50 protein-coding genes and 1 tRNA gene (2 of these 51 cut by a window edge) are annotated in these 57,342 nt (G+C 72.3%); 32 read left to right on the top strand and 19 right to left on the bottom strand.

The window, feature by feature from the left end; translation table 11 throughout:
- The 4 genes from ACIRL2_RS22610 to ACIRL2_RS22625 form a co-directional block, all read left to right on the top strand.
- A protein-coding gene (locus ACIRL2_RS22610) for a hypothetical protein (RefSeq protein ID WP_402234188.1) crosses the window boundary here: on the top strand, positions 1–1,089 show its 3' portion. It extends 717 nt beyond the left edge of the window; only the last 1,089 of its 1,806 coding nucleotides appear in the window; its start codon lies off the left edge, out of view; the stop codon is at positions 1,087–1,089.
- 74 nt (positions 1,090–1,163) lie between these two features.
- A complete protein-coding gene (locus ACIRL2_RS22615; RefSeq protein WP_395863191.1) occupies positions 1,164–2,300 on the top strand; it encodes a hypothetical protein in 1,137 nt (378 codons plus the stop codon).
- Positions 2,297–3,838: a hypothetical protein gene (locus ACIRL2_RS22620; RefSeq protein ID WP_395863189.1), complete on the top strand. Its 1,542-nt coding sequence runs from the start codon at positions 2,297–2,299 to the stop codon at positions 3,836–3,838. The genes ACIRL2_RS22615 and ACIRL2_RS22620 overlap by 4 nt, the downstream gene beginning before the upstream one ends.
- Positions 3,835–5,178 carry an AAA family ATPase gene (locus tag ACIRL2_RS22625; RefSeq protein WP_395863187.1) on the top strand — a complete coding sequence of 448 codons (1,344 nt, stop codon included), beginning with the start codon at positions 3,835–3,837 and terminating at the stop codon, positions 5,176–5,178. Before ACIRL2_RS22620 ends, ACIRL2_RS22625 begins: the two co-directional genes overlap by 4 nt.
- Positions 5,179–5,324: 146 nt before the next feature.
- Here ACIRL2_RS22625 and ACIRL2_RS22630 read toward each other — a convergent pair whose 3' ends face one another.
- Positions 5,325–5,660: a hypothetical protein gene (locus ACIRL2_RS22630; protein WP_395863185.1), complete on the bottom strand. Its 336-nt coding sequence runs from the start codon at positions 5,658–5,660 to the stop codon at positions 5,325–5,327.
- Between the two features lie 401 nt (positions 5,661–6,061).
- Entirely contained in the window at positions 6,062–6,511 is a 450-nt protein-coding gene (locus ACIRL2_RS22635; RefSeq protein WP_395863183.1) for a hypothetical protein, read from the bottom strand.
- Between the two features lie 345 nt (positions 6,512–6,856).
- On the opposite strand from ACIRL2_RS22635, the gene ACIRL2_RS22640 reads away from it, so the two are divergent.
- Entirely contained in the window at positions 6,857–7,906 is a 1,050-nt protein-coding gene (locus tag ACIRL2_RS22640) for a transcriptional regulator (protein ID WP_402234190.1), read from the top strand.
- A gap of 299 nt (positions 7,907–8,205) precedes the next feature.
- On the opposite strand, the gene ACIRL2_RS22645 is transcribed toward ACIRL2_RS22640, so the two are convergent.
- Both ACIRL2_RS22645 and ACIRL2_RS22650 read right to left on the bottom strand, forming a co-directional pair.
- Positions 8,206–8,871 carry an HAD family hydrolase gene (locus ACIRL2_RS22645; RefSeq protein ID WP_395863179.1) on the bottom strand — a complete coding sequence of 222 codons (666 nt, stop codon included), beginning with the start codon at positions 8,869–8,871 and terminating at the stop codon, positions 8,206–8,208.
- Positions 8,872–9,149: 278 nt separating this feature from the next.
- The gene (locus ACIRL2_RS22650) at positions 9,150–9,962 is read right to left on the bottom strand and encodes a phosphatase PAP2 family protein (protein ID WP_402234192.1); all 813 of its coding nucleotides are present in this window, start codon (positions 9,960–9,962) and stop codon (positions 9,150–9,152) included.
- 241 nt (positions 9,963–10,203) lie between these two features.
- On the opposite strand from ACIRL2_RS22650, the gene ACIRL2_RS22655 reads away from it, so the two are divergent.
- Positions 10,204–11,340 carry a phosphotransferase family protein gene (locus ACIRL2_RS22655; RefSeq protein WP_395863176.1) on the top strand — a complete coding sequence of 379 codons (1,137 nt, stop codon included), beginning with the start codon at positions 10,204–10,206 and terminating at the stop codon, positions 11,338–11,340.
- Positions 11,341–11,583: 243 nt separating this feature from the next.
- Positions 11,584–13,851: a RelA/SpoT family protein gene (locus ACIRL2_RS22660; protein WP_402234194.1), complete on the top strand. Its 2,268-nt coding sequence runs from the start codon at positions 11,584–11,586 to the stop codon at positions 13,849–13,851.
- Between the two features lie 21 nt (positions 13,852–13,872).
- Here the strand turns inward: ACIRL2_RS22660 and ACIRL2_RS22665 are convergent, their stop codons facing one another.
- Entirely contained in the window at positions 13,873–14,346 is a 474-nt protein-coding gene (locus ACIRL2_RS22665) for a MarR family winged helix-turn-helix transcriptional regulator (protein WP_395863172.1), read from the bottom strand.
- 206 nt (positions 14,347–14,552) lie between these two features.
- On the bottom strand, positions 14,553–15,410 hold the full coding sequence (locus ACIRL2_RS22670) for an enoyl-CoA hydratase-related protein (RefSeq protein ID WP_402234196.1): 858 nt from the start codon (positions 15,408–15,410) through the stop codon (positions 14,553–14,555).
- Between the two features lie 172 nt (positions 15,411–15,582).
- Here ACIRL2_RS22670 and ACIRL2_RS22675 point away from each other — a divergent pair, with 172 nt between their 5' ends.
- On the top strand, positions 15,583–17,304 hold the full coding sequence (locus ACIRL2_RS22675) for a class I adenylate-forming enzyme family protein (RefSeq protein WP_395863167.1): 1,722 nt from the start codon (positions 15,583–15,585) through the stop codon (positions 17,302–17,304).
- 15 nt (positions 17,305–17,319) lie between these two features.
- Here ACIRL2_RS22675 and ACIRL2_RS22680 read toward each other — a convergent pair whose 3' ends face one another.
- On the bottom strand, positions 17,320–19,026 hold the full coding sequence (locus tag ACIRL2_RS22680; RefSeq protein ID WP_402234198.1) for a protein kinase: 1,707 nt from the start codon (positions 19,024–19,026) through the stop codon (positions 17,320–17,322).
- Positions 19,027–19,190: 164 nt separating this feature from the next.
- Here ACIRL2_RS22680 and ACIRL2_RS22685 point away from each other — a divergent pair, with 164 nt between their 5' ends.
- The gene (locus tag ACIRL2_RS22685; protein WP_395863163.1) at positions 19,191–20,354 is read left to right on the top strand and encodes a nucleoside 2-deoxyribosyltransferase domain-containing protein; all 1,164 of its coding nucleotides are present in this window, start codon (positions 19,191–19,193) and stop codon (positions 20,352–20,354) included.
- Here ACIRL2_RS22685 and ACIRL2_RS22690 read toward each other — a convergent pair.
- The gene (locus ACIRL2_RS22690) at positions 20,345–20,551 is read right to left on the bottom strand and encodes a hypothetical protein (RefSeq protein ID WP_395863161.1); all 207 of its coding nucleotides are present in this window, start codon (positions 20,549–20,551) and stop codon (positions 20,345–20,347) included. The two genes, ACIRL2_RS22685 and ACIRL2_RS22690, sit on opposite strands and share 10 nt — an antisense overlap.
- Before the next feature lie 132 nt (positions 20,552–20,683).
- Between ACIRL2_RS22690 and ACIRL2_RS22695 the strand changes: the two genes are divergently transcribed.
- On the top strand, positions 20,684–20,926 hold the full coding sequence (locus ACIRL2_RS22695; RefSeq protein WP_395863159.1) for a hypothetical protein: 243 nt from the start codon (positions 20,684–20,686) through the stop codon (positions 20,924–20,926).
- Between the two features lie 63 nt (positions 20,927–20,989).
- Here ACIRL2_RS22695 and ACIRL2_RS22700 read toward each other — a convergent pair whose 3' ends face one another.
- Positions 20,990–21,538, bottom strand: a complete 549-nt coding sequence (locus tag ACIRL2_RS22700) for a hypothetical protein (protein WP_395863157.1) — start codon at positions 21,536–21,538, stop codon at positions 20,990–20,992.
- A gap of 340 nt (positions 21,539–21,878) precedes the next feature.
- Between ACIRL2_RS22700 and ACIRL2_RS22705 the strand changes: the two genes are divergently transcribed.
- Both ACIRL2_RS22705 and ACIRL2_RS22710 read left to right on the top strand, forming a co-directional pair.
- Positions 21,879–22,361 (top strand): hypothetical protein, encoded by a 483-nt coding sequence (locus ACIRL2_RS22705; RefSeq protein WP_395863155.1) that lies wholly within the window; start codon positions 21,879–21,881, stop codon positions 22,359–22,361.
- Between the two features lie 699 nt (positions 22,362–23,060).
- Positions 23,061–23,264 carry a hypothetical protein gene (locus tag ACIRL2_RS22710; protein WP_395863153.1) on the top strand — a complete coding sequence of 68 codons (204 nt, stop codon included), beginning with the start codon at positions 23,061–23,063 and terminating at the stop codon, positions 23,262–23,264.
- 46 nt (positions 23,265–23,310) lie between these two features.
- Here the strand turns inward: ACIRL2_RS22710 and ACIRL2_RS22715 are convergent, their stop codons facing one another.
- Both ACIRL2_RS22715 and ACIRL2_RS22720 read right to left on the bottom strand, forming a co-directional pair.
- Positions 23,311–23,781, bottom strand: coding sequence for a TlpA disulfide reductase family protein (locus ACIRL2_RS22715; RefSeq protein WP_402234201.1), 471 nt, complete (start codon positions 23,779–23,781; stop codon positions 23,311–23,313).
- Positions 23,782–24,048: 267 nt separating this feature from the next.
- Positions 24,049–26,514 carry a beta-glucosidase gene (locus tag ACIRL2_RS22720; protein ID WP_402234202.1) on the bottom strand — a complete coding sequence of 822 codons (2,466 nt, stop codon included), beginning with the start codon at positions 26,512–26,514 and terminating at the stop codon, positions 24,049–24,051.
- Between the two features lie 174 nt (positions 26,515–26,688).
- Here ACIRL2_RS22720 and ACIRL2_RS22725 point away from each other — a divergent pair, with 174 nt between their 5' ends.
- Positions 26,689–27,357, top strand: coding sequence for a TetR/AcrR family transcriptional regulator (locus ACIRL2_RS22725; RefSeq protein WP_395863148.1), 669 nt, complete (start codon positions 26,689–26,691; stop codon positions 27,355–27,357).
- Positions 27,358–27,440: 83 nt separating this feature from the next.
- Here the strand turns inward: ACIRL2_RS22725 and ACIRL2_RS22730 are convergent, their stop codons facing one another.
- The 3 genes from ACIRL2_RS22730 to ACIRL2_RS22740 all read right to left on the bottom strand — a co-directional run bounded on the left by ACIRL2_RS22730 (position 27,441) and on the right by ACIRL2_RS22740 (position 31,115).
- Positions 27,441–28,646, bottom strand: a complete 1,206-nt coding sequence (locus ACIRL2_RS22730) for a MerR family transcriptional regulator (protein ID WP_395863146.1) — start codon at positions 28,644–28,646, stop codon at positions 27,441–27,443.
- A 153-nt stretch (positions 28,647–28,799) separates the two neighbouring features.
- Complete coding sequence (locus ACIRL2_RS22735; protein WP_020550635.1) at positions 28,800–29,297, bottom strand: universal stress protein; 498 nt, start codon at positions 29,295–29,297, stop codon at positions 28,800–28,802.
- Positions 29,298–30,002: 705 nt separating this feature from the next.
- Complete coding sequence (locus tag ACIRL2_RS22740; protein ID WP_395863144.1) at positions 30,003–31,115, bottom strand: YeiH family protein; 1,113 nt, start codon at positions 31,113–31,115, stop codon at positions 30,003–30,005.
- 11 nt (positions 31,116–31,126) lie between these two features.
- On the opposite strand from ACIRL2_RS22740, the gene ACIRL2_RS22745 reads away from it, so the two are divergent.
- The 12 genes from ACIRL2_RS22745 (at position 31,127) to ppgK (ending at position 44,695) form a co-directional block, all read left to right on the top strand.
- Positions 31,127–32,053, top strand: coding sequence for a LysR substrate-binding domain-containing protein (locus ACIRL2_RS22745; protein WP_395863142.1), 927 nt, complete (start codon positions 31,127–31,129; stop codon positions 32,051–32,053).
- Positions 32,054–32,238: 185 nt separating this feature from the next.
- The gene (locus ACIRL2_RS22750) at positions 32,239–33,525 is read left to right on the top strand and encodes a GlxA family transcriptional regulator (protein ID WP_395863141.1); all 1,287 of its coding nucleotides are present in this window, start codon (positions 32,239–32,241) and stop codon (positions 33,523–33,525) included.
- Positions 33,526–33,529: 4 nt separating this feature from the next.
- Positions 33,530–34,141 (top strand): oligoribonuclease, encoded by a 612-nt coding sequence (orn, locus tag ACIRL2_RS22755; RefSeq protein WP_395863139.1) that lies wholly within the window; start codon positions 33,530–33,532, stop codon positions 34,139–34,141.
- Positions 34,142–34,238: 97 nt separating this feature from the next.
- A tRNA-His gene (locus ACIRL2_RS22760) sits at positions 34,239–34,314 on the top strand.
- Positions 34,315–34,487: 173 nt separating this feature from the next.
- Complete coding sequence (locus ACIRL2_RS22765; protein WP_020550640.1) at positions 34,488–34,790, top strand: DUF397 domain-containing protein; 303 nt, start codon at positions 34,488–34,490, stop codon at positions 34,788–34,790.
- A gap of 151 nt (positions 34,791–34,941) precedes the next feature.
- A complete protein-coding gene (locus ACIRL2_RS22770; protein WP_395863137.1) occupies positions 34,942–35,601 on the top strand; it encodes an ATP-binding cassette domain-containing protein in 660 nt (219 codons plus the stop codon).
- Positions 35,601–36,962 (top strand): YhgE/Pip domain-containing protein, encoded by a 1,362-nt coding sequence (locus ACIRL2_RS22775; RefSeq protein WP_395863135.1) that lies wholly within the window; start codon positions 35,601–35,603, stop codon positions 36,960–36,962. The genes ACIRL2_RS22770 and ACIRL2_RS22775 overlap by 1 nt, the downstream gene beginning before the upstream one ends.
- A 142-nt stretch (positions 36,963–37,104) precedes the next feature.
- Positions 37,105–38,691: a tetratricopeptide repeat protein gene (locus tag ACIRL2_RS22780; protein WP_402234205.1), complete on the top strand. Its 1,587-nt coding sequence runs from the start codon at positions 37,105–37,107 to the stop codon at positions 38,689–38,691.
- A gap of 313 nt (positions 38,692–39,004) precedes the next feature.
- Entirely contained in the window at positions 39,005–39,661 is a 657-nt protein-coding gene (locus ACIRL2_RS22785) for an ACT domain-containing protein (protein ID WP_395863132.1), read from the top strand.
- Between the two features lie 198 nt (positions 39,662–39,859).
- Positions 39,860–41,005: an LCP family protein gene (locus ACIRL2_RS22790; RefSeq protein WP_395863130.1), complete on the top strand. Its 1,146-nt coding sequence runs from the start codon at positions 39,860–39,862 to the stop codon at positions 41,003–41,005.
- Positions 41,006–41,175: 170 nt separating this feature from the next.
- A complete protein-coding gene (locus ACIRL2_RS22795) occupies positions 41,176–43,830 on the top strand; it encodes a right-handed parallel beta-helix repeat-containing protein (protein ID WP_395863128.1) in 2,655 nt (884 codons plus the stop codon).
- A gap of 127 nt (positions 43,831–43,957) precedes the next feature.
- A complete protein-coding gene (gene ppgK / locus ACIRL2_RS22800; protein WP_395863126.1) occupies positions 43,958–44,695 on the top strand; it encodes a polyphosphate--glucose phosphotransferase in 738 nt (245 codons plus the stop codon).
- Positions 44,696–44,735: 40 nt separating this feature from the next.
- Here the strand turns inward: ppgK and ACIRL2_RS22805 are convergent, their stop codons facing one another.
- Complete coding sequence (locus ACIRL2_RS22805) at positions 44,736–45,329, bottom strand: exonuclease domain-containing protein (RefSeq protein WP_402234208.1); 594 nt, start codon at positions 45,327–45,329, stop codon at positions 44,736–44,738.
- Positions 45,330–45,426: 97 nt separating this feature from the next.
- Here ACIRL2_RS22805 and ACIRL2_RS22810 point away from each other — a divergent pair, with 97 nt between their 5' ends.
- Positions 45,427–46,194: an SDR family NAD(P)-dependent oxidoreductase gene (locus tag ACIRL2_RS22810; RefSeq protein WP_402234210.1), complete on the top strand. Its 768-nt coding sequence runs from the start codon at positions 45,427–45,429 to the stop codon at positions 46,192–46,194.
- Between the two features lie 150 nt (positions 46,195–46,344).
- Complete coding sequence (locus tag ACIRL2_RS22815) at positions 46,345–46,917, top strand: Uma2 family endonuclease (protein WP_402234212.1); 573 nt, start codon at positions 46,345–46,347, stop codon at positions 46,915–46,917.
- A gap of 29 nt (positions 46,918–46,946) precedes the next feature.
- Here ACIRL2_RS22815 and ACIRL2_RS22820 read toward each other — a convergent pair whose 3' ends face one another.
- Positions 46,947–48,239, bottom strand: coding sequence for a metallophosphoesterase (locus ACIRL2_RS22820; protein WP_395863118.1), 1,293 nt, complete (start codon positions 48,237–48,239; stop codon positions 46,947–46,949).
- 272 nt (positions 48,240–48,511) lie between these two features.
- Here ACIRL2_RS22820 and ACIRL2_RS22825 point away from each other — a divergent pair, with 272 nt between their 5' ends.
- From ACIRL2_RS22825 to ACIRL2_RS22835, 3 genes are read left to right on the top strand one after another with little or no spacing between them, the layout of a single operon-like run.
- Complete coding sequence (locus ACIRL2_RS22825; protein ID WP_395863117.1) at positions 48,512–49,057, top strand: TrmH family RNA methyltransferase; 546 nt, start codon at positions 48,512–48,514, stop codon at positions 49,055–49,057.
- A gap of 23 nt (positions 49,058–49,080) precedes the next feature.
- Positions 49,081–50,544: a carboxylesterase/lipase family protein gene (locus ACIRL2_RS22830; protein ID WP_395863116.1), complete on the top strand. Its 1,464-nt coding sequence runs from the start codon at positions 49,081–49,083 to the stop codon at positions 50,542–50,544.
- On the top strand, positions 50,526–51,698 hold the full coding sequence (locus ACIRL2_RS22835; protein ID WP_402234214.1) for a type ISP restriction/modification enzyme: 1,173 nt from the start codon (positions 50,526–50,528) through the stop codon (positions 51,696–51,698). The genes ACIRL2_RS22830 and ACIRL2_RS22835 overlap by 19 nt, the downstream gene beginning before the upstream one ends.
- 17 nt (positions 51,699–51,715) lie before the next feature.
- On the opposite strand, the gene ACIRL2_RS22840 is transcribed toward ACIRL2_RS22835, so the two are convergent.
- Positions 51,716–52,291: a Uma2 family endonuclease gene (locus ACIRL2_RS22840; protein WP_402234216.1), complete on the bottom strand. Its 576-nt coding sequence runs from the start codon at positions 52,289–52,291 to the stop codon at positions 51,716–51,718.
- Positions 52,292–52,406: 115 nt separating this feature from the next.
- On the bottom strand, positions 52,407–54,854 hold the full coding sequence (locus ACIRL2_RS22845) for an amidohydrolase family protein (protein WP_402234218.1): 2,448 nt from the start codon (positions 54,852–54,854) through the stop codon (positions 52,407–52,409).
- A 306-nt stretch (positions 54,855–55,160) separates the two neighbouring features.
- Between ACIRL2_RS22845 and ACIRL2_RS22850 the strand changes: the two genes are divergently transcribed.
- Together ACIRL2_RS22850 and ACIRL2_RS22855 are read left to right on the top strand one after the other, a co-directional pair.
- Complete coding sequence (locus tag ACIRL2_RS22850) at positions 55,161–55,589, top strand: hypothetical protein (RefSeq protein ID WP_402234220.1); 429 nt, start codon at positions 55,161–55,163, stop codon at positions 55,587–55,589.
- 75 nt (positions 55,590–55,664) lie between these two features.
- Complete coding sequence (locus ACIRL2_RS22855) at positions 55,665–56,405, top strand: hypothetical protein (RefSeq protein ID WP_402234221.1); 741 nt, start codon at positions 55,665–55,667, stop codon at positions 56,403–56,405.
- A 217-nt stretch (positions 56,406–56,622) separates the two neighbouring features.
- Here the strand turns inward: ACIRL2_RS22855 and ACIRL2_RS22860 are convergent, their stop codons facing one another.
- On the bottom strand, positions 56,623–57,342 hold the 3' portion of the coding sequence (locus tag ACIRL2_RS22860; protein ID WP_402234223.1) for a serine hydrolase domain-containing protein. Its footprint extends 417 nt past the window's final position; 720 of the gene's 1,137 nt are visible here — the last part of the coding sequence; its start codon lies off the right edge, out of view; it ends in the stop codon at positions 56,623–56,625.

The raw sequence follows: 57,342 nt of genomic DNA on the forward strand, positions 1-57,342 counted from the left end.
GCGATCGGCCCCTCGGCCGCCGAGCCCCCGGCCCGGACGCTGGAGATCGCCACCCCCGCGGTGCTGCGCCAACTGCTCCGGGACACCCCCGACCCGGGCCCCCTCGCGGTTCCCATGCACTCGCGGGCGGGCCAGCTCACCGTGGTCGGCGCCGACCAGTACGCGATGCTCACCCGGACCTACCGGCAGATGTACTGGGTCGCCCCCGCCGCCATCGCCTACCCGTCGGTGATCGCGCACGTGCGCCTGGGCACCCAGCTGCTCAACGCCCCCGGCCCGGCCCGGGCCCGGCGGATCCTGGGCGCGTCGCTGGCGGAGACCGCGATGCTGGCCGGCCGGATGGCCTTCTTCGACCTCGACCGCCCGCACGACGCGCAGGACCACTACCTGGTCGCCTACCGCGCCGCCAACGAGGCCGGCGACACCCTGCTGGCCGCCGCCGTGCTGGCGCACACCGCGTTCATCCCCGCCTTCGACGCGGCGCCCTCCGCGGCCGAGGACATCCTCGACTTCGCCCGCAAGACGGCCACGCGCGGGGCGCCGATGGTGATGCTCGCCTGGTTCGACGCGGTGCAATCCGAGTTCGAGTCGCTGCGCGGCACCCCCGAGCGCGGGCTGCACCTGCTCGACCGGGCCGAGGACCTGCTGTGCCATCCGGACAACACGCCCACGCCGCCGTGGCTGGACTTCTTCGACGCCTCCCGGCTGTGGGGCTTTCGCGGCAAGACCGAACTCACCGCGCGCCGGATGGACCAGGCCCAGGGCTCGCTCAACGACGCGTTGCAGAACCTGCCGCCCAACGGCGACAAGCAGCGGGCGGTGATGTACGCCGACCTGGCCGAGGCGGCCTTCCAGGCCGGCCAGGTGGACGAGGCGTGCGGCCGACTGTTCCAGGCCGTCGACATGCTGCGCGTGCACTGGTATTCGATGGCGATGGACCGCGTACGGATCACCCGCAAACAGTTGGAGCCCTACAGGAACTCGGTCGCCGTGCGCCAACTCGACGAGGCGCTGGAGTCGTTCAGCGAACTCGCGCCCACCGACGAGACCGGATTCGTGGCCCTGCCCGGAGCGGACGAGCAGACCTGAGTTCCCCGTGTCGGTGACATGGTCCACACTGACCCGGGACCGGACGGTTCGACGACGAAAGCCGTACACGAGACATGCGCACGACGGGTACCACCGGCGCTATCGCCGGCAGGCTGGAGCAGTTGCGCGGCACACTGCCCACCCGCAATCACAACGCCCGCACGGTCGCCGCCCTCGCGGCCAACCCGGGGTGCGCCCGCCGGGGCGTGCTCGACGCGGCGGGCATCGAGAAGACCGTGCTCGCCGACCGACTCGGCTTCCCGCCACGCTACGGCCGATCGCCGTTCGCGATCGGGCGCGGCAACGTGTTCGAGGCCCGGGTCAAGGCGGACGGCGGAGCGGAGTTGCGCCGACTGCTCGCCGAGACGCTGGGCGCCGACCCGGACGGCGGCGCGCTGGTCGACGTCGACCACGAGAACACCGGCCGGCCGAGCCGCGAGGAACGGGTGGCCCGCACCCGCGAAGCGCTGCTCGGGGCCGCCCGCGGCGAACCCGACGCGTGCGCGATCCTGGACCACCCGCTGCTGCCGTTGGACGTGGCCGGCCGCCGCGCCTACCTGGAACCGGACGCGATGGCGTGCCGGGTGGCCGGGCGGCTGTACGTGGTGGAGATCAAGTCCTTCGCGATCATCGACGGGTCCGCCGACCCGGGCAAGCTCGCCTCGGCCACCCGGCAGTCCGCGGTGTACGTGCACGCGCTGCGCCGACTGGCCGCGGACCTGGGCCTGGACCCGGCGATCGTGGCCACCGACATCGTGCTGGTGTGCGCGCAGGACTTCTCCAATCGCCCGGTCGCCGTCGTGCTCGACGTACGGCGCGAACTGGCCACCACCCGGCGCCGGTTGGAACGCCTGTCCGGGGTGGAGGACCTGCTCGGCGAACTGCCGGACACGCTGACCTTCGACGTCGAGGGCGATCGGGCCGAAGCGGCCGTCGCACAGGTGCCCGCCGCGTACGTCCCGGACTGTCTCTCCGCGTGCGAACTCGCGCTGTTCTGTCGGCACGAGGCCCGCGGCTGCGCACCCGGCGGCGGCAGCGTGGGCACGCTCGGCACGGCGGTGCGCGGTGCGCTGGGCGGGATCGAGGACATCGCCGACGCGCTCGCGCTCGCCGACGGCACACGTGCCGCCGAGCCCGGCGAGGAGGACGTGGCCAGACTGCTCCGCCGGGCCGAGGCGCTGCGCTCCGAGGTGCTCGGCGGCGTCGGGTGAGCGCGATCGCCGCGCTCGGCCGACTGCGTGCCGCCGCGACCGGGGTGGCCCAACCGGCCGCGACCGTCCGACACCGGCATCTGTCCGCTCGCCCGGTGGTGCTGGTGCCCTACGTGCTCGCGGGCGAGGCGTTCGCGCCGTTGGCCGTGCTGGTGGGGACCGAGCGCGAGCGGCCGCACCTGCTCGCCGTACCGCAACCGCGAGACCGTGACCGGCGGTTCGCGCACGCGGCCGAGCTGGGTCGACTGCTGCTGCCGTATCTGGGCGCCTTCGCCGCCGAGACGGAGACGATCGAGCGACGCGGCGACGACCCGTACGAACGCAGCGTGGACGCGCCCCAGGTGCTGGTGCCCACATCGGGCGGTGTCGAGTATCTGCGGCTGCTCGGCCGTTCCACCCGATTCCGGCGCACCGAGGGCGAGTTCGCGGTGGCCGCGGAGGTCCCGCTGCTCGGCCGGTGGAGCACGTGGCTCGCCGATCGGGCCGGGGTGCCCGGATCGAGCGTGCTGCTGGCGATGACCGACCTGCTCACCCAGATGTGGGCGACCGGCCAGAGTGCGCTGGAGGACGGCGAACTGGGCGCGCTACTGGCTTGGATCGACCCGCCGGCCGGGCAGCGCGGGGACCGGGCGGCCCGGGAGGTCGAGGGTGGGCCGACCGCGGGGCCCGCGACCGATCCGGCCTTCGACGAGCGACTGGTGCCGCTGATCGCCGCGTTCGACGAGGCGGTGGCCGCGGAACGAGGTGAGGAGGCGGCCGACACCGGTGTGCGCGCCGACCTCGGGCCGCGTGGTCGGGACGCCGAGAACGCGATCCGGGACGCGCTGGCCGCCGAGTTGATGCCGACCTGGGATCGCATGTGGCGCGGCGTGGAGTTGCTCGGCGCGCTGCCCGTGGGGGCCTCGGTGGCCGGGCGGTGGGAGGCCGACCGGGCCTCGTACAGCTTCTTCGCCGCGGATCTGGCCGACCCCGAGTCGCGCCCGCAGCCGCGGGTGCCCGGGGCGATCTCCGCCGCCGCGCAACTGGCCACCCGGGAACGGGCGCAGGCCCGACTGGACGCCGAACAGGTGCGCGACGACCCGTTGTTGATGGCCGCCGTCCGGCTCGCGGGTGAGGCGTTCCGCGGCGAACTGATCGCGGTGGACGCCGAGCGCATGGTCGCCGAGCCGGGGAAGAAGACCGCGCGCCCACGCCCGCTGTTGAGCTTTGCCACCGACGACGAACCGCTGTTCGGACCGGGGACCGACCTCGCGTGTGTCGAGCGCCCGGACGCGAAGGCGCGCGTCCTGGAAACCGAGCCCGGGCGGGTCGTGCTGGAACTGCGCGGCGGGATGGGCGGCGGCAAGGCGCCCAAGCCGGGCAGTGTGCCCGAGCCGGGCGAAGTCCTGTGCTGGACCTCGCTGATCGCCGAGTTCCGACGCGGTCCGGACTGGCCCGCCGTCGAGGACACCCCCTGGACGCACGGCGGTCCGCCGCCGGAACCCGAACCCGAGGCCGCCCCGGAGGCGGACGACGACGCGTTGGAGGAGTGGTCGTGACGGTCGTGCGGGCCCGGCATCCCGAGGGCGACCCGGCCGCGCTCGCCGCCGCCGCGACCGACGCCGTGCTCGCCGACCTCGGCTCCGGGGCGCATCGCGGCGTCGTGGTCGACTCGCCGCCCGGCGCGGGCAAGTCGACGCTGGTGGTGCGCGCGGCGGGAGAGTTGGCCGAGGGCGGCGAGCGGCTGATGATCGTCGCGCAGACCAACAACCAGGTCGACGACCTGCTGGTGCGGCTGGTCGCGGAGCACCCCGGGCTGACGGTGGGTCGGCTGTCCGCCACCGGGTACCGGCTGCCGCCCGCGCTGGTGGGCACGTCGGTGGTGAACGCGGAGAAGGCCGAGGCGCTGGACGCGTGCGCCGTGGTGGTGGCCACCGCCGCCAAGTGGGCGCTGGTCCAGGACCGGCGCTGGCCTTGGGCGATCGTCGACGAGGCGTACCAGATGCGCTCGGACGCCCTGCTGCTGGTGGCCCGGCTGTTCGACCGCGCGCTGTTCGTGGGCGACCCCGGCCAACTCGACCCGTTCGCCACCGTGGACACCTCGCGTTGGCACAGCCTGACCTACGACCCCTCGCAGAGCGCGGTGGTGGTGCTCCGCCGGCACAACCCGGACCTGCCGGTGCATCGGCTTCCGGTGTCCTGGCGGCTGCCCGCGAGCGCGGCGCCGCTGGTGTCCGAGGCGTTCTATCCGTTCACCCCGTTTCGTTCGGGGACCGGTCCGGGCGAGCGGCTCCTGCGCTTCGAGGCGGCGCGTGAGGACGACGCGTACGACGCGGTGGTGGACGTGGCGGCGACCTCCGGTTGGGGCCTGTTGGAGTTGCCCGCGCGGTTCACCGCGGCGGCCGACGAGGAGGCGGTGCACGCGGTCGCGACGCTCGCCGCGCGGCTGCTCGCGCGGGGCGGAACCGCGATCGGCGAGCGCACGCCGGACGGGGTCGCGCTGGACGCGTCACGCATCGCGATCGGGGTCAGCCACCGCGAGCAACGGGCCCGGGTCGAGTCGGCGCTGCGCACGCTCGGCGCGGCGGAGATCGTGGTGGACACCGCGAACCGGCTCCAGGGTCGCGAGTTCGACGTGACCGTGGTGCTGCACCCGCTCTCCGGTCGGCGCGACGCGACCGAGTTCCACCTGGAGACCGGGCGGCTGTGCGTGCTGGCCTCACGGCATCGGCACGCGTGCCTGGTGGTGGCCAGGGCCGGCATCCCCGAACTGCTCGACGCGCACCCCACCGCCGACCCGGTCCACCTCGGCGTCCCGGTCAACTTCCCGGACGGCTGGGAGGCGAACCAGGCGGTGCTGGCCGAACTCGCGGGGCACCGGGTCGCGCTGTCGAGGTGAGGTCGGGGCGCCGAGTGGGCCGGCGCGGTCGGGTGGGATCGCGTGGTCGGTCGTCGGGGCGAGCCCGTGTGGGGGAGTCCGTGTGGGCGGGGTGGGACGTGCGAACGCCGGCCGGGCCATGCCCGGCCGGCGTTCGTGGTCGGGCGCTACTCGCCGCGCTCCAGCAGCAGCTTCCGGCCGTGCTCGATCATCTTCGCCGTGTACTCCTCGCCCCACCCCGCCCGCGCCGCGACCTGAGCCGTCGTCAGGTGGTCGAACCGATTCGGATCCGCCATCCGGGCCGCGGCCATCGCCTGGTAGTCCACCGCCCGGTCGGCCGCCGCGCGAAACGCCTCGGCCAGATCCGTGGAGCGGGTCAGCACCTCCTGGGGATCGGTCAGATCGTCCAGGTCGAAGAAGCGTTCGTCGGGCGGCTCGGGAACCGAGGGCTCGAACAACAGCGGCGCGGGCCGCATACGGGGCTTGCGCGACTCGGACGGCATGCGCGGATTCCTTCCGACAGTGCAGACGTGCTGACGACGAATACGGACGGGGGGAGCGACGGGATCGGTCGACCCTGGAGGGTCCGCAAGATCCCGTGCCCTTGCCATTGTCGCCAACCGGACGCCATCCGAAAGACCCTTGCCCGAAAGAGGCGCGAGACCTCGGACCCCGCTTTGATAAACCCCGATTCGGCGGCGCGAACCGGGTGCCGCGGGCGTGTTTCGACGCCCGGTAAACCTCTCGGAGCAGGTCGGATCGGAGCAGGTGGGGACAAGCGGATGCGCCCCCACGCGCTGTGGCGTGGGGGCGCATCGCGTCCTACCGGTACCGGTCGGGTCGAGCAGGTATTGGGGGAGCCGCTCGTGATGTCAGGTCCCCGACCGGTACGTCCTGGGCGACCTCAGATCGCCTGCTGGTGGCGCTCGGCGAGCGCGCGGGCGGCCTCGGCGATCGCCGCGCGCACGTGTCGCAGCGTCGTCAGGCGGTTGTCGGGCGTCGGCGGCACGAGCCACACGAGCGGCCCGTCGTTCTGCTCCGGCGGCGGCGGGAAGGTGATCCAGGCACCCCGGCCGTGGTGGCGCGGGCCGAGCCGACGATCGCGCGGCCGCACCGGCATCACGGTGGTCGGCGGTACGAGGAATCCGATCCGGCGGTAACGGCGATCGAAGATGACCGGCCCGACCGGCACGCGGTGTGCGTGCAGCGTGGCCAGGGCCTCACGGCCGAGCCGGTCCTCCACCTCGATCACGTCGAACGTCTCGCCTGCCGCTACCAGGCGAGGGGCGTACGGGTTCCGAAGCGCGTCCTGCGGCAGCGCTGCCAGCGTCGTTCGGTTCACGTCGGCGTCCATCGGTGAGGCGGTCCTCTCGTTTCGTCGTGGAAACGGAATCGTCCTCGGGGGCCGGGAGGTCCTCGAAGCGTCCTCTTCGTCCTGCACGAGCCCGAAGCGTCCGACTTCGGGGACGTCCGCTTCTGCCCTAGATGCAACCAGGCCGGCACACCGTGTGACGAGGCCCGCGGTGGGACTCCTGTAGGACGCGCTGAGGACTCTTGCCGCCCTAACGGGCTAGAGGCATGACGCCGCAGGTGGGACGGGGTCACGATCGAGATCCAGTACGGAGCGTACGGGCCCGGTGGTTCGCGTGACCGGGTCCACGCAGGCATGTCCGTCACCACCACGCGTATGGAGGACGCGATGCAACGACGTACCTTTCTGGCCGGCGCCGCCGTCGCCGGCCTCACGGCGAAGAATTCCGCCGCATACGCATCCTCGGGGTCGGCGGCTCATCTGCCCGATCCCGCCGCCTACATCGCCACCACCGCCCGGCTGCGGTCCCGCTACTGGATCGAGGAACCGGGACGACTGCTACCGGTGGTGGCCGAACACGCCCGCAATGGTGCCCGGCTGTTGGCCGAGGGGCCGGATGGGGCGCACCAGTCCGCGATCGCGGAGACGGCGCTGCTCGCGTCCCGGATCGCCTTCTTCGACCTGAGCCTGCGCGGGCCGCACGTGCGGCGCTGGCAGGAACTGGCGCTGGACGCGGCGGACCGGGGCCGGGACGGCTCGTTGGCCGCCGCCGTGCTCGGGCACATGGCGTTCGCGCCCGCCTGGACCGGAAGGGGAGGGGAGGCCCGGGACACCCTGGCCGCCGCGCGGGAGCGGACCACGAGTGGCGACGCCGGGCCCACCCTGCGGGCGTGGCTGGACGCGATCTCGGCCGAGGCGGAGGTCCGGCTCGGTACGCCGGACGCGGCCTTCCCGCTGCTGGATCGTGCCGCCGACACGTACGCGCCGCCGGAGACGCCCGGTTCGTGGACGGCTACCGGGCCGCCGGCGTGGCTGGACTGGTTCTCGGCGGCGCGTCTGGAGGGCTTCCGGGGCGCGGCGGAGGTGGCGGCCGGGCGCTCGGCCGAGGCCCGGGCGAGTCTGGAGCGCACGCTCGCGGGGCTGCCGGCGCACAGCCACAAGCAGCGGGCGATGACGCTCGCGGAGCTGGCCGCGACCGCGGTCGGTGCGCGTGAGCCGCAAGATGCGTGTCGGCTGTTGGAGGAGGCGCTCGATCTGGTCGGTGTGCAGGGGTATGCGACGGCGGTGGATCGGGTGCGGACGGTGCGGGCTTCGCTGGCGCCTTGGGCGGGGGAGTCGTTCGTACGGGACGTCGACGATCGGTTGCGCTCGGGGGGTGGGGGGCGGGCCGGCGGCGGCGGTGGTGGTGGCGGGCAGGTCGGGGAGGGGGCGGCCTGATGCACTCGGCCTCCGGCTGGGCTGGGTTACCCGGCCTTTGGCCGAGGTGGCCTCAAACGCCGGCCGGGCTGCTTGGCCTCAAGCGCCGGCCGGGCTATTTGGCCTCAAGCGCCGGCTGGGCTGGGTTGCCTGGCCTTTGGCCGAGGTGGCCTCAAGCGCCGGCCGGGCTGCTTGGCCTCAAGCGCCGGCCGGGCTGGGTTGCCTGGCCTTTGGCCGAGGTGGCCTCGAGCGCCGGCCGGGCTGACGGTTTGCTCGGTCGGTGTTTTTGGCTGCGGTGCCGGCCGGGCTGGGGGTGCGGGTTACGGTTCTGTGATGCCGTTGATGCGGGCGACGGCGGCGGGGAGTTCGCCGAGGGATTCCAGGCGTAGGTCGGTGACCTCGATCAGTTCGGGGTCGTCGGCTACCAGGTAGCCCCAGGGGCCGCGGCGGACGTGGGCGGTGCGCAGGCCGGCGAGGTGGGCGGGGCGGACGTCGTTGTCGAGGCGGTCGCCGACGTACAGGATCTCCTCGGCCGGGCAGGGGCACTCGGCCACGAGGCGCTCGAAGAAGGCCGACTCGGGCTTGCTGATGCCCCAGTCGTCGGAGGTGGCGAGCAGGTCCACGCCGAGATCCAGGCCCCGCAGGATGACGCCCGCGTTCACGGTCTGGTTGCCGACCACGCCGAGCCACACGTGCTGGTCGCGCAGCGCCTTCAGGCACGGGCGGGTGTCGTTGTAGAGGTCTTCCTCGCCGAACCATTCGGGAAAGCCCGCGGCGGTGCGCGCGGCGCGCTCGACGGTCAGGTCGAAGCCCGGCCGAAAGCGCTGGAACACCTCGCGATAGTCGAGGCCCTGGGCGATCACCGCCCCGAACGTGGCCGCGAACGTGTGTCGGGGCACCCCGAGCCAGTCGGCCCACGTGCCGTACTCGCGCGATTCGTCGACGAGGGTCTCGCCCACGTCGAACACCACGGCGCTGATCCGCATTACAGCTCCCCGCTCTCGTCGCCTGCCGGCCCCGTCTCCGATTCGCCGTGCCCCTGGGTCCGTCGGGCGGGGTCTGGCCGGTCAGGCCGAGCCCGATCGGGTTCGTCCACCGATGTGGTGGCTTGTCCGATCGGCGTGTACCCGATGACGGAATCCTTCCCGTTGCCGGGCACGGGACCTCCCAGAAGGTACCGCTTGCCTGCCAGGCAAGCGTCGTTCGAAGGTCGCATCAGGCCGACCTTGATCGAAATCGTTTTATCGGCCGCGAATCGGCGGTACTAAGCGGCATCTCTGTGGTCGATGACGATCGGTTGTCCCGGCGATTCCGATCCCGTTCGGCGCATCGCCACCCCGTCGCGTGCCCGATCCAGTCCGCGCAGCACCCACGGCGACGCGAGCGCGCCCAGCCCCATCACCGCGAGTCCCGCGAGCACGTCCGCGAGGTAGTGGTTCGCGGTGCCGAGCACCACCAGGACCACGAAGAGCGGGTAGGCCACACCCAGCCCGCGCAACATCGGACCGCGTCCGTGCCGCCACAACTGCCATCCGCACCACGCGGCCCAGCCCACGTGCAGGGACGGCATCGCCGCGTACTCGTTGGTCATGTGCTCCATGCCGCGCGGCGCGCTGGCGCCGGCGCCCCACCAGCCCCAGGACGCGAAGTGCGCCATGGTGTCCGTGAAGCCGTCGATCATCCGCGGCGGCGCGGTCGGGAAGAGCATGAAGCCCGCCAGCGAGACCACCGTGGCGATCGCCAACGTGGTGCGGGCGCCTCGGTAGCGCTCGGGACGTCTGCGCCACAACCAGAACAGCACCACCGGGGTCACCACGTAGTGCAGCGTCGCGTACGCGTAGTCGCAGACCACGCCGATGAACACGTGGTCGGTGACGACCCGGTTGAGCACGCGTTCGGGATCCAGGTGGGTCAGCGACTCCACGTGCAGTATTCGCTCGGCGTTGCGCAGCGCGGCGTCCACGTCGCCGCGGACCACGAGTCGGCTCAGCGAGTACGCCTCGTACAACACCGCGATCAGCGGCAACTCGGTCCACCAGCGCGGGCGCCGGCGGACCGTGGCGGAGGTTGGGGGCATCCGTCCAGTCTGCAACACCCGGGACCCGAACCCGGCACCGCGTCCGGGCGTTCCGGCCGGTGATCCCCCGGGCGTCCGGGCCGCGGCGGGCCGCGCGGCCATTGATGACACGTGTCACACATGATAGAACGTGTTTCACTTTTCCGGCGGGCAACCGCCGCCGGCAGGGCGGGGACCGGGCGTCGGCAGGGACGTCCGGCAGCGCCCGTCGCACATCGCGACGTGGATACCGGAGGTTGTCGTGGCCGACCCCGACGAGGTCACCCGTCCGCAGACGAGCACACGGGACCTGGCGACGGTGCACGACCAACTGCTCGCGTGGCTGGCCGGTCGGCTGCCCGAGGGCGCCGACCCGGAGATATCCGAGCTCAAGGCGCCCTCCGGCAATGGGATGTCCAGCGAGACCCTGCTGTTCGACGCGACCTGGACGGTGGACGGCGAGCGCCGCACCGAGCGCTGCGTGGTGCGGATGCGCCCGTCGATGGACGCCAAGCCGGTCTTCCCGACCTACGACCTGGACAAGCAGTACGCGGTGATGACCCTGGTCGGCGAGCGCTGTTCGATCCCGGTGCCCGCGTTGTTGTGGAACGAGCCGGACGAGGGCGCGCTGGGCGCCCCGTTCTTCGTGATGCGCCGGGCCGAGGGCGCCGCGCCGCCGGACGTGATGCCGTACACGATCGACGGCTGGATGCTCGCGGCCACGCCCGAGCAGCGTCGCCGGCTCCAGGAGGAGTCGGTCGCCGTCGTCGCCGCGATCCACGGCATCGACACGACGCCCGAGGAGATCGCCTTCCTCCAGTACGAGGGCACCGGCGAGAACGCGCTGCGCCGGCACCTGGACGACCTGCGCGCGTTCTACGAGTGGGGCATCGAGGGGCAGCGCGTGCCGCTCCTGGACCGGGCCTTCGCGTGGCTGGAGGACAACTTCCCGACCGAGGTCGGCCCGGACGTGATCAGCTGGGGCGACGCGCGGATCGGCAACATCCTCTACGTGGACTTCGAACCGACCGCGGTACTGGACTGGGAGATGGCCGCCGTCGGCCCGCGCGAGCTGGACATCGCCTGGATGATCTTCATCCACGCGTTCTTCCAGGACATCGCCACCCGCTACGGCATGCCGGGCCTGCCCGACTTCATGCGCACCGAGGACGTGTGCGCGCAGTACGAGAAGCTCACCGGCCACACGCCGCGCGACATGCGGTACTTCGAGATGTACGCGGCCGTGCGGCACGGCGTGGTGATGGCTCGCATCGCGCACCGGCAGTGGCACTTCGGCGAGCGCGAGCAGCCGGCCGACCTGGACGAGACGGTGCTGCACCGGGGACTGATCGAGGCCATGATCGCGGGCACGTATCGGGAGCGCCCGGACGGGAACTGACGCCCTGTCACCACGACTCGCACGCCCGCCGCGCGACGGGTGCGCCCCCCGGTCCCGGTGGGTGCGCGCCCGGACAAGATCCCGAGGGGTTAGGCTGGGCTCTTCACCATCATCCGTAGCGGGCGCCATGACCCGTGCGGGTGATCGTGTGTGACGGGCGACATCACGCGGACACGGTCCGTGTTGTTGTCGGTAGCATGAATCACCGGGGGCGACTCCGGGGGTAGCTGCCGGAGGTGCCGCATGACGATCGGGGGACTCGACCCGCCGGCCGGTGCGGGTGTGCCCAAGGGTGCGCCGCGAGCCGAGGGTGACGTTCCGAGCCGGAGCATGTCCGACCGCGTCGGACGACTCTCCCGCCGGCCTGTCCAACAACCCATCCAACGCCTGGGTCTGGCCGCTGTCACCTTCCTCACCGGAAGCCGCCGACGCACGCCGGACGCGGTCGAACCACTGCTCCAGGTGCATCGCGTGCACCACCCGAAGGCCGATGTGACGGCCATTCAGGAGGCGTACGCGGTCGCGGAGTTGTCCCATCGCGGGCAAATGCGCAAGAGCGGCGAGCCGTACATCACGCATCCGCTCGCGGTGGCCACGATCCTGGCCGAGCTGGGTGCCGACACCACGACGCTGGTCGCCGCGCTGCTGCACGACACGGTCGAGGACACCGACCTGACCCTGGACGAGGTGCGCGCGGCGTTCGGCGACGACGTCACGCACCTGGTCGACGGCGTGACCAAGCTGGAGCGGGTGGACCTGGGCGACCGGGCCGAGGCCGAGACGATGCGCAAGATCATCGTGGCCACCGGTCGGGACCTGCGGGTGACCGTGATCAAGCTGGCCGACCGGCTGCACAACATGCGCACGATCCGATATCGCCGCCGGGCCAGTCAGATCCGCACCGCCGAGGCCACGCAGGAGGTGTTCATCCCGCTCGCCGAGCGGTTGGGCATCCACGTGCTCAAGTCGGAGCTGGAGGACATCGTCTTCGCGACGCTGCGCCCCGAGGAGCACGCCGCCACCGCGCGCACCGTCGGCGCGAGCCAGGCGGCCACCGACGAGGCCGTGTCCAAGCTGTGCGCGACGGTCAAACGCGCGCTGCGGGACGCCGGGATCGAGGCGGAGGTATCGCCGCGCGCGCGGCACCACGTATCGGTGCGCCGAGTACAAAAGCGTCGAGGGCGCGAGGACCTGGGACCGTTCGACCTGTCCCGGCTGATGATCGTCGTCGACGCGGACACCGACTGTTACGGCGCGCTCGGCGTACTGCACACCTGCTGGTCGCCGATCGCGGGCGAGTTCAAGGACTACATCGCCACCCCCAAGTTCAACCTGTACCAGTCCCTGCACACCGCGATCACGCTGCCCGAGGGCGACAAGGTCGAGGTGCTCATCCGCACCCGGCGCATGCATCGACTGGCCGAGTTCGGCGTGGTCGCGCACACCGGCAAACCGGACACCGGGCCGGACGCCCCCGAGCAGCTCGCGTGGCTGCACCGGCTGCTCGCGTGGCAGGGCGGCATCCCGGACGCGCACGTCTTCTGGAGCTCGCTGACCGCCGACCTGTCGGCGGACCGCGAGCTCCTGGTCTTCACCCCCGGCGGCCGCCCGCTGACCCTGCCCGCCGGATCCACGTGCGTGGACGCGGCCTACGCGATGGGTGAGCAGACCGGGCACCGATGTATCGGCGCGCAGATCAACGGCCGCCTGGTGGCCTTGAGTTCGGTGCTCGCGGACGGCGAGACGGTGTCCATCATCACCGCTCCGCCCGGCGCCGCGGCACCGTCGAAGGAATGGCTCTCGTTCGTCCGCAGCCCACTGGCCCGGGTCGCGATCGAAGCCTGGTTGGCGAAGTACCCGCACGGCGTCGAGGGTCGGATGGACCCGCTGCTGGCCCCACCGCTGGGCAATCTGGCCGCCGCCGGCGAAGCCGCGCAGGGCGCACCGACGACGACCGTCCCGGAGCCTGCCGGGCCCCCCGCGGACGCCGCGCAGGCCCCGGCCCGAACCCGGCGCCCACCGGCCGACCCCGGCGAGGCCGTGGTCAGTGTGCCGGGCTCGCCCGGAGCCCCGGTCCGACTGGCCCGCTGCTGCACCCCGGTGCCGCCGGACGAACTGGCCGGCTTCGTGATCCGCGGCGGCACGGTCGCGGTACACCGCTCCGACTGCACGAACGTCCAGCAGATGCGCCGCGCGGGCCGCGACGTGGTGGCCGCGTCGTGGCTGCCGCACCAGGCCGATCAGGGTTATCGGGTCACCGTGCAGATCGAGGCGCTGGACCGCCCCCGGCTGCTCGCCGACGTGACCGCCGCGATCGACGCGGAGGGTGCCGACATCACCTCGGCCTCGATCGCGCCGCCGCAACAGATGCGGGTGCGGCAGACGTACACGATCCGGCTGGCCGACCTCGCGACACTGCCGAAGCTGCTGCGGGCACTGCGCCGGGTGCAGGGCGTCTACGACGTCTACCGGGCCCGGCCGCGCGTGCATCCGCGGGTGGCGGACAACTAGGCCCGGCGGCTCGCGCGTCCGCTACTGCTGTGCTTGTTGCCGCTGTTGCTCGGCGGCTTCGGTGGAGTCGCCGCGCAGTACGTCGTTGAACCGGGCCAGGTGGTCGGCGAGCGCGCCCAACTCCTCCTTGGGCCATGAGGTGAACCGTTCCGCCATCACCGCGAGGCTGCGTTGCCGGGCGTCGGCCAGGCGCAGTCGGCCGGCATCGGTGAGGGTGATCAGGTGCGATCGGCGGTTGGTCGGATCGGTGGTGCGGGCGATCAGCCGGGCCTCCTCGAGCGCGGTCAACTGCCGGCTGATGGTGGTCTTGTCCAGGCTCAGTCGGCACGCGAGTTCCTTGCCGGTGGAGGTGCCGCGTTCCTCCAGGTGGGCGAGCAGGTGGTATTCCGCCTGGGTGATTCCCGCCGCTTGCAGCGGGGGAGCCATCAACAGCCGAATCAACCGGGTGGCCGCACCGACCTCGCGGACCACTCGCCGCTCAACGCTGTCCGACATCGCCTTGCTCCTCAACACCTTGCGCCCTGAATGTGCGCCAAGAGTGCCCGAAACGGTTGCAAAACACAACAAGCTGTAATGGGCACCGGAATGGCGTCCGACGCCGCGCGGCGCGCGCCCCCTACCCGGCATCTCCACGATGCCCCGGCCCGGCCGCTTCCGCCGCGCGGGGCACCCACGCAAGGTCTCGGACACACGGTCTCGGACTACGGGATCGGCGGCAGATCCGGCAGGTCCGTGCTCACCCGCAGGCGGAAGTCCGGACGGCGCTTCTCCAGGAAGGCGACCACGCCCTCGCGCACGTCGGCGGAGCCGCCGGTCCAGTGCAGCGCGCGGGACTCGTGCAGGTGGGCGGTCTCCGGGTCGGGCACGCTCTGCATGCCCCACAACAACCGCCGGGTCAGCGCGATGGCCACCGCCGGGGTGTTCTCGGCGATCGTGCGGGCCAGTTCCCGGGCGCGCGGGAGCAGCTCCTCCGGCGGCACCGCCGCACGGACCAGGCCGGCCTCCGCGGCCTCCGCCGCGTCGAAGACCCGGCCGGTGAAACACCATTCCAGAGCCCGGTCCAGCCCCACCACGCGGGGCAGGAACCACGTCGAACAGCCGTCGGGAGTGATCCCGCGCCGGGCGAAGACGAAGCCGAACCGGGCCGCGGAGGACGCGATCCGGAAGTCCATCGGCAGTGTCATGGTCGCGCCCACGCCCACCGCCGCACCGTTGATCGCCGCGATCAGCGGCTTCTTCGAGCGGTACAGGCGCAGCACGAGCCGACCGCCGTCGTCGCGGAACGCCTCCGCGTCGTCCACCGCGTCGTCGAACCGCTTCGCGTGCGCGCCCGGGTCGAACGCGTCGGCGCCCATCTCCAGATCGGCCCCGGCGCAAAAGGCCCGCCCGCGTCCGGTGAACACCACCGCGCGGATGTCGTCGTCCTCGTCCGCGACATCCAACGCGTGCGATATCTCCCGGCCCATCCGGTAGGTGTACGCGTTGAGTCGGTCCGGCCGGTCCAGCGTCACGGTCAGCACGCCGGCCTCGATCGAGGTCGAGATCTCCTCGTAGTCCACGCAAGCCCCCCGCAGGTTCGAACGCGTGCCGGCGATACCCGTCCGGCCACCCTGCCGCGTGATCACCTCGATTGCCAGGGTTCCCGGGATGCGATCTCCGCACTAGCTTTGATGGGCTCCTAACCCCCCGGTACCCCAGTCGCTCGCAGCGTGCAGGAGGTGGACCCACCGGATGCTGGATCGCACACAGGCCCTGGCCGAACTCACGGGACCCGAATCGGCCTACGCGATCGAGGAGGTCGTCCACGACGGCATCCCCTGGCGGGTCCTGAGCAAGGCCCCGCCGACGCTGCGCGCGGTCTTCGAGGACCTGGCGGCGTACGGGAGCCGGGACGCCCTGGTCGCCGGGGACGAGCGGATCGACTACGCCGAGCAGCATCGCCTGGTCGCCCACCTGGCCCGACACCTGGCCGGCGAGTGCGGGGTGCGGCGCGGCGACCGGGTGGCCATCGCGATGCGCAACCACCTGGAATGGCCGCTCGCGTTCTGGGCGACCCAGGTCCTGGGCGCGGTCGCGGTGCCGCTCAACGCGTGGTGGACCGCCGACGAGCTGCGCTACGCCCTCGACGACTCCGGCGCCGCCGTGCTGATCTGCGACGGCGAGCGGGCCGAGCGGATCCGGGGACACCTGGACCAGGGCACGGGGCCCGCGGTCCTGGTGGTCCGCCCGGAGGGGCCGCCGGTCGTCGGCGAGACCGACCTGTCCGCGCTGCTGCGCGGATTCACCGGCGAGTGCGCGCTGCCGGCGAGCGGTCCGGAGCCGTTCGACGACGCGACCATCCTGTACACCTCCGGCACCACCGGACGGCCCAAGGGCGCGGTCGCCACGCACCACAACCACACCACCAACCTGCACACGATGCGGTTGACGAGAGCCATCGGCCTGGCCCGACTGGGCCTGCCCGCCGCCGAATTGGCCAAGGGTCCGGCCGTGTTCGAGGAGATGGCCGCGGGCCTGCCGACGCCGAGCAGCCTGCAGGTCTACCCGTTCTTCCACATCGCCGGACTGGCCGGGCTCTATATCGGCGCGGCCCAGGGCGCGAAGTTGTGCCTGATGCACCGGTGGGACACCGCCACGGCGCTGGAGTTGATCGAGACCGAGCGCATCACCACCGCCAACATGGTGCCCACGCTGCTGCGCAGGCTGGTCGAATCGCCGCTGCGAGCCGGTCGCGACCTGTCCAGCCTGACCACCCTGGGCGCGGGTGGCTCGCCGGTACCGCCGGACCTGGTCGCGCAGGTGGGCACCATGTCCGGCAACGGCATCGTGCCGCTGAACGCCTACGGGATGACCGAGACGACCTGTGTGGTGGTGGCGAACGCCGGTGACGACTACTACGCGCACCCGGACAGCGTCGGCCGGCCGGTGCCGACCGCCGATCTGCGGGTGGCCGATCCGCTGACCGGGGAGGAGTTGCCGACCGGGCACACGGGAGAGATCCGGATCCGGGGCCCGCAGGTGGTCCGGGGCTATTGGAATCGGCCCGCGGAGAGCCGGGAGGCGTTCCCGGACGGGTGGTTCCGCACCGGCGACCTCGGCCACATCGACGCCGAGGGGCTGTTGTACGTGGTCGACCGGCTCAAGGACGTGATCATCCGCGGCGGTGAGAACGTCTACTCGGCCGAGGTCGAGGCGGTGCTGTTCGAGCATCCGGCGATCGCCGACGTCGCGGTGGTCGGGGTGCCGCACCACGATCTGGGCGAGGAGGTGGCCGCCGTGGTGCTGCTGCACGTGGCCGGCGCCGCGACCGCGGCCGAGTTGCGCGGACACGTGGCGCGCCGGCTCGCCGCGTTCAAGGTGCCCACGCTGGTGCGCTTCACCGAGCGGGCGCTGCCGCGCAACGCGGTGGGCAAGGTGCTCAAACGCGAACTGCGCGACATGCTGGCGTTGTGACGGCGGGCGCGACACTCACGCCTGGTCCCGGACGCCGTAGCCGTCGAGGCGGTGCTCCCAGTAGGTGAGTTCGTCCCAGACCTCGATGACCAACTCGTGATTGGGGCCCAGCACCCGAATCACGTCCGGGACGAGTGTGCGCAGGTGGTGTACCGCGCCGACGAAGTTGCCCGCCTCGCCCTCCCTGCGGGCCCGTTCGCGGCGGATCCGCAGGGTGTCCAGGTCGTCGGTGCCCAGTACCTGGACCTGGTCCGGCAGCAGGTTCTTGAGCAGCCGCGCCGCCTCGGCCGGTCGGCCCGCGACGCCGGTCCAGTGCGCGAGAGCGTGCCGGGCGCGCAGCGTGTCCGGGGTCAGCGCGCCGCGCAACCGCCCGCCGTCGGAGATCACCCCGCGCAGCAGGGTGATCGCCGCGAGCGGGTCCCCGTCCTTGCCGAGCCGGGCGGCCAACTGCTCGCGCAGCAGCAGCGTGTCCGGGTGGTCCTTGCCGAACTCCCGGATCCGCCGCCCGACTTCGGCCCGCATCACCTGGAGCGAATCGCTCGCCCGGGCCGGCCGCGGCTCGGGCGCCTCGGCACGGGTCGGTTGCGGCTCGCTCCCTTCGGGGAGCAGCCGCACCGGCTGATCCTGGGTCTGCTGCGCGTCGTCGTCCGCGACCGGTTCCGACGCCGGCATGCCCCACGGTTGCGGCGCGAGGTTGCGCGGTGGCGTGACGGACAACTCCAACAGCAGATCGCGGACCTCCGCCGCGCTCGCGGGCCGGTTCTCCGGCCGCTTGGCGAGCAGCGCGAGGACGAGGGCGGCGAGGTCGTCGGGCACCTCCAGCCGGGTGTTGCGCACCGACTCGGGCGTGCGTCCCAGGTGGGCCTGCATCATCGAATGCGGATGGTCCAGGCCGAACGGCGGTGCGCCGGTCAGCAGTTCGTGCAGCACGCAGCCCACGCTGTACAGGTCGGCGCGGCCGTCGATGCGTCCGCCGAGGATCTGTTCGGGCGACATGTACGCGGGTGTGCCGATCATGCTGCCGGGCAGTGTGATGCCCGCGCGCGAGGACACCTTCTCCATGTATCGCGCTATCCCGAAGTCGAGCACCTTGACCACGCCGCGCGAGGTCACCATGACGTTCGCGGGCTTGATGTCGCGATGCAGCACGCCGCCCGCGTGCGCGACGTCGAGCCCGTCGCACAGTTGGATCGCCCAGCCGACCACGTGTCCCAGCGGCAGCCACGCGCCGTCCGCGACGAGTTGGGCCAGCGACCGGCCCGTGATCAGCTCCATCGCCAGGTACATCACCTTGCCGTCGGTGCGGCGCAGCTCACCCGGTCCCGGACCGAGCGCGGAGGTGACCTGCGCGTCGTGCACCGTCTCGGCGTCGTGGGTGAACACCCGGGTCTCGGGGTCGGTCCGGCCGCCGCTCGGCCGGGGCCGGTTCGGCTCGGTCGGCTCGAGGCCGGGCGCCTGCGGGCCGGTCCGGTGCTCCACGACCGCCTTCCGGCCCTGGTCGTGCACGACGATGATGTTCGGCGAGGACAACCCGCCGACGATGATCGCCTCGCGGCCGAAGCGGTCCACGCTGTTGTTGGACGCGCCGAACGACTCCTTGAGCACCTTGACCGCGACGAACCGTTGCATCTTCTGGTCCCAGGCCCGCCACACGGTCGCGTTGCCTCCCGAGCCCAGCCTCTTGTCCAGCCGATATCGGCTGCCAAGCCACAACTGAGCCACCGCAAACGCCTCCCCGTACGCGCCTTGTGGATGTGATTCTTTCGTAGCAGCGTGCGTGCGGGGAACGGTATGCGACATCACCACCCGGACTGGGATCGGGTCCGTCCCACGCGCATCGGCCCGACCCTCGATCACCCTCGGGAACGACCACTACGGTCGGGGCCATGACCGAGATCGTTGTCGTGAACTCGCCCGACGAGCCGCCGCGGGAGTGGGACGCGAGCGTCTTCCTGGCCGGCCCCACACCCCGCGCCGCGCACGTCGCCTCCTGGCGGCCCGCCGCGCTGAAGCTGCTCGGCGAGCGGTGGCGCGGCCCGGGCCGTCTGGTGGTGTTCGTGCCCGAGCCCGCGGACGGGCACTCGTGGCCCACGCATCAGGTGCAGCGGGACTGGGAGTTGCGCAACCTCGACCGCAGCGACCGGGTGCTCTTCTGGATCCCGCGCGACCTGCGCGACCTGCCGGGGCTGACCACCAACGACGAGTGGGGTTGGCTCAAGGATTCCGGCCGCGCGGTGCTGGGCACGCCGCCGGACGCGCCGCACGTGCGCTATCAGCGGGCCTACGCGCTCGGCCACGACGTGCCGGTACGCGACACCCTGGCCGAGACGATCGACACCGTGCTGGAGGCGGTGGGCGCGGGCGAGCCGCGCGCGGACGGCGAGCGGGACATCCCGTTGAACGTGTGGCTGACCCGGGCCTTCGCGGACTGGTACGCGGCCCAGCGGGCGGCGGGCAACACGCTGCTCGGCGGCCGGATCGCGTGGGTGTGGCGGCGGCGCGCGGCGACCTGGCTGTGGGCGGCGCACGTACGGGTCGCGATCGCCGCGGAGGGCGGCCGGGTCAAGGACGACGAGGTGGTGCTCGGCCGGCCGGACGTGACCGCGGTGGTGCTCTATCGGCGGGCGGAGCCGGTACCGGCGAGCACCGTGGTGCTCGTGCGCGAGTTCCGGTCGGCGGCGCGGACCGGGGACGGCTTCGTGCGCGAGTTCCCGGGCGGCAGCGGGCGCACGGCGGTGGACGGGTGTGCCGAGGTCGCCGAGGAGACCGGTCTGGCGCTCGCGCCGGAGCGACTGCGGGCACACGGCTCGCGCCAGCTCGCCGGGACCCTGGCGGCGCATCACGCACACGTGTACTCGGCCGAACTCACCGAAGCGGAATTGGCCCTGCTACGCAGCGTCCCCGGCCCACATGGTGTGGCCGGGGACGGGGAACGCACTCACGTCGAGATCACGACGTACGGCGAACTGCTGCGTGACGGGTGCGTCGACTGGTCGACGCTGGGGATGCTGGCGGCGGTGTTGGCAGGCGCCGCCGAGGATCAGCGGTAGTTGCCCAGACCCGTGCAGGGGGCGTGCCGCTCGACCAGGCAGACGGTGTCGTCGATGGTCATCAGCCGACCGCCGACGATCTCCGGGCTGCGGAACACCGGCGTTTGCAGCGTGACCAGCGAGCGCGGGCTGAGCGCCGCGACGTACGGCTCGCCACAGCGGGTGCACATGGCCGGGGCGGTGAGGGTCTTGAGCATGTCGGCTCCTCCGTGACTGGTGACGTTAACCTTCCGTTCACCTTTGGTTCGGTCCCCAGTTTCCTTCTTGGATGCGGAAATGTCAACTCTGTTGGCCTACGGGGGTGGCCCTCCATATGGCATCCTGACAGTGTGGATCACGAGGATGTCGACCGCGAGCACCCCGATTCCGCCGGAGAAGGCCTGGTCCGGGCCGCGAAGGCGTATCGAAGGACCGAGAAGGCGCACGAAGAGGCGCGTCAAGAACTCAAACGGGCGGCGGTGCGCGCGATGGCCGCGGGGGTCAAGCAGGCCGAGGTGGTCAAGGTGACCGGGTGGACCCGCGAATACCTGCGACGGCTGCGGAAGGATCGCAAGGATCGGGGCCATGACTGAGGCCGGGCTCCCTGGGGGACCCGGCCTCGGTCGTGTGTGCCCGTCGCGCCCGGGCGGGGTGGATCAGGCGTTGTCGAGGTCGTCCAGGTTCTCGAGCTCGGGCAGGTCGGACAGACCGGCCACGTCCTGGAGCGGGCACAAGACGTGCCGCTCGACGACGTAGGTGGTGCCGGACGCGTTGAACACGTGCCCCGACACGGGGGCGTCGATCCGGGACAGGTAACGCCGCTGGGTGGGGATCAACTGGGCGATGTACGGCTCGTCGCAGCGCGTGCAGACGGCCGGTGTCGCGGCCGGAGAGGCGGACGCGTAGCGGTCGAGCGCGTGCACGAGCCGGTCGGCCAGGTGCGCGGCGGTGCGCTGGGTGGTGGCGACCCGGGTCGGGTCGCCGGCCTCGCGGGACTCGGCGCAGGCGCGCATCGCGTCGCCGATCCGGCGCAGCGCGACCTTGTGGAACGGCGGCGCCTCGCTCGCGAGCGCGTCCGCGCGGTCGGCGATCGAACCGGCGGAACCGGCGAAGGCGGGATGCCGTTGGGCGCCTTCCGCGCCCAGGGCCGAGACATCGGCGGCAAGGCCGCGCAGCGCGGCCACGTGCTCTGGCGTCAAGCTCATGGTGTGCCGTTCCTTTCTGCCGTCCGACGGGAGGCAACCCGTCCATAGTGAACAGATTCGATCGGTAAACGCCATGGAATGTGACGATCAGCACGTTGGTGCCCGGTTTGTGGATGTTTGTCGAGCGGTAAACCCGCGCGACGCCCGCCACTGGGATGCCGGGCGGGTGCGCCCATCGACGACCCGGATCGGTCTCGCGTGAGGTCACGCCGGCGAGGCGTCACGGCATTTGTAACGGTCCCGGCGACGAAACCGTTACGCAATGGCCGAAAAGATCCCCTTGTGACCGGCAGAGCCAGGGGAGGAGAGTCTCGACCAACATCGTTCTAGGGGGAAATGCATGCGCACCTTCAAAGTTGGCCTGATTGCGGTGATTCTGACCTGCGCGGTCGGGGCCTGCGGGAGCGACGGGGACGGCAGCAGCTTCGGTCTCGGGGAACCGAAGGACACCAAGAGCGCGACCGGGGAGAGCACGCCGACGGGGAAGACCCCGACGAGCCGGGCCACCGACGACGACACGCCGGCGCCACCCGTCAGCGAGCGCCCGACCACGACCCGCCCGCGCACCACGGCGCCCAATCCGCCGGCCTCGACCGGTGCGAGCGGCGGTGGCGGCGACTGGAGCTCGCTCTACTCGACGAACTTCCTCAACGGCTGCCTGAGCACCTCGGGCAACAACACGAAGTACTGCCAGTGCGCGTTGACCGAGCTGAAGAGTAAATACAGCCAGGCTCAGATGAACGCGTTCGACCAGGAGTACGCCCGCACCAACAAGCTGCCGGGCGAGTTGCAGTCCACCGTGCAGAAGTGCCTCAACAGCTGAGCACGCCGAACATCCGCCGGGCCGCGCGGGGGCGTGGCCGCCCGGCGTGCACGAGCCGTCCCGCCGCCGACCACACATGGCCCGGCGGCGGGACGGCTCGTGTTCCGTCGCCTGTCGCGGGATCCTGGGTCACGGAGTCGCCGGGTCGCCGGATCGCTCAGTGCGGGCGGGGTCGCGCGTCGATCAGCGCCCGGGCGCCTCGGGCGGGTAGTTCTCCGGCCACCGCGACGCCGAACTCGTCCGGCTCGCAGCCGTGACAGGTCGCCCGCGCCGACCGCGGGCAACTTCCGAGTGGTGGTCAGGGGCGACGCGCAGCCCTTCGCCGATGCGTCCCAGGCCCGCGACGGCCGGGATCGGCGCGTCGAACTCGCCCGCGTCCGGTCCGGCCGGCCGGGAGTTCGCCGAGCCGGGGCGAGGGCCATGGGGGAGGACCGGGTACCGATGCGGAGCTGCATGCGCGACGCGCGCCGGGGCCGTGACGCACGGGACCGCATTTCGCCCGAGCCCGATCCCCCGAAGGTGGGACGCCGATCCGCGCACCGTCGGAACGAAGCGGACGCATCTTCCATTCAGCGCAACCGCCGTGTCCTGCGGGTGCGGCGCCGCGTTGGCGAGTCGGGCCCTCCTCGGCGTTCGGGACCGCCACTTCGAGGCACCGTGACTTCGAGGCACCGCCACTTCGACAAAAGGAACCGTTCCATGCAGCGCATCGTCCGCGGCCTTCTGGTCAGCACGGCCGTCATCGCGACGCCCATCGTCGGCGTGACCGCGTCGGTCGCCGCACCGGACGGCGCCGACACGCACCGGGTCCAGGCGGACACGATCGACACGGCGGGCGGCCTCTGCGGCAACGACGCCGACCTGCTGGGCTTCATCAACCCGGCCTTCGGCCAACGCTGCTGACACCGACGACACCCGCCCTATACGGCCGGCTCCGCGAGCAGTGGGGTCAGCACGTCGCGGAGTTGACGTACGTGCCGAACTCGAGGACGTTGCGATTGTCGGGGTCCCACAGGCTCGGGTAGCCGATGCCGAAGCGGGCCTCGAAGGCCCGCGCGTTCTCCCGGGTCGACTCGCTGGTGTTCAGGCCGACGAACTCCACCCCGGAAGGCCGCAGATCGGCGTAGACCCGTTGCAGGGCCGGTGCCTCGCCCCGGCACGGGGCGCACCACGAGGCCCACAGGTTCAGCACCACGATCCGGCCGCGCAGCGACGCGATGTCGAGGCGTTCGCCGGTGAGCGTCTCGCCGGACAGGTTCGGCGAGAGGGCGCGCTTGCCCGCGGGGATCCTGCGCACGCCGTCCGCGGAGATAACCGCCGAGTCCTTGGTGTCCGGCGCGCCGAATCCGGCGCAGCCCGCCGACAGCAGGATCAGCGCGAGCGCGATCGGGATCCGCCGCCGGGCGCGAGGAAGTCGCATGGCGTGATCGTCCCACCGGCCCCACCCGCCACACGCACGGGGTCGGGAAGGCCCCTGTCCGGCACCGGAATCGGCACGGGTGCCCGAGCCGCCGGACCCGCCCGGGTCGCCGCACGGGGCACACGAACGGCCGCGTCGTTCGGGGCCGTGACTCCCCGGCCGACGCGGCCGTGTCCGAGGGGGCGAGCCGCACCGCGTCGAACCGGGCCGAGGGGCGGTCGCCCCTCGCCCGGCGTACGGTGCCGCGCCCGGTGGTCGGGCTCGTGGCTAGAGCGCGAGTTCCGCGCTCAGTGGCAGGTCGCCCAGCGAGCGACCGACGCGCAGCGTGTACGTGCCCGGAGTGGTGACCCACGCCGCGCCCTGTTCGTCCCAGCGGGCCAGTGTGCGTGCGTCGATCTCGATCGTGGCGGTGGCCCGGGCGCCCGGGTCGGCCTCGATCGAGGCGAACCCGACCAGGCGGATCGGCTCCGGCCGGCCCATCAGCGTGCCGTCGGCGGTCTCCAGGTACACCTGCGCGACCTCACGGCCCGCGCGCTCGCCGGTGTTGGCCACGGTGACCTCCACGGTCACGCCGGTCGCGTCGCCCTTGACCGTCACGCCCTCGTACGCCCAGGTCGTGTACCCCAGACCGTGCCCGAACGGGTACGCCGGCGCGGCGTCGCCCAGCGCCCAGGCGCGGTAGCCGATATTGCTGGACTGCTCCGCGTAGTGGTGCTCGTTGTCCACCCGGGCGGTGGAGTACACCGGCACGTCGGCGGCGGCCGCCGGGTAGGTCGTGGGCAGCCGACCGCCCGGCTCGGCCACGCCGGTGAGCACGTCGCCCAGCGCGGCGCCGCCCTCCTGACCGGGGAGCCACGCCCACACCACGGCGGCGACCTCGTCCCGCCACGGCATCAGCACGGGCGAGCCCGCGTTGACCACCACGACCGTCCTGGGGTTGACCGCCGCGACCCGCCGGACCAACTCGTCCGAGCGGCCGGGCAGGGCCAGATCCGCGCGGTCGAAGCCCTCGGACTCGATGTCGTCGGTGGTGCCGACCACGACCACCGCGACGTCGGCGGCCCGCGCGGCCTCGACCGCGGCGTGCAACTCGGCCTCCTCGGACCGGCGCGGGTCCGCCCAGCCCAGACCGAGCGCGGCCATGAAGAACCGCCCGCCCTGGCTGAAGTCGACCCGGATCTCCACCGGCGTGCCGGCCGTCGCCTCGACCTCGATCCGGGTGGCCTCGGGGCGCATGATCGTCTCGATCACGTCGGTGCCCTCGGGCGCGGTCATGTCCACGGTGCGGGTCGCGCCGTCGATGGTGACCTCGAAGCGGCCCGCGCCGCGCACGTCCAGAATGTTGGTGCCGGACACGGTCGGGGTGACGCTCACCCGCAGCCGGATCACGGTGGCCCCGGCCGGCACGTTGTCCGGCCAGAACATCAGGCTGGAGCCCAGCCGGTGCTCGGAGGAGAGCACGGTGCCCTCGGCGTCGAGGAACTCGGCGCGCAGGCCCGGCTCGCCGCTCTCCGGGTCGCGGGCCGTTTCGAGCGAGAGGTCGGCCAGCGCGCGGTGGGTGAAGGCGCCCTCGGTCAGCGTCAGTTCGACGCTCTCGCCGAGCGCGGCCCGCAGGCCGTCGGGGATCGAGACGACATGCGAGGGGTTCACATGCGCGCTGCCGCCGCCCTGCGCGGACAGCCGCAGCGCGTTCGGCCCGATCAGCGCGACGCGGGAGAGCGTCGAGGGGTCGAGCGGCAGGGTGCCGTCGTTGCCGAGCAGCACCATCGCCCGTGCGGCGATCGCGCGCAGTGTGGCGACCGCGTCGTCCGGGGTGGTGGTCGTGGCCGGGGTGCGCTCGCCCAGCACGCCCACGCGCGCGGCGAGGCGCAGGATCCGGGTGACCCGCTCGTCGATCAGCGACTCGGCGACCCGGCCCTCGCGCACGGCGGCGAGCAGCGGCTCACCCCACACCTCGGTCGGGCCGGGCATCGCGACGTCGGTGCCGCCGGCCGCGGCGGCCTCGGTCGAGCGAACCGCCATCCAGTCCGAGATCACCACCCCGTCGAAGCCCCACTCGTCCTTGAGAACGCCGTTGACCAGTCGTGAGTTCTCGGTCATCGTCTCGCCGTTGACCTGGTTGTACGCGCTCATCACCAGCCACACCCGGCCGGTGCGGACGGCCTCCTCGAACGGCACCAGGTAGACCTCGCGCAGCGAGCGCTCGTCGATCCGCGAGTCGTAGGACATCCGGTCGTCCTCGGTCTCGTTGCCCACGAAGTGCTTGATCGTGGCACCGACGCCGGCGGACTGCACACCCTCGACGAAGGCGGTCGCGATCCGCGCGGTGAGCAACGGGTCCTCGGAGTAGCACTCGAAGTGCCGGCCGCCGAGCGGGCTGCGGTGCAGGTTCACGGTCGGCGCCAGCAGGACGTGGATGTCCTTGTCGCGGGTCTGCGCGCCCATGACGAAGCCGGCCCGCCGGGTGACCTCGGGGTCCCACGCGGCGGCCAGGGCGGTGGGGCTGGGGAACAGCAGCGAGGTGTCGCGCTCGTCCCACGTGACGCCGCGCACGCCGACCGGGCCGTCGGACACGCGCAGCTTGCGCAGGCCGATGCTCGGGATCTCCGGGAGCGACCAGAAGTCCTCGCCGACCACGAGGGACAACTTCTCCTCGAGGGTCAGCCGCGCCACCAGGTCGCGCAGCTCGTCGTCCGTGGCCTCGTTGCCGGTGGGTGTGGTGTGAGACGCCATCGTCTGCCTTCCGCTCGCGTTCCCGATCGACCCGCATCCCGGGTGACCCGCCGGTCGGGCCGGCCGGGGATCCGTTCGTACGGTAGCCGCAAAAACCTATTGTACGGTAGCTTTGTTATCCTGACGTGATACACACCTCGACGAGCCCGTTTCGGGACACGGCAGGATGAGCTCATGGACGCGCAACGGGACGAGATGCCCGGCACCCCGACCCCGACCCCCGCCCGGGCCACCCGGGCGCGACCGCGCGGGCGCGGTTACGCGTCCGGCGATGCCCGGCGTACGCGCATCCTCAACATCGCGCTCCAGGAGTTCGCCGAGAACGGCTATCGGGGCACCTCACTGGCCCGGATCGCCGAGCGCGCCGAGCTGACCCAGGCCGGCCTGCTGCACCACTTCCGCAGCAAGCAGGAACTGCTCGTGGCGGTGCTCGACCTGCGCGACCGCATGGACATGGAGCACCTGGACGTGGGTGTGCTCCCGCTCGGCGGCGAAGCGGCCCTGGCCAAGCTCATCGAGCTCGCCGAGCACAACCGCAACATCCCCGGCCTGGTCCAGCTCTTCACCGTGCTCACCGGCGAGGCGGTGACCACCGACCACCCCGCGCACGGCTGGGCCAAGGAGCGCTACGCGGTGCTGCGCGCGAGCCTGACCGCCTCCCTGGAGGCCGGACGGTCCCGCGGCGAGCTGCGCGCGGACATCGATCCGCACGCGGTCGCGGCGCAGGTGTTCGCGATGATGGACGGCCTGCAACTGCAATGGCTGCTCGACCCCGAGCACGTGGACATGGCGACGCTGTTCCACGACTACGTGGAACAGCTCCTGCGCCGCATCCGGGCCTGAATCCCCGGGCGCGGGCCGGCCCGGCCGGGCACGGATCGCCGCCGGCCCCAGGCCCGGGACCCCCGCGGCAGCGCGATCGGGAGCTACACGGCCGCGCCGGTCGCGCCCTCGCCCGCGGTCAGCTCGCGCAGCACCGCGCCCAGGTCCCAGTTCGAAAGCCCGGCCAGCGCCTCGCGGAAGACGGTCAGCCCGAACAGGTCGCCCCGCGCGGTCATCCGGCCGGTGGCCAGCGCCTCGCGCGGCGCGTGGCGATCGTTGAGCAGGATCACCCGGCGCGCGGTGTCGTAGTCCATGTGCACGATCAGGTCCGGGCCCGGCAACAGCCCGGGGCGGACCAGAACGCGCCCCTGGAAGACGTCCAGGTGCAGCTCGGCCGGGTCGTCCCGGTCCGGCACGTCGCTCACCACGATGTCCACGATCGCCGGGTGCGGCGTGCGCTTCTCCGGATCGGGGGTGATCAGCCGGCTGAGCCGGGACACCGCCGCTATCCACGCGTCCGACATGAAGGGGTGCCGATCGAGCGCGGGCTCCTCGTCGTCGACCGGCTCCGGGCCGCCCCGGGTCGGCGCGGGCTCCTCGCGCAGCACCTTCCCGAGTTCCTCGCCGAGCCGGCGCGCGGCCGTGCGGCGCATCGCCCGGGCCAGCTCCGCCTCCACCGCGCGCAGCGCCAGCGGACGCATCCGGCGGATCATCTCCGCCGTCTCGTCCGCGTCACCGTCGGCGGGCAGCAGGTGCGACTCCATCAGTCGGCCGAAACCCTCGGCCACGTGCTCCATCGCCGCGCGCAACATCCGCAGCTGCTCGGTGACCGCGGCCACCGGCACACCCGCCGCGTGCAACTCGGCACCCACCGCGAGTTCGCGCGGACTGGGCACCCGGAACACGGTCAGCGAGTCGTCCTCGGGTTCGAGCAGGCCCAGCCGCACCGCCCCCGCGAGCGCGACCGGATCGGACAGGCCACCGAACATCGCGATCAGCTCGGCCCGGGTCATCCGCTCCGGCGCCTCGTCGCTCCACGGACCGCTCGCCTCGGCGACCAGGCCGAGCACCCCACCGAGGCTGCGTCCGCCGTCCCAGGCGTCGAGCAGCTCCTTGATGCTGACCAGGCTGTACCCGCGCTCCAGCAATTGGCCGATCAGCCGGAGCCGGCCCAGATGGCCGTCGTCGTACAGGGACACCCGCCCTTGCCGCCTCGGCCGCGGCAACAGCCCGCGATCCTGGTACGCCCGTACGTTGCGTACGGTCGTGCCCCCTTCGCGGGCGAGGTCCTCGATCCGGTACTCCGCCAACCTCGTGCCTCGCGATCCTCGTGCCCCGTGTCCGCGGCCAACGTAATGCAGATGCGTTCGAGGTTCGATCACACGGTGACCCGAAAGGCGCGGGAAAGGCCCGGAAACGACGTTCCGGCGGTCCGCGCGGGCGGACCGGGCGGACGGCGGTGGTCAGGGAATCACGACGACCGGTCGCTTGGCGTGCTTGACCAACCGGCACGCGACCGAACCGAAGATGCGGCTGGCCAGCCCGGTGGATCCACCGACCACGATCGCGTCGGCGGTGAACTCGCGCGCGACGTCCTCGATCTCGTGGCAGATGTCACCCCCGCGCTCGACCAGGATCCACGGCACGTCGCTGAGGTGATCCGCGCACGCCAGCTCGAGACCGAGGGCCTCGGAGCGACTGTCCGGCACATCGATGAAGACCGGCGGCTCACAGCCGGCCCACACGGTGGCCGGAATGCGGTTGGCCACGTGCACGATCACCAATCCGCCACCGAGTCTGCGCGCCATGCCGGACGCGTACGCGAGCGCACGCTCGCTGGACTCGGACCCGTCGAAACCGACCACGACAGGGTGTTGGAACGCGGGATCGCGCTGATGAGGAGAGTCGGGACGGAGCAACGGTGTGCCGTCCGGAAGGTCACTGAACTCGAAAGCAGCCATGGGAATCGGGCGTCTTTGCTGTGGAGGGGCGCCTCGGGGCTTCCTGAACCAGATTACTGCGCCGATCCGCACATTCGAAGTGCCAACCGGGGTTCTCCCGGACAAAAAAGACACCACGACGCGTGCCGGGCGGGGCATGAAGCGTTCCGCCGGACCACGCACGGGGATGGCGCCCCCGACAAAGCCTCGGCGAGACACGCACATTAGCCGGACAACGCCCCGAATGGGGAGACCCGCGACGCCGTGTGGGTGATCGTGATCCGGTTGCGGTCGGTTCGCGACGCTCACGGAGGGCGGTCGGCAGTCCCGGTACGTGCCCCGGATCGGGCCCGTTCGGGCCGGTCGCGGGGCCGCTCGGGGCGGGCGTCCGGGACCGTTCGGGGGTGCGCGCTGACGCCGCAGGAGGGAACGGGCGTTACCCCGGACCCCGCCCGAGCGTTGGTCAAGGCGACACCGTGCGTCCGGGCGACCGCGCGAAACGGGCGGCGATCCGCAGGTTGGACGCCGACCCTCCCTCACGCCGACCCGCGCCGCGGCGCCGACGTCGAACCTGTCTGACGGCCCGTCACGCGCCGGGCCGTCGGCGGGTTCGACGTACTTCCGGACGCGTGCGTGTCGCGGCCCGGCACCCTCGCCGGGCGGCTCCGGCGGCTGCGGCCCAGGGCGGGACGGCACGAGCGGCGGGAGCGCACGCCCGCGCGAGCCTCACATGGTGAGCAGCACGCCGCCGTAGGCCGCGCCGGCGATCAGCCCCCAGGACGCGAAGCCCAGGAGCAGCGCGCGCCAACCGGTGCGCACCAGCCGGCTCACATCCACCATGCTGCCCAGGCCGAACAGCGCGGCGGCCAGCAGCAGGTCCTGCGCGGTGCCCGCGACCTCCAGCGCCGAGGCGGGCAGCAGGCCGGTGCCGCGCACGGCGACCATGGCCAGGAAGCCGACCACGAACAGCGGCATCAGCGCAGGCCGCCGCGTGCCCTCGGGCCCGGTGCCGCCGGCCCGCGCGGCCCGGCGGCGCAGCGCGTACCCGGTCCCCACGACGATCGGCGCGAGCAACAGCACCCGCATCAGCTTCACCACGACCGCGGTGTGCAGCGCGACCGGCCCGGCCACGCCGCCCGCGGCGACCACCTGGCCGACATCGTGCACGCTCGCGCCCACCCAGCCGCCGTAGCGCACGGCATCCAGCCCCAGCGGTGCCTGGAGCAGCGGCAACACGCCGATGGCCAGACTGCCGCACAGGGTGACCAGCGCGACGGCGGTGACCACGTCCTCCTCGTCGCTGTCGCTGACGCCGTTCATCGCGGCCACGGCGGACGCGCCGCAGATCGAGAAGCCGGTCGCGATCAGCAGCGGCTGATCACCGGGCAGGCCCATGCGCCGGCCCAACCACCGGGTGCCGAAGAAGGTCAGCACGACCACCACGATCACCATCGCCACCGGCGCGAAGCCGAGCCCGACGACGTCGCCCAGTGCGAGCTTGAGCCCGAGCAGCACGATGCCGGCGCGCATCAGCCGTTTGCCCGCGAAGCCCAGTCCCGGTGCGGTCGCGGCGGGCAGCGCCCGCACGTTGGCGGCCAGGATGCCCAGCGCGACGGTGACGGTGAGCATCGGGAGCTGCGGCCAGAGCCGGTGCGCACCCCAGCTCGCGGCCACCGCCACCGCCGCCGCGAGCAGCCCCGGCCACAATCGCGACCGGCTCGTCGCGGCGGTGGCCGGAAGTTGCTCGGGGTGGGCGCGGTGCGCGGCCGTCAGGGTCATGATCACCACCCTCGGCCCGCCCGCCTCGCGCGGGTAGCGGTCGCTTGCCTGGCAGGTCATAGGGTTTGGCTATGAGCTCGCCGGCGCGCCCCTCGGACCGACTGCCCGACCTGTACACCCTCGAACTGCTCGTCGCGGTGACCGAGAGCGGCAGCCTCGGCAGCGCGGCCCGCCGGTTCGGCATCAGCCAGCCCTCGGCCAGCGCGCGGATGCGCACCCTGGAGCGGCGGCTCGGGGTGCGGCTGCTGGAGCGCAGCACCACCGGCTCGGTGCCCACCGCGGCCGGACTGGTGATCACCGACTGGGCGCGCGGCGTGCTCGATCAGGCACACGCGCTCGTGGAGGGCGCGGCGGCGCTCAAGGCCCGGCAGCAGGACCGGCTGCGGGTCGCGGCGAGCCTGACCGTGTCCGAGCACCTGGTGCCCGGCTGGCTGACCATGCTGCGCGAGGCGGTGCCCGGGGTGCATGTGGGGCTCCAGGTGACCAACAGCCTGCACGTGATCGAGGCGCTGCGGGCGGGCGAGGCGGATCTGGGCTTCGTGGAGGGGCCGTGGGTCCCGCGCGACCTGCAGTCGGCGGCGGTGGGCCGGGATCGGCTCGTGGTGGTGGTCGCGCCGACCCACCCGTGGGCCCGGCGCCGACGTGCGATCGCCGCGGCCGAACTGGCCGCGACGCCGCTGCTGTTGCGCGAGGCGGGCTCGGGCACCCGGGAGACGCTGGAGCGGGCGCTGGCGGCCTACGACGGAGTGGCCGTCCCGGCCCTGGAGTTGGGCGCGACCGCGCCGCTGCGCTCGGCGGCGATCGCCGGGTCCGCGCCGGCCGTGTTGTCCGATCTCGCGGTGCGCGAGGACCTTGCCGAGGGGCGCCTGGTGGCCGTCCCGGTGGCCGATCTGCCCGTGCTGGACCGGGTGCTGCGGGCGGTCTGGCCGCGCGGTCGGGAGCTCCCGGAGGCGGCCCTGCACCTGCTGCACGCGGCCCGGCGGCGCCCGGAAGCCTGACCGCGAAAGCGAATGTCGATAAGTTCCGCGATGTGACCACCGTCACAAACGTGCATATCTACATAACGTCACGTAGAGAACACCATGCATAGACAAGGTAAGAGAGAGTAAGTTCCGATCTTGGGTTACGTGAGTGACGCCTGTGACCTACTGGGGCGTGAGGGGTGAAGGGGGCGATCGGGGCCATGAGCAGGATCGACAGCCGCAAGGATCGGCGACGGGGGCGAGCCCGGGTGGCCGATGCCGACCACCCGGCCGCGCCCGACGCGGTCGACGCCGTCCCGGTCGGCGACGAGGACACGGTGGTGATCGTCGCGGCGTCCACTGTGCTGTCCGAGGCTCCGCCCGAAGGCGACTCGATCGAGGACGACGCCGACCTCGCCGACGACATCGACTTGGACGGTGAGTACGACCCCGACGCCGAGGGCGTGCTGGCCCCGGGGCGAGAGCGCCCGCTGCTCGGTCGGCGCCGCCCGGACACGATCGCGGTGCTGCTGTTCGCGAACTCGCCGATCCTGGAGAGCTCGATCCCGATATCGGTGTTCGGTGTGGATCGACGCGACGCCGGCGTGCCGAACTACCGATTACTGGTGTGCGCGGCCGAACCCGGACCGCTCCGTACCACCGGCGGCGTCGAACTGATCGCGCCGTACGGCCTCGACGCCCTCGCCCGGGCCGGCACCGTGATCGTGCCCGCGTGGCACTCGCCGTCGCGGATGCCGCCACCCCCCGTCCTGGAGGCGCTGCGCCGGGCGCACCGCGAGGGAGCGCGGATCGTCGGCCTGTGCGGCGGTGCGTTCGTGCTCGCCGCCGCGGGCCTGCTGGACGACCGTCCGGCGACCACCCACTGGATGTACGCGCCCGCGCTGGCCAAGCGCTACCCGAAGGTCCGGGTCGACCCGCGCGAGCTGTACGTCGACGACGGTGACATCCTCACCAGCGCCGGCACCGCGGCCGGCATCGACCTGTGCCTGCATCTGGTCCGCCTCGACCACGGTCCGGACGCCGCCAACGCGCTCGCCCGCCGGCTGGTCGTACCGGCCCACCGGATCGGCGGCCAGGCCCAGTACATGGACCTGACCCTGCCGGAGGAGATCAGCGGCGACCCGCTGGCCACGGTCATCTCGTGGGCGCTGGAGAACCTGGCCGAGCGCTTCGACATCGAGCAGTTGGCGACCCGCGCGTACATGAGTCGGCGTACCTTCGACCGGCGCTTTCGCACGCTCACCGGCAGTGCCCCGCTGCAATGGCTGCTCACCCAGCGGGTGCTCCAGGCGCAGCGGCTGCTGGAGACCACCGATCTCCAGGTCGAGGAGATCGCCCGTCGTTGCGGGTTCCGTTCGCCGGTCGCGCTGCGCGGCCACTTCCGCAAACAACTGGGTGTCCCGCCGGCCTCCTACCGGGAGACCTTCCGCACCCGCAGCCCGGAGGAGACCGGGGACGAGGAGGTGTGTGCCCGGGCCGTAGGGTGACCCTATGAACGACCGCTTGGTCTGGATCGACTGTGAGATGACCGGACTCGACCTGTCCCGGGACGCGTTGGTGGAGGTGGCGGCCCTCGTCACCGATTCCGAACTCAACATCCTGGGCGACGGTGTCGACGTCGTGATCCGCCCGCCCGCCGAGGCGCTGGCCGGCATGCCCGATGTGGTGCGCAAAATGCACACCGCTTCAGGTCTGCTGGAGGAGCTGGAGGCGGGCGTCAGCCTGGCCGAGGCCGAGGCCGAGGTGCTCGCGTACATCAAGAAGTACGTCCCGGACGGTCGCAAGGCGCCGCTGTGCGGCAACTCGATCGGCACCGACCGGGGCTTCCTCGCCCGGGACATGCTCGACCTGGAGAGCTTCCTGCACTACCGGGTGATCGACGTCTCCTCGATCAAGGAACTGGCCCGCCGCTGGTATCCCAGGGTCTACTTCCAGAGTCCGCAGAAGGCCGGCAACCACCGCGCGCTGGCCGACATCCACGAGAGCATCGAGGAACTGCGGTACTACCGCGAGGCGATCTTCGTCCCGGATCCCGGTCCGGACAGCGACACCGCCAAGGCGATCTCGGCCAAGTACGGGCACAAGCCGGCCGAGCGGGCCTGAGAATCCGCCCGGGCGCGGGCTCCCGGAAACCCTGCGGCGAGCAGCCTCCGCGAGCCTGTACACTTTTCCTCGCCGGGACGGAAACGCCTCGGCGATGGTGGGTGTAGCTCAGCTGGTAGAGCACCTGGTTGTGGTCCAGGAAGTCGCGGGTTCAAGTCCCGTCACTCACCCCATACGAGGTCCCGAGACACGCGAGTGTCTCGGGACCTCGCTCGTTGTGCGCCGGGTGCGCCCCCGGCGCCCGGGGATGCGCCCGATGTCGGCGTTCGCGTTGTGTGCGGCGCCGCACGCGGCGTAGCGTGCGGTCACCAAAGCGTCACGCACGCGTCATCGGGAGGTTTCGATCATGAGCACCGGCGAGTCCGAGCAGCCGTCGCGGCAGCAGTTGGACGACGAGAAGGCCGCGCTGTACGCCATGGACATCAGCGGTGTCACGTGGATCGGCTACGGCGAGGACACCACCGGCGAGGGAATCGTGGAGACCGCCGAACTGCCCGGTGGCGGCATGGCGATGCGCAACTCGATCCACCCGGAGGGGCCGATCCTGCGGTTCACCGAGGGCGAGTGGACCGCGTTCGTGCTCGGGGTGCGCGACGGCGAGTTCGACCTGGACCGGCTTGCCGAGCCGCTGCCGGAGCAGCGCGGCTGACGCCTGGTCCCAACCCTCGCCCGACACCGCGCCCGAGCCGCACCTGACGCTTTGTCAGGCGGGCTCGCGTGTCATTGTCAGCCATTTCGCCCGTTTGGCAACCTGTGTACCGGTTACTCCTCGGTGGACGCCCACCGACGGAGGGAGACCCGTGTCCACAGCCACCTCCGGGGTGGAGATCAGCGCGGTCGGCCTGGCGGCGCACGGGCCGGACGGCACGATCTTTCGCGACGTCCGGCTGACCGCGCCCGCGGCCGGCCTGACCGTGCTCGTGGGACCCGCCGGCGCCGGCCGCACCTCGCTGCTGCTCGCGCTCGGCGGCCGGTTCCGCACCCACTCGGGCAGCGTGACCGTCGCGGGCAGCCACAGCGCCGCGACCGCCCGGGCGCACACCGCGCTCGCCCGCGCCCGACCCGGTCTGGATCTGGAACCGCACCTGCTCGTGTCCGAGACGGTCGCCGAACGCCGGGCCATCGGCGGCGGCCGGCCCACCGAGCCCGCGCTGACGCGGATGTACGACCTGCTGCGGATCGATCCGCCCGGCCACGTCCTGGTCGAGCACCTGGCCGCGGTCGAGCAGCTGTTGTTCTCGGTCGCGCTGGCCGCAGCCACGCATCCGGGCGCCGTCCTGGTGGACGACGTGGACAGCGGCATCGCCGGCGCCGATCTCTCCCGGGCGTGGCGGGCCCTGCGCGAGCTGGCCGACACCGGCGTCACCGTCGTGGCCACCGCGACCGAGGCGCCGCCCGGCGCCGACGCGGTGGTGGACCTGCCCGGACACCACCTGTACCCGAGAGGCGGTATCGCCTGATGGGTGTGCTGCGCCTGGCCTGGTTCGAACTACGGCGCTTCCGGGGCCCGTTGCCCCGCCTGGTCCCGGTCATGCTGATGCTGGTGCCGACCCTGTACGGCGCGCTGTACCTGTGGTCCAACTGGGATCCGTACGGCCGGCTGAACCAGGTCCCGGTCGCGTTCGTGAACGAGGACCGTCCGGTGGACGTGGGCGGGCAGCACCTGGACGCGGGCGGTCGGCTGACCGAGGTGATCCGGACGGACCGGAACTTCCGGTGGCGGGTCACCGACGCGAAGGACGCCCGCGAGGGACTCGAGGACGGCGACTACCACTTCGTGGTCACCGTGCCGGCGGACTTCAGCGCGACGCTGGCGACCACGACCACGGCGCAGCCCCGGCAGGCGAAGTTGTCCATGACCCTCGACGACGCCAACGGCTTCATCATCGGCAAGATGGCCGAGGTCGCCAAGACGCAGCTCCAGCAGCAGATCTCGGCGACCACGCAGAGCACCCTGGTGCAGCAGTCGTACGGGCAGACCGGAGCGCTCAAGGAGCAATTGGCCCGGTCGGCGGACGGCGCGCGGCAACTGGCGGGCGGCGTGGATGTCGTGCCGCCGGATCAGGTGCGGCAGGGCGCCGAGCGGCTCGCGGGCGACCTGGACGCGTTGAACGCCTCGGTGCCGGCCCCGCCGCCGGCGCAGGACGCCGGTGCCGACGCGCGGGTGCTCGGCGCGCCGGTGCTGATCGAGGTGACGAACACGCATCCGGCGGTGCTGTACGGCCGGGGACTGGCGCCGTTCTTCTTCGGCATCGCGCTGTGGGTGTTCGGTCTGGTCGGGTATCTGCTCCTGCGGCCGTACAACCCGCGCGCGCTCGCGGGCCGGGCGGGCGCGGTCAAGGTGGCGATCGCCGGCTGGTTGCCGGCCGCGGCCCTGGGCCTGCTGGGCGCGTTCGTGCTGTACGCGGTGGTCCAACTCGGGCTCGGCCTGGACGCCGACGATCCGGGCCTGAGTCTGCTGCTGGTCGCGCTGGCCGCGGTGACGTTCGTGGCCATCGCGCAGTTCCTGCGGGCCGCGCTCGGCGCGGTGGGCGACGTGCTGATCCTGGTCCTGCTGATGCTCCAGCTCACCTCGTGCGGCGGGCTGTACCCGGTGACCACGACGCCCGAACCGTTCCAGGCGCTGCATCCGGTGTTGCCGATGACGTACCTGGTGAATGGGTTGCGGGTCACCCTCACGGGTGGCGAGGGCGAGCGTTTGGCGGTCGCCTTCGCGGTGCTCGGCGGGTATTTGGTGGTCGCGCTGATCGCGACCACGTTCGTGGTCCGATACCGGCGGATGTGGACGATGGCGTCACTGAAACCGGCCGTGGAGTTGTGAGCGCGCACTACTGATGGGTCAATGTGCTCCCCCGTACGGTTGTACCGGGGGAGCGCAACCGTGTCGGCTCCGTGCACGTCGCCCACAATCAGGGGGTACCGCGGGTTTGCCACCTGTGGTGGAGGAGGGAGAATCAGCGGCGATGAACGAGCAGGAGATACAGAAACTGAGGGCCGAGGCCGAGACCCGGGTGCGGGAACTCGGGCCCGATCACCCCGCTTCGCTCGACGCGCGCGCCGCGTGGGCCCGGGTGGTCGGTGACGAGGGCAGGCCCGCAGAGGCCGCTCGGATGTTCGGCGAGCTCGCGGGCGACTACGCGCGCGTGCTCGGCGCGCAGCATCCCGACACGCTCCTGGCCCGGCACAACCATGCCTACTGCCTGGGTCTGTCCGGGAACGCGGTCACCGCCGAGTCGCTGGCGCGGGACGTGGCGGCCGATTGTGTCCTGGTGCTCGGTCAGGACGATCCCGAGACGCTGAACGTGCGTGCCGGGTGGGCCCGGTGGATCGGCGAGGCGGGTGATGCCGCGGGCGCGGCCCGGATGTTGCGACCGATCGTGGAGGAGGCGACCGACGCGCTCGGGCCGGTGCACCCGGACACGCTGACCATCCGGCACCAGCACGCGCACTGGGTGGGTCGTTCGGGCGAGACGATCCAGGCGGCCCGGTTGATGGCGGCCGTCGCGGACGAGCGCGGCGAGGTGCACGAGCCGGACGACCCCGCGGCGCTGACCGCCCGTCACGACCGCGCGATGTGGGCGGGGGAGGCCGGCGACGTGTCGGTGGCCCGGGACGCGCTGATGCAGCTCGTCGAGGACGCCACGCGCGTGCTCGGGCCGGACCACCACGACACGCTGGTGATCCGGCACAACCACGCGCACTGGACCGGCGAGTCCGGGGACCCGATGGGCGCCCGGACGCTGCTGACCCAGTTGGTCGCGGACTGCGCCCGAGCGCTCGGCGAGCAACATCCGGACAGCGAGAACGCCCGGCGTGGGCTGATGTGGTGGACGTACGGCCCCAAGGCCAACGATCCGGCGCCGGTGTTCGCCACGGCGGTGGGCAACACCTCGGTACGGGCCGGGCGGCCGGCGAAGGATCCCAAGCCGCCGAAGCCGCCGAAGCCGGCCAAGGCGGCGAAACCGCCGAAGCCGGGTCGATTGTCGAAGGCGAAGCGGCTCGAACCGGCACCTTCGGAGGCCGGCCGACCCCCCGTGTCGGCGGAGGTCGCCGCGTCGATGCCGGCCGCCCAGGCGGCGGCCGGCGAGGTGGTCTCGGTGGGGGCCTCGGCCGCCGTGCCGTCTCCCGCGGAACCGGACGGGGACGTCACCGCGTTCGCCCCGATGGCCGGGCTCACCCCGGACACCGAGGAGAACGCGGCGGTGTCGGCCGCGCCGGGCGTACGGACGGGCCCGATCAAGGACGCGGACGTGGATCCGGATGCCGACGTGGACGCGGAGGCGGGCCGACCGGTCGTCGGGGTCGCCGCGAAGACGCCCGAACCGGCGGAGAGCGCGGTGACCCGGGTGACGAGCGTGGCGCCCGACGACGAGCCGACGCACGTCAGTGCGCCGGCTCGTCCGGCGGAGCCGGCGGCGGGCTCGGGGTCGGAGCCGGAGACGGAGGCTGCCGCGGTTGTCGAGTCGGATGAGCCGGATGAATCGGATGAGCCGGACGGGCCGGACGAGTCCGCCCGAGATTCGGCCGGGAAGCTCGACAAGAAGAAGTAGTCACGACGTGTGCGGGGCGCCACCGGATGGTTCGGTGGCGCCCCGCACGCGTGTCCGACCGGTGGATCGCGCGTCGGCGTTCCGGCCCAGGAACGGCCGTACCTCGACGCCGAGTTCGCGATGGGCCGGATCGGCCGCGAACCGACACCCGGGGCGGTGTCGATGGGAGCCTTGGGTACGGACGTTGCGGGAGTGTGCCGGCCCTGTTTCTGATGGGTTGTCAAACGATCACTTTGGACCGTCATATGTACGCAACGTGATCGAAACGGGGAAGAGTCAGGATACAAGGGCAGGTCGATGGAGGAGGTGTCGCGTGCTGTACCGACTGAGGGTGTCGCTGCCGGATCGGCCCGGATCGCTCGCGCGGGTGACGCAACTGCTGGGCGCGGCAGGCGCCGACGTGATGCAGATGACCGTGCTCGAACAACACGGCGGTCGCGCGGTCGACGAGTTCACCGTCTCCTGGGCGGGCGAGCGGGACATCGCAGCGCTGGTCGCGGCGATGGAGCGCTCGGTGGGAGTGCGGGTCGAGGGCTGCTGGGCGGCCGGCGAGGTGCCCGGGTCGGCACCGGAGCTGGACGTGCTCGGCCAGGTGGCGCGCGATCCGGGGCGGGCGGTGGCCACGCTGATCGACGCCGCGCCCACGCTCTTCCACGCGGACTGGGCGGTCGCCACCCGGGGCGGGCGCGGCCGGCAGCTGGTGCACCAGAGCTGGCGGGCCCCGGAGGCGCCGGCGCTGCCCGCGCTCACCCCGATGCGCCCGTTGGCCTTCGCCTACGAGGGTGACGCGAGCGGCCACGGCGCGGCCGCACCGATCGGCGCCTCGTGGTTGACCCTGTACGTGGTCCGCCACGAGGGTCCGGCCTTCCATCGCACCGAACTCGAACGCCTCGGCCGCATCGTCGACGTGGCCCTCGGCGTCCTCGGCGACCGGGCCGCCGCCAAGGCCACGGGCACGACCGCGCCGTAACCCGGCCCGCCACCACCCGGCGGCCCGCCCCGTTTCGACGCCTTCGGAGGGATTGCCGGTGATGGGGGGTGGAAACCAATTGGCGTCATTCGGCGTGTAACGATCGGAAGAACGTATGATTGTGTAATTGTGCGCGCACTTCGGGCCATCGAGCCGCGCGCACATCGAGCGCGGGGGCCCGACGAAGGCGACGACGACGTGCAGGACAAGGATGAGACGTCCCCGGCGGCATCGGCCGTTCCGGGGACGTCGGCCGAGGAGCCGGGGCAGGAGAGCCCCAGCCGCATAGAACGGCGCGCCCGGGACCGGCGACGCCGCCGGCGGCGCATCCTCGGTTGGACCGCCGGCGGGCTCGTCGCCGTCCTGCTCGCCGCCGGCGGCTTCGGCTGGTGGCTGTACGACCGCCTCAACGGCAACATCCGCACGCAGGACTTCGCCGACCAGCTCACCGATCGTCCGCCGCCCACCGGCGGCCTGAACGTGCTGCTGGTGGGGTCCGACTCGCGGGCCGGCGAAAATGCCGCGTACGGGCAGGACGACGGCGGCAGCCAGCGCTCGGACACCACGATCCTGCTGCACGTGCCGGAGGGCCGGAAGAGCGCGACCGCGGTCAGCTTCCCGCGCGACCTGATGGTGAACGTGCCTTCGTGCCGGACCGCCGCGGGTGGCACCGAGCGCGCCTACTTCGGCCAGTTCAACAGCGCGATGGAGGTCGGCGGCGTGCCGTGTGTGGCAGCCACCGTGGAACGGCTCACCGGCGCGCGCATCGACCACCAGATCACCATCGACTTCACCGGCTTCAAGAAGGTCGTGGACGCGCTCGGCGGTGTACCGATGCACATCGCCCAGCCGATCGACGACAAGGCCGCGCATCTGCAACTGCCCGCCGGCGACGTCAACCTCAACGGCGAGCAGGCGCTCGGCTTCGTCCGGGTGCGCAAGAGCATGGGTGACGGCAGCGACATCCAGCGGATCGCCCGCCAGCAGGAGTTCCTCAAGGCGCTGATCAAGAAGGTCCAGGACGAGAACCTGCTGACCAACCCGGCCAAGGCGTACAACGTGATGGACGCCGCGACCAAGGCGATCACCACCGACTCCGGGATCAACTCGTTGGTCAGCCTGTACGACTTCGCCAACGGCCTGCGCGGCATCCCGCTGGACAGGATCAACTTCACCACGCCGCCGCTGACCGACTACGCGCCGGACCCCAACCGCGTCGCGCTCAAGCAGCCCGAGGCCGCGCAACTGTTCACCGCACTGCGCGACGGCGCTCCGGCGCCGGTACCCACCGCGACCGGAATGGCCTCGCCGGGTGGCACGAATCAGGGCACTGCGGGGCGATAACCGTCACCGGGCCGTGACCCCTGGTCGTTGAACTGTACGGTGCAGGGGTTCGCCGACGACGCAGCGACCGGGCCCTCCGGGCAGACCCGGTCATGGGGCCGCCCGCGACGCTTTACGGTGGACTCGCGAGGGTGCTGGGTGCGGACCGAGGGGCTGGTGGCAGGGGCGCCATGACGGGTCGGGTTCTTCAGGTGGTGCAGGGCACTCGTTGGCGACGACGCACGGGTGAGTACACCTCGATCTCAGCCGCGGTGGGCGCGGCGGCGGCGGGTGACTCGATCCTGGTCGCGCCGGGGACGTACCGCGAGGACGTGTCGATCGCCGTCCCGGTGACGGTGGTCGGATCGGACGGGCCGGGGACGGTGGTGCTGACCGCCGCCGACGGCGTCGCGCTGACGATCACCTCGGACGCGGCCGTCCACGGGCTGGTCGTCGAGGGCGGCGCGGGCGTGCTTTCGCCCGCGATCGTGATCGAGGGCTGCGCGCCGATATTGGAGGAGTGCGTGGTCCGGGCCGCCTCCGTGGTCGGGGTCGAACTGCGCGCGGGCGCGGACCCGATGGTGCGCCGCTGCCGGGTGAGCAACCCGCAGGGTGTGGGCATCGGGGTCACCGGTCGCTCGCGCGGCACCTTCGAGGACTGCGAGATCGGCGATACCGGGCGCGAGGGCTTCGACGTCCGCGAGGGCAGCGCGCCGACGTTGCGTCGCGGCCGGGTCCGGGACGCGTCCGGGCACGGGCTGCGGTTCACCGGCCCGGGTACCACGGGCAGTGTGCAGGAGTGCGAGATCCACGACGGCTCGGACGCGGAGCCGGCGGTGTTCGTCGGCGACCAGGCCTCGCCGCATCTGACCGGCCTGCACATCCACGACGTGGGCGGCGGCGGGATCTGCGTCGCGGGCGGCGCCGCGCCGATCATCGCCGACTCGCGGATCGAGCGGGTCGGCTGGGCGGGCATCTCGGTCGGCGGCCAGGGCAGCGCCGGATCGCTCTCGCGTACGGAGATCACCTCGGTCAAGGGCACCGGCGTCCAGGCCGACGACCTGGCCACGTTCTCGCTCGACGACTGCACGATCCGCGACGCCGAGGGCAACGGCGTCTCCGTCGACCGCGGCGCCAACCTGACCCTGGTCGGCTGTCGGCTGCGCGACATGGGCCGCAACGGCGTCGACGTGCACGGTCACTCCGAGGTCACCCTCAGCGGCTGCACGATCCGCAGCTTCGGCCGCAACGGGCTCTCGCTCGCCGACCACGGCGCCCGCGCGTCCGCGATCGACTGCGAGTTCCACGACTCCACCGGCGGCAAGCCGGCCGTGTGGGTCGCCGACGGCGCGGACGCGGCGCTGGGCGAGTGCCGCATCCACGACGTGTTGGACGGGGTCAAGGTGGCCGGCTCCGGTACCGGCCTGTCCATGCACGACTGCGAGATCCACGACGTGGACGAGACCGGCATCGGGATCGGCGCGGGCGCGGTGGTCTCGGTCAAGTCCTGCAAGGTGCGCAAGGCCACCACGGGCGTGTGGTTCATGGAGTCGGACTGCGGCGGGATCATCGCCGACTGCACGATCGAGGACACCACGGACGGCGTCTCGGTCACCGGCGCGGCCGGGCCCACGGTGCGCCGGGTCCGGGTGGACCGGGCGTCCGGTGAGGGCATCCGGATCGCCGGTGGCGGGCGCGGCGACTTCGAGGACTGCGAGGTGCTCGGCGGGCGCGGCTACGGCGTCAACGTGCGCGAGGGCTGCCATCCGGTGTTCACCCGCTGCACCACGCGCGACAACGCCAAGGGCGGGTTCGAGTTCGCCGGCCCGGGGCCGGTGGCGGTCGAATGCACGTCGCAGGGTGACGGGGCCGGCAGCGGTCAGTCGCCGGCCGCCGGCGGCATCCTGGGTACGCCGAGCCCGATCAAGGCGGCCGACGCGCAGCCGCAGGGCGTGGCCAAGCTCACCGCGACGCTGCCGATCCCGGGCGCGCGGGACGGTGCGGCCGCCGACGAGGCCGCCGCCGACGCGCCCGCGCGCGCGGTGGACGAACTGCTCGCCGAACTCGACGGCCTGGTCGGCCTGGCCGGCGTCAAGGCCGAGGTGCGCAACCTGATCGACCTGATCTCGGTCGGCCGGCGGCGCGAGGAGGCCGGACTCAAGGCACCCACGCTGCGCCGGCACCTGGTCTTCACCGGCTCCCCGGGCACCGGCAAGACCACGGTGGCCCGGCTGTACGGCGAGATCGCCAAGGCGTTGGGCGTGTTGCGGATGGGCCACCTGGTCGAGGTCTCCCGGGTGGACCTGGTCGGTGAACACATCGGCTCGACCGCGCCGCGCACCAAGGAGGTCTTCGACCGGGCCCGGGGCGGCGTGTTGTTCATCGACGAGGCGTACAGCCTGGCCCCGGCGGACCCCTCGCGCGACTTCGGCCGCGAGGCGATCGACACGCTGGTGAAGCTGATGGAGGACCACCGCGACGACGTCGTGGTGATCGTGGCCGGCTACACCGACGAGATGGAGCGCTTCCTGGGCGCGAACCCGGGCTTCGGGTCCCGGTTCTCGCGCACCATCACGTTCCAGGACTACTCGGCCGACGACCTGGTCGAGATCACCCGCAAGCAGGTGCGCGAGCACGAGTACGTGCTCACCGACGACGCGTGCGACGCGCTGCTGGGCTACTTCCGCCGGCTCCCGCGCGGGGCCGCGTTCGGCAACGCGCGCGAGGCGCGGCGTACGTTCGAGGCGATGATCGAGCGACACGCGACCCGGTTGGCCCAACTGCCCGGTGCGGGCATGGAGGAGCTGCGCACGCTGCATCCGGAGGATCTGCCCGAGCTGCGGTGAATCGGCCCGCGTCGGCGGGGTAACCGCCGGTGGACGCGGTCGCCCCGGGCCGCGTTGTGGAGAGTGTGCGCAGGGTGTGGACGGTGTGCACGGCTTTGGATGGTTTGCGACGGCGAAGGAGCCTCACGTGCCGGTCATGGGCATCGACATCGGCGGGACCGGGATCAAGGGCGCACCGGTGGACGCCGGCGCCGGGCGGCTGACCCACGAGCGGGTGCGCCTGCTCACTCCCGAACCGTCCGAACCGCGGGCGGTGATCGGTGTGGTCCGCGAGGTGCTGGAGCAGTTCGCCGACACCCAGGGGCCGGTCGGCATCACCTTCCCGGGTGTGGTCCGGGACGGCATCGTGCGCACCGCCGCGAACGTGGACAAGTCGTGGATCGACCTGGACGCCGACGCGCTGTTCTCCGCGACGCTGGGGCGACCGGTGTCGATGGTCAACGACGCGGACGCCGCCGGGGTGGCCGAGATGCGGTTCGGCGCGGGCGCGGGCCACGCCGGCACCGTGCTGATGTTGACCTTCGGCACCGGAATCGGCAGCGCGCTTTTCGTGGACGGAAAGTTGGTGCCCAACACCGAGCTGGGCCACCTGGAGCTGGACGGGCACGAGGCCGAGCACCGGGCCTCGGCGGTGGCCCGCGAGACGCACGACCTGTCCTGGGAGAAGTGGGCCGGGCGCGTGCAGGACTACCTGCGACACGTGGAGATGCTCTTCTCGCCGTCGCTGATCATCATCGGCGGCGGGATCAGCAAGAAGCCGGAGAGGTTCCTGCCGTACATCAAGATCCGGGCCGACCTGGTCCCCGCGAAGCTGCACAACGACGCGGGGATCGTGGGCGCGGCGATGCTGGTGACCGGCGACTAGGCCCTGTCCGGCGGATCTTGGTGGGTCCGCCGGACAGGGCCTAGACGTCGGCGCCGGTGTCGACGGCGGTCGGGCGGTTCCGGCGTGGGGCGCGCAGGACGCCGCCGAGCAGTGCGGCGATGTTCCACGCGTCGTCGACGCCTCGGTGGTGGGTGCCTTCGAGCGGGATGCCGGCGTGCTCCAGGGCGCCGGCCATGCCGAGTTCGCGGTCCAGGCCGTGCGCGAGCGAGTACAGCGACTTGGCGTTGAGGTGGCGGGTGCCGAACGGGTACGGGACGCCCTCGGCGGCGCATTGCCGCTCGAACTGCTGCCGGTCGTACTCGCCCCAACTCGCCCACATGCGCTGATGCGCCTTGAACTCGGCGCGCAGCAGGGCGCACGCGTCGGCGAAGGGCAGGCCGGCGTCCACGTCCGCCTGGGTCAGCGTGGTCAGTTCGGTGCAGAACGCGCCGACGGTGGAGTGGGTCGGACGCACCAGGATGCCGTGTCGGTCGACACGCTCCCCGGTGGCGATGTCGAAGGTGGCGAGGCCGATCTCGATGATCTCGTTGCGCTGTCCCTCGGGAGTCGGGCCGTCCCAGCAGGTCGCCTCGACGTCGATCACCAGGAGCAGGTCCATCAGTCGTTTTGCCATGCCGGTCAGCAGAGCATCCTCGGCGACGTGCTACCACTGGTTTTGTTCTGACGGTATGTCAGATGTCGAGTCCACCCGTCCACGGAGGAGATAAGAAATGGGTACGCACAAGACATCACCCGAGACCGGCGTCGTGATCACCGGCGGTGCCTCGGGCATCGGGCGGGCCACCGCGCGGGCGCTGGCCGCCACCGGGCGCCCCGTCGCGCTGTGGGACATCGCCGCGGGTCCGGTCGAGGAGGCCGCCAAGGAGATCGAGGCCGAGCACGGTGTGCGGGCGCTCGGTCTGGCCCTGGACGTCACCGACACCGAGGCGTACCCGGGCGCGATCCACGCCTCGGCCGAGGCGCTGGGCACCATCGGCGGCTTCGTGCACGCGGCGGGCATCGTCGACTCGACCCCGATCACCGAGGTCACCGCCGAGAACTGGGACCGCGTCCTGGACGTCAACCTGCGTTCGTTCGCGCTGCTGGTCCAGGCGCTCACCCCGCACCTGCGCGAACACGCCGGCTCCGCGATCGTGGGCATCGCCTCGCTCAACGCGATCGTCGGCAACGCGCTCAACCCGTCCTACTGCGCGTCGAAGTCCGGCATGCTCGGCCTGAACCGCTCGATCGCCGCCAAGCTCGCCGAGTACCACATCCGCAGCAACGTGGTCTGCCCCGGTTACGTGGAGACCCCGATGCTGGCCCGCTCCTTCGCCCGCCCCGGCACCCGCGAGCGCATGGAGAACAGCTCCCCGCTGGGCAGGCTGGGGCGCCCGGAGGAAATCGCCGGCGCGATCCGCTTCCTGCTGAGCGACGAGGCGTCCTTCGTGACGGGCACACACTTGATGGTGGACGGCGGGATGACGGAGACGGTCTGATCGATCGGGGCAGGGCCGGCTCCCGAAGGGACGTCGCCCTGCCCCGAGTGTTCATGATCGTGATTCGGGAAACCGGGCATACGGCAGATCAATCCCTGACAAAGTGGTGGTGATCCTGTGGATGAGGAAGCCGAGCGTTCGGGAGAGATTGTGCAACCCGCCTTCGACCACGAGTGGACGGCCGACGACGTGATCGCCGCTCAGGAGACCTCGCCATACCGCATCGAACTCCTGGACGGCGTTCTGATGATGTCTCCGGCGCCCAGGCTGCGCCACCAACGTGTGTCTTCGACGCTGTCGGGCCGTTTCGAACAGACGGCAGCCGACTCCGGGGTCGCCGTCATGGTCTTCGAGAACGTCAATGTTCGTCGAGGAGAGCGGGACTTGCTCCAGCCCGATATCGCCGTGGTGACTCGTGCTGCCGGGATAGAGGGCCTCGAAGCGGACGAGGTGGCTTTCGCCCCCGAAGACGTGCTCCTGGCCGTCGAGATTCTCTCGCCCGGCCACGAGGGCGCCGACCGCATCGACAAGCTCGCCAGGTACGCCGAGTGGGCGATCGCGTCCTACTGGGTCGTGGACCCGAAAGCCCTGACCGTCGAGACCTACACACTCGACGGAGACGAGTACGTGCCCTCGGGTACCGCCAAGCCGGGCGTCGTCACCACGCTTCCCGCGTTTGCGCCGGTCGCCCTCGATCCGGGCACGTTGCTGCGGATGCGGTGACGGGGATGGGTACGGGTGGTTCGGCTTCGCTACTTCGGGTGTAGTTCGACCACCGTGACCTCCGGGGGTGCGCCGAGGCGGACCGGAGGGCCCCAGAAGCCGGCGCCTCTGGTGATGTAGAGCATCGTGTCGTCGACCCGGTGCAGCCCGGCGACGGCCGGCTGGTCGAGCTTGACCAGGAATTGCACCGGGAACATCTGGCCGCCGTGGGTGTGGCCGGAGAGTTGTACGTCTACGTCGTACCTGGCGGCGTCGTCCACCTGGACCGGCTGGTGGGCGAGGAGCACCACCGGGCGGGACGGGTCGCGGTTGCCCAGTGCCTTGGCGAAGTTCGGGCCGTCGTGGTGCGACTTGCCGGTCACGTCGTTGACGCCGGCCAGATCGAAGGCGGCGCCGCCCCGAGCGATCTCCAGCCGGTCGTTGGCCAGCGTGTGGACGTTCAACTCGGCGAGTTCGGCGACCCAGTCCGCCGCGCCGGACATGTAGTCGTGGTTGCCGGTGACGAAGAAGCTGCCGTATCGGCTGGTCAGCCGCCGCAACGGCTCGGCGTCGTCGCCCAGTTGCCCGGCCGTGCCGTCGGCGAGGTCGCCGACGATGGCGACCAGGTCGGGGTTGGTCCGATTGATCGTCTCCACCACTCGCGTGGTGTGCGCACGCCCGAGCAGCGGGCCCAGGTGGATGTCGCCGACCACCGCGATCCGGAAGCCGGCCAGGCGCGGATCGAGCCGTGCGACCGGTATCCGCACCCGCACCGTGCGCGGCGCGCCCAGGGCCTGGGTCATCCCGTAGCCGACCGCGCTCATCGAGGTGCCCGCCGCCAACAGCGCGACCGAGCGGCTCAGCACCAGGCGCCGATCCGGCCCCAGCGGCGTGCCCGACGCGGCGACCGGCGACCCGGCGTCGGACCGGGCGTCAAGCTCCGCGACCTCGCCGACGGCATCCCCGTCGGCACCGACCGCGACCGGGACCGAGCGCGGCACCTCCGCCGGCCGCTCACCCGCCCCGCGCCGCCGCAGCGCCCGCAGCGCGAGCACCCGAGGCACCTCGAGCACCCCGAGCGCCATCACCACGTACAACAGCAGCGCCATCCAGACGAAGCCCGGCCACGCGATCCATTCCGTGCCGCGCGGGCCGAACACCTTGGGCAGCACCAGCGCGCCCGCCATCGACACCCCGAGCGCGATCACCACGCCCGCGCCGACTCGTCGCACCAGCCCCGACCGGGTGGTGTCGCGCACGAGTCGCCGCCACACGTAGAGGTGCACGCCGACCAGCAGCGCGAGCACGGCGACGGCCGCGATGATCACCAGGACAACGGTCAAGGGGGACTCCCGGGTGCATGGATGGTTCCCGGGAAGCGTGTCACGCCCGCGCCGGCGCCGGCATCCGGCTCGCGGAGTATCCGAGGTTGCTCCCGCAGGAGCAACGCGACGCCGTTGCCCGTATCCTGACGCGGTAGTGACACACCCGACGATGGCCCGGTCACGCCGCGAAGTGGCCCACTCGTGAAGCGAATCGAGAACAGCGACGACATGTCGCACCGCACCGATCGGGCTCGGCGGCACCGCGACGGGAGGCACTCCTCCCGGGAGCGATGACCGCGCCCGGCGGGAGGCGCCCGGCCGGCCCCGCGTATCACGTCAACACCCGCGCCGAACTCAAGCGGCAGCGCCGCGGCAAGGCGCACGGCTGCTGGGACCACCTCTACCTCGCGCCGCTGTGGCCCAAGTACGGCGTCAACCTCGGCACCCTCCTGCGCACGTGCGACGCGGTCGGCGCGTGTCTCGTCGTCCCGCGGCTGCCCTGGGTTCCCGAAGCCCTGGCCCGGGGCAACACGCTGCGCCGACCGACCTGCGTGCATCGCGTGGGCAATCCGCTCACCTGGCTGGGCGCCCAACGCGAGCGCGGCGCCCGGGTGGTCGGCGTCGAACTCGCCGACGACGCGGTCCGCCTCGCCGACCTGAAACCCGCCCGCTGTCCCACCATCGCCGTGCTCGGCCACGAGAGCGACGGCATCCCGTTCGAGGCGCTGCCGCACCTCGACGAGATGGTGGAGATTCCGATGGTCGGCACCGGCACCAGTCTCAACGTCGCGGTGGCCGGCTCCCTGGTCGCCTACAAGCTCGCGGGTCTGCTGTGACGGCGGGTCCTATGCTCGATGCCATGGTGCGTGTGCGGACGTCGCTGGGTGGCTTGGTCGGCGAGGAGTCGGACGGGGTCCGGATCTTTCGAGGGGTGCCCTTCGCCGCGCCGCCGGTGGGCCCGGCCCGGTTTCGCCCGGCCCGGCCGCCGGCGGCCTGGACCGGCGATCGGGACGCGCGCGAGTTCGCCCACGCGGCGCCGCAGCCGATCGGCCGGTACGGGGCCGCGCCGGTGGCCGTCGACGAGGACTGCCTGTACCTGAACATCCACGCGCCGGCCGAGCCCGGCCCGCATCCGGTGCTCGTGTGGGTGCACGGCGGCGGCTACACCTCCGGCGCCTCGTTCGAGGGTGTCTACGACGGCGGCCGGCTTGCCCGGCGCGGCGTGCTGGTGGTCACCGTCGCCTACCGGCTGGGCGCGCTGGGGCTGTTGCAGTTGCGGCACCTGCTCGGCGACGAGTACGCCGCCTCCTCGACCAACGCGCTCCTGGACGTGGTGCGGGCGCTGCGCTGGGTGCGCGAGCACATCGCCGCGTTCGGCGGGGATCGCGACCGGGTCACCCTCGGCGGGGTGTCGGCGGGCGCGAAGCTCACCGCCAACCTGCTCGCGCTGCCCGCCGCGCGCGGGCTCTTCCACCGCGCGATCGTGCAGAGCGGCGGAGCGCACACGGTGCGCACGGTGCCCGAGGCGGAGCAGGCCACCGGGCACGTGCTGGCCGCGCTCGGGCTCGGCCCGGACCGGGCCGCCGAACTGATCGACGTGCCGTCGACCGATCTGCTCGACGCGCAGGAGCAGGCGATCGGGCGCGGTACGGCGCGGTTCGTGTTCCGGCCGGTGGTCGATCCCGCCGGGCCGCTGCCGGTGACGCCGTTGCGGGCGATCCGGGGCGACGTGCCGATCCTGCTCGGGTCGAATCAGGACGAGGAGCAGATGTTCGCGGTCACCGAGGGGACGGGCGCACGCGAGCCCGGACCCGCCGACCTGGCCAACCTGCGCCGCCCGGACGCGCTCGCCGAATTGGTGCGCACCTACGCGGAGATGTACCCGGACCTGAACGGGCGCTCGCGGCGGATCCGGCTGCTCACCGCCGAGTCGTACGGGATACCGACCGTGCGCCTCGCCGAGGCGCAGCTCGCGGCCGGCGGCACGGCGTACATGTACCGCTTCCGCTGGGCGCCCAAGGCCCATCCACAGCGGTTGGGGTCGCCGCACGCGATCGACATCCCGTTCGTGTTCGGCACGCTGGACACGCCACTCGGCCGCTGGCTGACCGGCGGGGTGCCGCCCGCCGCGCGGGAGTTGTCCGATCGCATCCAGCAGGCGTGGGTCGCGTTCGTCAAGGGCGGGCCGCCGGTGGCGGACGGTCTGCCGGCGTGGCCCCGGTACGACCCGAGCGAGCGGCGCACGATGCTGCTCGACGTGCCGGCGACGGTGGTCGGCGATCCGGATCGGGAGGAGCGGCGGGTGTGGGACCACGCGCTGTGAGCCCGGGTGGGCCGCCTCCGCTGGCGGATCTGATGCCGTGGGGCACGAGTGGGATCGGCACGGGACGGACCTGGGTGTACGCGCCCGAACGGGAGACGCTGCGTCGGCGCTGGGCCCGGTTGGCCGCCGCCGAGGACCGCAACACGCTGTTGCAGCCCACGCGTTCGCGCACGGACGGGTCCCGGCCCGCGCCACTGCCCGGGTGTGCGGCGCCGATCGGGCCGCTGGCGCGTGAGGTCGGGCCCACGCCTCGGCTGGTGCGGGTCGCCCGGCGGCCCTTCGATCGGCAGTGGCTGGTCGCGGACCACCGCGTGGTGGACTTCGCCCGGCCCGAACTGTGGCGGGTGCGCGGGGATCGGCAGGTCTACCTGACGGAACGTCAAGCGGGGGACCCCTGGCCGCTGTTGTGCAGCGCGCTGTTGCCGGACGCGGCCCATCACGGCGGTCGGGGCGGGCGGGTCGCGCCGCTGTATCGGGACCCGGCGGGCCGGGTGCCCAACCTCGCGCCCGGTCTGGTCGGCCTGCTCACGGAGCGGCTGGCCGTCCCGGTCGCGGCCGAGGACGTGTTCGCCTGGATCGTGGCGGTGACGGTGGATCCGGCGGGGGTGCCGCTCACCGCCGACCCGACGGTGTGGGCGGCGGGCGTCGAACTCGGCCGCCGGCTGATCGGCCTGTACACGTTCGGCGCGCGGTTCGGCCGTCCCGGCGACGGCAAGCCCCGACTGCCGGGCGGGCGGCGCCCGTTCGTGCGCGAGCCGATCCCCGCGCGCCCGGCGGGCGCGAGTTACGACGAGGAGACCCGTACGCTCCTGCTCGGCTCCGGCCGGATCGGTCCCGTCCCGCGCGAGGTGTGGGACCTGGGCATCCTGGAGCCGTGGATCGCGGCCCGTACCGAACCCCCGGGCGAGGGCCTGGAGCGCATTCGCGAACGTACCTGGTCGACCGACCTGACCAGCGAACTGATCGACCTGCTCCACGTGTTGGGCCTGCTCACCGACCTGACCGAGGAGCAGGCCGAACTCCGCATCCGGGCCGCCGCGGGCCCCACCCTCGACCCCGCCGCCCTGCTCCCACCCGCCCCCGCGACCCGCCGCCCACCCACGGTCCTGGACATCACCGAGGAGGGCCCCGGCGGCCAGGCCGTCCTGATCTGACCGATCGACAGCCGCGCTCAGCGGAAGAAGATCGAGGTGTCCAGCACGGCGTCGAAGGGGTCGGGTACCGGAATACGCCCGCCGAAGGGCACGGTGTGCCGCTCCTGGTATTTGCCGTCCGACGGGGACGCGAACAGCGTGACCTCTTGACGGAGCGGGTCGATCAGCAGGTAGAGCGGGATCGGACCGGAGGCATAGCCGAGCGGCTTGACCTCACGGTCGTCGTGTTGACTCTCCCGGCCGGCGGAGACAACCTCGACGACCAGGTGGACGACATCGGCGGGGAGCTTCCAGTCGTCGAAGTCCCAGTTCGCGTCTTCGTCGAAGACAACCATGTCGGGGACGTATCCGTCGCCACCGACGCCCGGAAGCATGATCGTGACGGGGGACATCGGAACGTCCATGCCTTCGGGAAGATTCGGTTCCAGGAACCGTGAGAACAGTCGGCGCAGCAGCCCTCCGTGCCCGCTGACAGGAGTGGGTGACATCACGATGCGGCCTCCGATCAGCTCCACCCGGACGGTTTCGGGTGCCTCTATCGACTCGAAGAGGGCAGCGATACCGGAGTCGGTGGACTGGGGGCCGTTGCTCATGTCGATGCCTCCTGTGGACGACTCTGAACGCCGCCCACCTTACCGAGGTACGAGGATCCACCTTCCCGATATGTGACAAACGGGAAGGTGCGACAGTGCGCGGGAGGCGCCGGGTTCAGATCGGGCGGGGTGTGTTCAGTTCCTTCGCGTTTTCGCCCATGATCATGGCTTTGGTTCGTTCGTCGAAGGGCTTGAGTTCGCTTTCGTAGTCCCGTGGGTTCGGGAGGCCCTCGATGTGCGGCCAGTCGGAGCCGAAGACGACGCGGGTGGGGCCCATCAGGTCGACCACCTCGACCAGGTCGTCCTCCCAGAACGGGTTGATCCACACGTGCCGCCTGAAGGTCTCCACCGGGTCCTCGGGGAACAGGCCGGGGATCTTGCGGCCGACCGAGCGCAGCTTGCGGAACAGGTCGCCGAGGAACTCGGAGCCGTTCTCCACCGAGACCACCCGCACGTTCGGGAAGCGCTCGAACAGGCGGTCCAGGATCAGCGACGCGAGGAAGTCGAAGATCGGCCGTTCCATCGTCCACAACATGGTCACCGACGGGCCGCCGCCGCCCTTGAAGTCGGTGCGCAGGCCCTGCTTGCGGCTGTAGCCGTTGGCCGAGTAGCCGCTGTCGCCCGCGTGCACGATCACCGGTACGCCGGCCTCGTTCACCCGGGCCCAGAACGGATCGAAGACCGGATGCCCGGGCGGGTACGGGCCGTCCGCCGTGTTCGGCGCCGCCGGGCGCATGCATACGATCCGGGCGCCGCCCTCCAGCGCGCGGTCGAGGTCGGCGAGCGCGGTCCGCGGGTCGGCGAGCGCGATGTACGGCGCGGCGAAGATCCGGTCCCGGTAGGCGTACCCCCAGTCCTCCTCCAGCCAGCGGTTGAAGGACGAGTACAACTGCCCGACCGCCGCGGGGTCGTGCGCCAGGGCCGCCTCGTAGACCATGCCCAGGGTCGGGAACAGCCAGATCCCGTCCAGGCCCTGATCGTCCATCACCGCCAGGCGCGCGTCCCGGTCGCGGTATTCCGGGCGGATCGGCTCACGTTCGCGCAGGTAGTCCAGCGGGTTGCGGCCGGAGGGGTTGCCGCGGAAGTACTCGGCCATCGCGCCGGCCTTGGCGATCGGGTCGAAGGTCGGATTGACCACGGCGTGGTTCACCGTGCCGCCGATCACGTGGTACTTGCGGCCGTTGATCTCGCACCACTGAATGACCTGCTCGCCCAACCTCGGGTCCAGATGGCGGGTGAAGGCGTCGATGGCCTCGTAGTAGTGGTTGTCGGCGTCGAAGACACGCATGGCGAAGACCCCCTCGGAGCGGCACGAACCCGGCACGAACCCGCACCGGACGCGACGGGACGCGAACCCGGACGCGGGTCGGGACCCGGTGTCCGGGGATTGTCGCTCGAATCGTGACACCGTTACAAGGTAAGGCTGTCTGTCTTTTTCATGGAGGGTCGAAAGACGGCGTGCCGGGGCAGGCGCAGGATGTCGACGGAGGACGGGGGGTGGAGATCCGGCGCAGGTGTTCCGCGCCGACGGGCCGGCGGGTGCCGGGGAACCGGGTGGCGCCGGACAGTCGGCCCCGGTGAGATCGGCGCCGCTGAGGGCGGTATCGCGCAGATCGGTGTCGGACAGGTCCGCGTCGCGCAGGTCGGCCGCCGCGAGCGAGGCGCCGCGCAGGTCGGCGCCGCTGGGCAGGCCCCCCGGCAGGCGGGCCGGGTCCTCGATCACCCCCAGGGACAACCGCCCGGCCCGCCCGGTGGACACGTGCTCGGCCGGCCACGAGCGCAGTGCGTACTCGACCCCGACCCGCGCCGTCCGCGCGTTCGAGGGGCGCGCGTCGCGGGTGGGCGCGCGAGTGCGGCCGGCGCCGGATCGTCGAGGACGTCGGGCACCGCGGTCGCGGTCAGCGCGCTCGGCGGCGTGGGTGCGCCGCGCTCCGGCCGCCGGGCGGTGAGCAACTCGTAGAGCACCACGTCGAGCGCGAACAGGTCCGCCCGGCCGTCGGGTTCGGTGTCCGGATCCAGTTGTTCCGGCGCCATGTACGCCGGGGTTCCGGCGGCGAAGCCGGTGCGGTTGAGGCGGCGGGAGTCCATCCCGCAGGAAGCGGGACATGCCGAAGTCGAGCAGCTTGATCGCGCCCGACGGTGTGACCATGATGTTCGCCGGCTCGATGTCGCGGTGCAGCAGACCCGCGGCGTGCGTGGTGTCCGGCGCCTCGAGCACCTGGCGGGCCCAGTCCAGGAGCACCGGGATCGAGGGCAGCCGACCCGACGCGATGACGTCGTACAGCGTGCGGCCCTCGACCAGTTCGAGCACGAGGAAGACCGTGCCGTCCTCGTCCCGACCGTAGTCGTGCACGTCCACGACGCGCGGGCAGGCGATCCGGGCGAGCGCGCGGGCCTCGTGCGCCAGGCGCTCGGCCTCGCGCGGATCACCGTACGCGGGCGGAAGCGTCTTCAATGCCACGGACCGCCCGAGTGACTCGTCGACCGCGCGCCAGACCACGCCCATCGCGCCCCGGCCCAACGCCTCGACGAGCCGATACCGGCCCGCCGACACCTTCGCCACGGTGGCTCCCTGTGCGCACGTTTCCTCGGGGACGACGATCGACCCGGGGCCGGCGGGCTGCGCGTCGCGTGCCACGCGCCGAAGTTCGGTCCCTGCAAGGATGATTGCCGCCGGGCGATCGGCTCCGCAGCGAGTTTCCCGAACGGGTGATCGGTGGCTTTGCGCCACGGGGCGCCACCGGTCGCCGTGGGTCGCCACGGGTCGACCCCGGTTCCCGCGGGCGGGTGCCGGCCGCCGGCGTACCTCGCAGCACCAGTCGTGGCCGACGGTTCGGGACCGGCGGCCGCCCGGATCCGGAGGCGGACCATGCGCCATCAGTCCACGAGCATCGTCGCGGCGTGCGGCGGATGCGGCGCCTCGATCCGCCGTTGGTTGACCCAGGAGATCGTCGACGGCCGGCCGGCCTGGGACGACAGCTACCAGTGCGGCGCCTGTGGGTTGGTGAGCGACGACTGGGGACGCGAGCCGACGCCGGCGGTGATCCGCGCCGCACTGATCGCCGAGCACGGGCTCGCGCACCTGGTGGTCGACGCCGGCGGCGCGGGGCCGGGCGGCCCTCGGGTCCGGGTGCTCAAGGTGTTCCGGGACGAGTTCCCGGTGGACCTCGCCACCGCCGGCCGGATGGCCGCGGACGCGCTGGACAACGGCTGGGCGGGCACCCGGGTCGAGGTCGAGCACCTCGCGCGGCTGCTGCGCGACGCGGGCGTCGTGGCCCGGGTCCTCCCGGGCGGGTGACGCGCGTTGGGCCGAAGGGGGGAACGGCACGCGCGGCGCCGGCCCCGAGCTGCCCGGGCCGGCTAGCGTGGTCGGGTGAGCAGACACCGAAGGCTCCGCGCGACGTCGCCGGCGGTTGTGCTCGGCGTGGCCGTGCTCACCTCGATCGCCACACCGATCGGTGCCGCCGCGGCGCCGGTCCAGGCCGGTTCGGCGCTCGCGCGCGGGTCGGCCGAGGTACGTCTGCGCCCGATCCCGCCGCCGCTGTCGCCGCTTCCGACCGATCACCCGCTCCGGCCCGGCATCCGACTCCCCAACACCGACACGGTCGGCGCGGCGCGCTGCCCGGACTCGAACCCGGCGACCGCGGCGGACCCGCTCGGCGCGGGCCGGCCGGACACCGCCACGCTGCGCGAACGGGCCCGCGTCCCGGGCGCCGAACCGGCCCGGGACGACTGCCGGGGCCTGCGGGATCCGGGCCGGCGCGCCGATCCGGGCGCCGCGCCGCATGTGTCGTCCGCCGTTTCGACCGGGTCGGGGGCCGATCGAGCCGGTGCCGGGTCGCTTCGTCACCCGGCGGGCGCCCCCCGCCCGGCGGCGGCCGGCAAGCCCCCGCGTCGCGCCAAGCCCCCGGGCAGCCGCGAGGGCGCGGCCAAGGACCGAGGCGCCGCCGCCAAGCGGGCGGTGCACGACGGACCCGCGGTGATCGCTCGCAGAGCGATCACCGACCATGTGGCGAACACCGGCTCGGCGCCGGTGTTGCCGCTGAGCGTGGCGGCCGGCCTTCTGCTTCTCCTCGGCGGCTTCCTGCTCGCCGCCGCTCGCCGCCGCGACTGACCTCTGCGCCGGTCGGGCTCCGGCGCGTGGCTCGATTCCCCGCCGAGCAGCACGCCGCCGGCACCGCATCCGCGCTTTGGGCTCCTCGCCGCGCTCGCCGCGCTCGCCGCCCCGGCGAAACACGCGAATGGAACAATCCTGCGGGCTTCTCCACGGCACGCCGATGCGCCACGGCACCGGGTGCCGCGGTGTTCGGCATCGCGTTCGAAGTCCCGCCTCAGCGCGACGAACAGCCCCGCACCGCCTCGATCAGTCCGAGTGCCCGTACGTCCGTGTGCAGGGGCGACCGGCCGTTGGTCACGTACGCGAAGGCCAGTCCCGCCGCCGGGTCGGCGAACGCCAACGGGCCGCCGCTGCCCGGGTGTCCGAACGCGGCGGGATCGCGGGAGACGCCGAAGAACGCGGTCTCCGGCTTCATGAAACCCAGGCTGAACGCGGTGTGGTCGCCCAGGATGCGGTCCCGGCCCTCGACCACCGTGCGGGTCACCTCGGTGACGGTCGCGGGGGAGAGCAGCCGCACACCGTCCAGCGTGCCGCCTCCGGCGAGCATCGCGTACACCCGGGACAGCGCCCGGGCGTTGGTCACGCCGAGCCCGGAAGGCACCTCCCACCCGAGCACGTCCGGATCGTGATCCGCACCGGGGGCGGCGAGTTCGGGCAGCGCGAGCATCGCCCGGCCGAGATCGGAGCCGAGGTCGAGCAGACCGGGGTCCATGGGGGCGAGGGTGGTCAGGTGCGCGAGCCGGGGCACGACGGTCGCCGGCAGGCCGATGTGCGCGTCGACGCCGAGCGGGCCGGCTACCTCCTCGGCCAGGAACGCGCCCACCGTGCGGCCGTCCACCCGGCGGATCAGCTCGCCCGCGTAGAAGCCCCAGGTCACCGCGTGATAGCCGTGTGCCGTTCCGGGCTCCCACACGGGCCGCTGGGCGGCCAGCGC

The organism is Embleya sp. NPDC127516 (assembly GCF_044765325.1).
Classification (GTDB): domain Bacteria; phylum Actinomycetota; class Actinomycetes; order Streptomycetales; family Streptomycetaceae; genus Embleya.

Bases quoted from the DNA above. Each gene is read 5' to 3' on its own strand.
- ACIRL2_RS22775 (WP_395863135.1), top strand. From the start codon at position 35,601: ATGGGTGTGCTGCGCCTGGCCTGGTTCGAACTACGGCGCTTCCGGGGC.
- ACIRL2_RS22650 (WP_402234192.1), bottom strand. From the start codon at position 9,962: ATGCCCCCAACCTCCGCCACGGTCCGCCGGCGCCCGCGCTGGTGGACC.
- ACIRL2_RS22740 (WP_395863144.1), bottom strand. From the start codon at position 31,115: ATGACCTGCCAGGCAAGCGACCGCTACCCGCGCGAGGCGGGCGGGCCG.
- ACIRL2_RS22630 (WP_395863185.1), bottom strand. From the start codon at position 5,660: ATGCCGTCCGAGTCGCGCAAGCCCCGTATGCGGCCCGCGCCGCTGTTG.
- ACIRL2_RS22810 (WP_402234210.1), top strand. From the start codon at position 45,427: ATGGGTACGCACAAGACATCACCCGAGACCGGCGTCGTGATCACCGGC.
- ACIRL2_RS22735 (WP_020550635.1), bottom strand. From the start codon at position 29,297: ATGGCTGCTTTCGAGTTCAGTGACCTTCCGGACGGCACACCGTTGCTC.
- ACIRL2_RS22825 (WP_395863117.1), top strand. From the start codon at position 48,512: ATGACCGCGCCCGGCGGGAGGCGCCCGGCCGGCCCCGCGTATCACGTC.
- ACIRL2_RS22750 (WP_395863141.1), top strand. From the start codon at position 32,239: ATGAGCAGGATCGACAGCCGCAAGGATCGGCGACGGGGGCGAGCCCGG.
- ACIRL2_RS22840 (WP_402234216.1), bottom strand. From the start codon at position 52,291: ATGAGCAACGGCCCCCAGTCCACCGACTCCGGTATCGCTGCCCTCTTC.
- ACIRL2_RS22635 (WP_395863183.1), bottom strand. From the start codon at position 6,511: ATGGACGCCGACGTGAACCGAACGACGCTGGCAGCGCTGCCGCAGGAC.
- ACIRL2_RS22675 (WP_395863167.1), top strand. From the start codon at position 15,583: ATGCTGGATCGCACACAGGCCCTGGCCGAACTCACGGGACCCGAATCG.
- ACIRL2_RS22690 (WP_395863161.1), bottom strand. From the start codon at position 20,551: ATGCTCAAGACCCTCACCGCCCCGGCCATGTGCACCCGCTGTGGCGAG.
- ACIRL2_RS22715 (WP_402234201.1), bottom strand. From the start codon at position 23,781: ATGCGACTTCCTCGCGCCCGGCGGCGGATCCCGATCGCGCTCGCGCTG.
- ACIRL2_RS22645 (WP_395863179.1), bottom strand. From the start codon at position 8,871: ATGCGGATCAGCGCCGTGGTGTTCGACGTGGGCGAGACCCTCGTCGAC.
- ACIRL2_RS22615 (WP_395863191.1), top strand. From the start codon at position 1,164: ATGCGCACGACGGGTACCACCGGCGCTATCGCCGGCAGGCTGGAGCAG.
- orn (WP_395863139.1), top strand. From the start codon at position 33,530: ATGAACGACCGCTTGGTCTGGATCGACTGTGAGATGACCGGACTCGAC.
- ACIRL2_RS22765 (WP_020550640.1), top strand. From the start codon at position 34,488: ATGAGCACCGGCGAGTCCGAGCAGCCGTCGCGGCAGCAGTTGGACGAC.
- ACIRL2_RS22850 (WP_402234220.1), top strand. From the start codon at position 55,161: ATGCGCCATCAGTCCACGAGCATCGTCGCGGCGTGCGGCGGATGCGGC.
- ACIRL2_RS22640 (WP_402234190.1), top strand. From the start codon at position 6,857: ATGCAACGACGTACCTTTCTGGCCGGCGCCGCCGTCGCCGGCCTCACG.
- ACIRL2_RS22830 (WP_395863116.1), top strand. From the start codon at position 49,081: ATGGTGCGTGTGCGGACGTCGCTGGGTGGCTTGGTCGGCGAGGAGTCG.
- ACIRL2_RS22710 (WP_395863153.1), top strand. From the start codon at position 23,061: ATGCAGCGCATCGTCCGCGGCCTTCTGGTCAGCACGGCCGTCATCGCG.
- ACIRL2_RS22705 (WP_395863155.1), top strand. From the start codon at position 21,879: ATGCGCACCTTCAAAGTTGGCCTGATTGCGGTGATTCTGACCTGCGCG.
- ACIRL2_RS22805 (WP_402234208.1), bottom strand. From the start codon at position 45,329: ATGGCAAAACGACTGATGGACCTGCTCCTGGTGATCGACGTCGAGGCG.
- ACIRL2_RS22660 (WP_402234194.1), top strand. From the start codon at position 11,584: ATGACGATCGGGGGACTCGACCCGCCGGCCGGTGCGGGTGTGCCCAAG.
- ACIRL2_RS22780 (WP_402234205.1), top strand. From the start codon at position 37,105: ATGAACGAGCAGGAGATACAGAAACTGAGGGCCGAGGCCGAGACCCGG.
- ACIRL2_RS22685 (WP_395863163.1), top strand. From the start codon at position 19,191: ATGACCGAGATCGTTGTCGTGAACTCGCCCGACGAGCCGCCGCGGGAG.
- ACIRL2_RS22725 (WP_395863148.1), top strand. From the start codon at position 26,689: ATGGACGCGCAACGGGACGAGATGCCCGGCACCCCGACCCCGACCCCC.
- ACIRL2_RS22700 (WP_395863157.1), bottom strand. From the start codon at position 21,538: ATGAGCTTGACGCCAGAGCACGTGGCCGCGCTGCGCGGCCTTGCCGCC.
- ACIRL2_RS22795 (WP_395863128.1), top strand. From the start codon at position 41,176: ATGACGGGTCGGGTTCTTCAGGTGGTGCAGGGCACTCGTTGGCGACGA.
- ACIRL2_RS22745 (WP_395863142.1), top strand. From the start codon at position 31,127: ATGAGCTCGCCGGCGCGCCCCTCGGACCGACTGCCCGACCTGTACACC.
- ACIRL2_RS22720 (WP_402234202.1), bottom strand. From the start codon at position 26,514: ATGGCGTCTCACACCACACCCACCGGCAACGAGGCCACGGACGACGAG.
- ACIRL2_RS22665 (WP_395863172.1), bottom strand. From the start codon at position 14,346: ATGTCGGACAGCGTTGAGCGGCGAGTGGTCCGCGAGGTCGGTGCGGCC.